At 65.9% G+C, this 57,287-nt stretch carries 49 protein-coding genes (1 of these 49 running past the window's edge); 18 read left to right on the forward strand and 31 right to left on the reverse strand.

Annotated elements, in window-relative coordinates; translation table 11 throughout:
- The 9 genes from RUGAMON1_RS22625 to RUGAMON1_RS22665 form a co-directional block, all read left to right on the forward strand.
- Positions 1-1,068, forward strand: a 1,068-nt coding sequence (locus RUGAMON1_RS22625; protein ID WP_445232662.1) for a flagellar hook-length control protein FliK, incomplete at its 5' end; no start/stop codon positions are given.
- Between the two features lie 204 nt (positions 1,069-1,272).
- Complete coding sequence (gene fliL / locus RUGAMON1_RS22630) at positions 1,273-1,794, forward strand: flagellar basal body-associated protein FliL (RefSeq protein ID WP_445232663.1); 522 nt, start codon at positions 1,273-1,275, stop codon at positions 1,792-1,794.
- A 10-nt stretch (positions 1,795-1,804) separates the two neighbouring features.
- Positions 1,805-2,785, forward strand: a complete 981-nt coding sequence (fliM, locus tag RUGAMON1_RS22635) for a flagellar motor switch protein FliM (protein WP_008451348.1) — start codon at positions 1,805-1,807, stop codon at positions 2,783-2,785.
- Positions 2,786-2,829: 44 nt separating this feature from the next.
- Complete coding sequence (gene fliN, locus RUGAMON1_RS22640; protein ID WP_026334169.1) at positions 2,830-3,255, forward strand: flagellar motor switch protein FliN; 426 nt, start codon at positions 2,830-2,832, stop codon at positions 3,253-3,255.
- Positions 3,252-3,887, forward strand: a complete 636-nt coding sequence (gene fliO / locus RUGAMON1_RS22645) for a flagellar biosynthetic protein FliO (RefSeq protein WP_445232664.1) — start codon at positions 3,252-3,254, stop codon at positions 3,885-3,887. Before fliN ends, fliO begins: the two co-directional genes overlap by 4 nt.
- Positions 3,877-4,653 carry a flagellar type III secretion system pore protein FliP gene (fliP, locus tag RUGAMON1_RS22650; protein WP_445232665.1) on the forward strand — a complete coding sequence of 259 codons (777 nt, stop codon included), beginning with the start codon at positions 3,877-3,879 and terminating at the stop codon, positions 4,651-4,653. The genes fliO and fliP overlap by 11 nt, the downstream gene beginning before the upstream one ends.
- Before the next feature lie 9 nt (positions 4,654-4,662).
- Positions 4,663-4,932, forward strand: coding sequence for a flagellar biosynthesis protein FliQ (fliQ, locus tag RUGAMON1_RS22655; protein ID WP_116990396.1), 270 nt, complete (start codon positions 4,663-4,665; stop codon positions 4,930-4,932).
- Between the two features lie 96 nt (positions 4,933-5,028).
- Positions 5,029-5,871 (forward strand): flagellar biosynthetic protein FliR, encoded by an 843-nt coding sequence (gene fliR / locus RUGAMON1_RS22660; RefSeq protein WP_445232666.1) that lies wholly within the window; start codon positions 5,029-5,031, stop codon positions 5,869-5,871.
- A gap of 85 nt (positions 5,872-5,956) precedes the next feature.
- On the forward strand, positions 5,957-14,758 hold the full coding sequence (locus RUGAMON1_RS22665; RefSeq protein ID WP_445232667.1) for an SPM autocatalytic domain-containing protein: 8,802 nt from the start codon (positions 5,957-5,959) through the stop codon (positions 14,756-14,758).
- Positions 14,759-14,946: 188 nt separating this feature from the next.
- Here the strand turns inward: RUGAMON1_RS22665 and flgL are convergent, their stop codons facing one another.
- The 11 genes from flgL to flgB form a co-directional block, all read right to left on the reverse strand.
- Entirely contained in the window at positions 14,947-16,209 is a 1,263-nt protein-coding gene (flgL, locus tag RUGAMON1_RS22670) for a flagellar hook-associated protein FlgL (protein WP_445232668.1), read from the reverse strand.
- Positions 16,210-16,214: 5 nt separating this feature from the next.
- Positions 16,215-18,173 (reverse strand): flagellar hook-associated protein FlgK, encoded by a 1,959-nt coding sequence (gene flgK / locus RUGAMON1_RS22675; protein WP_445232669.1) that lies wholly within the window; start codon positions 18,171-18,173, stop codon positions 16,215-16,217.
- A 66-nt stretch (positions 18,174-18,239) separates the two neighbouring features.
- A complete protein-coding gene (flgJ, locus tag RUGAMON1_RS22680) occupies positions 18,240-19,250 on the reverse strand; it encodes a flagellar assembly peptidoglycan hydrolase FlgJ (RefSeq protein WP_445232670.1) in 1,011 nt (336 codons plus the stop codon).
- Between the two features lie 11 nt (positions 19,251-19,261).
- Entirely contained in the window at positions 19,262-20,425 is a 1,164-nt protein-coding gene (locus RUGAMON1_RS22685; RefSeq protein WP_445232671.1) for a flagellar basal body P-ring protein FlgI, read from the reverse strand.
- Between the two features lie 8 nt (positions 20,426-20,433).
- Positions 20,434-21,090 carry a flagellar basal body L-ring protein FlgH gene (locus RUGAMON1_RS22690; RefSeq protein WP_445232672.1) on the reverse strand — a complete coding sequence of 219 codons (657 nt, stop codon included), beginning with the start codon at positions 21,088-21,090 and terminating at the stop codon, positions 20,434-20,436.
- A 22-nt stretch (positions 21,091-21,112) separates the two neighbouring features.
- Complete coding sequence (gene flgG, locus RUGAMON1_RS22695; protein WP_020701608.1) at positions 21,113-21,895, reverse strand: flagellar basal-body rod protein FlgG; 783 nt, start codon at positions 21,893-21,895, stop codon at positions 21,113-21,115.
- Between the two features lie 81 nt (positions 21,896-21,976).
- Positions 21,977-22,717, reverse strand: a complete 741-nt coding sequence (gene flgF / locus RUGAMON1_RS22700; protein WP_445232673.1) for a flagellar basal-body rod protein FlgF — start codon at positions 22,715-22,717, stop codon at positions 21,977-21,979.
- Between the two features lie 11 nt (positions 22,718-22,728).
- Positions 22,729-24,288, reverse strand: a complete 1,560-nt coding sequence (locus tag RUGAMON1_RS22705; protein ID WP_445232674.1) for a flagellar hook protein FlgE — start codon at positions 24,286-24,288, stop codon at positions 22,729-22,731.
- Between the two features lie 37 nt (positions 24,289-24,325).
- Positions 24,326-25,033: a flagellar hook assembly protein FlgD gene (locus RUGAMON1_RS22710; RefSeq protein ID WP_445232675.1), complete on the reverse strand. Its 708-nt coding sequence runs from the start codon at positions 25,031-25,033 to the stop codon at positions 24,326-24,328.
- A gap of 16 nt (positions 25,034-25,049) precedes the next feature.
- On the reverse strand, positions 25,050-25,457 hold the full coding sequence (gene flgC / locus RUGAMON1_RS22715; RefSeq protein ID WP_217942032.1) for a flagellar basal body rod protein FlgC: 408 nt from the start codon (positions 25,455-25,457) through the stop codon (positions 25,050-25,052).
- Positions 25,458-25,459: 2 nt separating this feature from the next.
- A complete protein-coding gene (gene flgB, locus RUGAMON1_RS22720) occupies positions 25,460-25,879 on the reverse strand; it encodes a flagellar basal body rod protein FlgB (RefSeq protein WP_445232676.1) in 420 nt (139 codons plus the stop codon).
- A 158-nt stretch (positions 25,880-26,037) separates the two neighbouring features.
- Here flgB and flgA point away from each other — a divergent pair, with 158 nt between their 5' ends.
- The 3 genes from flgA to RUGAMON1_RS22735 all read left to right on the forward strand — a co-directional run bounded on the left by flgA (position 26,038) and on the right by RUGAMON1_RS22735 (position 27,661).
- Entirely contained in the window at positions 26,038-26,754 is a 717-nt protein-coding gene (flgA, locus tag RUGAMON1_RS22725; protein WP_445232677.1) for a flagellar basal body P-ring formation chaperone FlgA, read from the forward strand.
- 108 nt (positions 26,755-26,862) lie between these two features.
- The gene (flgM, locus tag RUGAMON1_RS22730; RefSeq protein WP_332853048.1) at positions 26,863-27,177 is read left to right on the forward strand and encodes a flagellar biosynthesis anti-sigma factor FlgM; all 315 of its coding nucleotides are present in this window, start codon (positions 26,863-26,865) and stop codon (positions 27,175-27,177) included.
- Positions 27,178-27,184: 7 nt separating this feature from the next.
- Positions 27,185-27,661, forward strand: coding sequence for a flagellar protein FlgN (locus RUGAMON1_RS22735; RefSeq protein ID WP_445232678.1), 477 nt, complete (start codon positions 27,185-27,187; stop codon positions 27,659-27,661).
- 77 nt (positions 27,662-27,738) lie between these two features.
- Here RUGAMON1_RS22735 and motD read toward each other — a convergent pair whose 3' ends face one another.
- From motD to RUGAMON1_RS22785, 10 genes are all read right to left on the reverse strand, one after another.
- Positions 27,739-28,512, reverse strand: coding sequence for a flagellar motor protein MotD (gene motD / locus RUGAMON1_RS22740; protein ID WP_445232679.1), 774 nt, complete (start codon positions 28,510-28,512; stop codon positions 27,739-27,741).
- A gap of 1 nt (position 28,513) precedes the next feature.
- Positions 28,514-29,260 carry a flagellar motor protein gene (locus RUGAMON1_RS22745; RefSeq protein WP_445232680.1) on the reverse strand — a complete coding sequence of 249 codons (747 nt, stop codon included), beginning with the start codon at positions 29,258-29,260 and terminating at the stop codon, positions 28,514-28,516.
- Complete coding sequence (locus RUGAMON1_RS22750) at positions 29,242-29,973, reverse strand: RNA polymerase sigma factor FliA (protein WP_116990414.1); 732 nt, start codon at positions 29,971-29,973, stop codon at positions 29,242-29,244. The genes RUGAMON1_RS22745 and RUGAMON1_RS22750 overlap by 19 nt, the downstream gene beginning before the upstream one ends.
- 42 nt (positions 29,974-30,015) lie before the next feature.
- Entirely contained in the window at positions 30,016-30,813 is a 798-nt protein-coding gene (locus RUGAMON1_RS22755) for a MinD/ParA family ATP-binding protein (protein WP_445232681.1), read from the reverse strand.
- Positions 30,806-32,272, reverse strand: coding sequence for a flagellar biosynthesis GTPase FlhF (gene flhF, locus RUGAMON1_RS22760; RefSeq protein WP_445232682.1), 1,467 nt, complete (start codon positions 32,270-32,272; stop codon positions 30,806-30,808). Before flhF ends, RUGAMON1_RS22755 begins: the two co-directional genes overlap by 8 nt.
- A gap of 150 nt (positions 32,273-32,422) precedes the next feature.
- The gene (locus RUGAMON1_RS22765; RefSeq protein WP_445232683.1) at positions 32,423-33,442 is read right to left on the reverse strand and encodes an RpnC/YadD family protein; all 1,020 of its coding nucleotides are present in this window, start codon (positions 33,440-33,442) and stop codon (positions 32,423-32,425) included.
- 49 nt (positions 33,443-33,491) lie between these two features.
- Complete coding sequence (flhA, locus tag RUGAMON1_RS22770) at positions 33,492-35,612, reverse strand: flagellar biosynthesis protein FlhA (protein ID WP_445232684.1); 2,121 nt, start codon at positions 35,610-35,612, stop codon at positions 33,492-33,494.
- Positions 35,609-36,790 carry a flagellar biosynthesis protein FlhB gene (gene flhB, locus RUGAMON1_RS22775; protein WP_445232685.1) on the reverse strand — a complete coding sequence of 394 codons (1,182 nt, stop codon included), beginning with the start codon at positions 36,788-36,790 and terminating at the stop codon, positions 35,609-35,611. Before flhB ends, flhA begins: the two co-directional genes overlap by 4 nt.
- A gap of 107 nt (positions 36,791-36,897) precedes the next feature.
- Positions 36,898-37,908, reverse strand: coding sequence for a fumarylacetoacetate hydrolase family protein (locus RUGAMON1_RS22780; RefSeq protein WP_445232686.1), 1,011 nt, complete (start codon positions 37,906-37,908; stop codon positions 36,898-36,900).
- A complete protein-coding gene (locus RUGAMON1_RS22785) occupies positions 37,905-38,636 on the reverse strand; it encodes a pseudouridine synthase (RefSeq protein ID WP_445232687.1) in 732 nt (243 codons plus the stop codon). The genes RUGAMON1_RS22780 and RUGAMON1_RS22785 overlap by 4 nt, the downstream gene beginning before the upstream one ends.
- Before the next feature lie 177 nt (positions 38,637-38,813).
- Here RUGAMON1_RS22785 and RUGAMON1_RS22790 point away from each other — a divergent pair, with 177 nt between their 5' ends.
- A complete protein-coding gene (locus RUGAMON1_RS22790; RefSeq protein WP_445232688.1) occupies positions 38,814-39,104 on the forward strand; it encodes a hypothetical protein in 291 nt (96 codons plus the stop codon).
- A gap of 208 nt (positions 39,105-39,312) precedes the next feature.
- On the opposite strand, the gene RUGAMON1_RS22795 is transcribed toward RUGAMON1_RS22790, so the two are convergent.
- From RUGAMON1_RS22795 to RUGAMON1_RS22810, 4 genes are read right to left on the reverse strand one after another with little or no spacing between them, the layout of a single operon-like run.
- Positions 39,313-40,338 carry a S49 family peptidase gene (locus RUGAMON1_RS22795; protein WP_445232689.1) on the reverse strand — a complete coding sequence of 342 codons (1,026 nt, stop codon included), beginning with the start codon at positions 40,336-40,338 and terminating at the stop codon, positions 39,313-39,315.
- Positions 40,339-40,357: 19 nt separating this feature from the next.
- Positions 40,358-40,729 carry a Rieske (2Fe-2S) protein gene (locus tag RUGAMON1_RS22800; RefSeq protein WP_445232690.1) on the reverse strand — a complete coding sequence of 124 codons (372 nt, stop codon included), beginning with the start codon at positions 40,727-40,729 and terminating at the stop codon, positions 40,358-40,360.
- On the reverse strand, positions 40,729-41,388 hold the full coding sequence (locus tag RUGAMON1_RS22805; protein ID WP_445232691.1) for an HAD-IIIA family hydrolase: 660 nt from the start codon (positions 41,386-41,388) through the stop codon (positions 40,729-40,731). Before RUGAMON1_RS22805 ends, RUGAMON1_RS22800 begins: the two co-directional genes overlap by 1 nt.
- 48 nt (positions 41,389-41,436) lie before the next feature.
- A complete protein-coding gene (locus RUGAMON1_RS22810) occupies positions 41,437-42,426 on the reverse strand; it encodes an RluA family pseudouridine synthase (RefSeq protein WP_445232692.1) in 990 nt (329 codons plus the stop codon).
- Positions 42,427-43,123: 697 nt separating this feature from the next.
- Between RUGAMON1_RS22810 and RUGAMON1_RS22815 the strand changes: the two genes are divergently transcribed.
- From RUGAMON1_RS22815 to RUGAMON1_RS22835, 5 genes are all read left to right on the forward strand, one after another.
- Complete coding sequence (locus tag RUGAMON1_RS22815; RefSeq protein ID WP_445232693.1) at positions 43,124-46,180, forward strand: Rne/Rng family ribonuclease; 3,057 nt, start codon at positions 43,124-43,126, stop codon at positions 46,178-46,180.
- Positions 46,181-46,362: 182 nt separating this feature from the next.
- Positions 46,363-47,484, forward strand: a complete 1,122-nt coding sequence (moaA, locus tag RUGAMON1_RS22820; RefSeq protein ID WP_445232694.1) for a GTP 3',8-cyclase MoaA — start codon at positions 46,363-46,365, stop codon at positions 47,482-47,484.
- Position 47,485: 1 nt separating this feature from the next.
- Positions 47,486-49,372, forward strand: a complete 1,887-nt coding sequence (moeA, locus tag RUGAMON1_RS22825) for a molybdopterin molybdotransferase MoeA (RefSeq protein ID WP_445232695.1) — start codon at positions 47,486-47,488, stop codon at positions 49,370-49,372.
- Between the two features lie 4 nt (positions 49,373-49,376).
- On the forward strand, positions 49,377-50,015 hold the full coding sequence (locus tag RUGAMON1_RS22830; RefSeq protein ID WP_445232696.1) for an ABC transporter ATP-binding protein: 639 nt from the start codon (positions 49,377-49,379) through the stop codon (positions 50,013-50,015).
- Positions 50,012-50,821 (forward strand): ABC transporter permease, encoded by an 810-nt coding sequence (locus RUGAMON1_RS22835; RefSeq protein WP_445232697.1) that lies wholly within the window; start codon positions 50,012-50,014, stop codon positions 50,819-50,821. The genes RUGAMON1_RS22830 and RUGAMON1_RS22835 overlap by 4 nt, the downstream gene beginning before the upstream one ends.
- A gap of 7 nt (positions 50,822-50,828) precedes the next feature.
- Here RUGAMON1_RS22835 and RUGAMON1_RS22840 read toward each other — a convergent pair whose 3' ends face one another.
- From RUGAMON1_RS22840 to cqsA, 6 genes are all read right to left on the reverse strand, one after another.
- Positions 50,829-51,977: an MFS transporter gene (locus RUGAMON1_RS22840; RefSeq protein ID WP_445232698.1), complete on the reverse strand. Its 1,149-nt coding sequence runs from the start codon at positions 51,975-51,977 to the stop codon at positions 50,829-50,831.
- Positions 51,978-51,991: 14 nt separating this feature from the next.
- Positions 51,992-52,768, reverse strand: a complete 777-nt coding sequence (locus tag RUGAMON1_RS22845; protein ID WP_445232699.1) for a DeoR/GlpR family DNA-binding transcription regulator — start codon at positions 52,766-52,768, stop codon at positions 51,992-51,994.
- Positions 52,769-52,835: 67 nt separating this feature from the next.
- Positions 52,836-54,794 (reverse strand): acyl CoA:acetate/3-ketoacid CoA transferase, encoded by a 1,959-nt coding sequence (locus RUGAMON1_RS22850; RefSeq protein WP_445232700.1) that lies wholly within the window; start codon positions 54,792-54,794, stop codon positions 52,836-52,838.
- A 91-nt stretch (positions 54,795-54,885) separates the two neighbouring features.
- Positions 54,886-56,205 (reverse strand): DNA recombination protein RmuC, encoded by a 1,320-nt coding sequence (locus RUGAMON1_RS22855; RefSeq protein ID WP_445232701.1) that lies wholly within the window; start codon positions 56,203-56,205, stop codon positions 54,886-54,888.
- Between the two features lie 4 nt (positions 56,206-56,209).
- The gene (locus tag RUGAMON1_RS22860) at positions 56,210-56,608 is read right to left on the reverse strand and encodes a group II truncated hemoglobin (RefSeq protein ID WP_445232702.1); all 399 of its coding nucleotides are present in this window, start codon (positions 56,606-56,608) and stop codon (positions 56,210-56,212) included.
- 30 nt (positions 56,609-56,638) lie between these two features.
- Positions 56,639-57,287, reverse strand: partial view of an alpha-hydroxyketone-type quorum-sensing autoinducer synthase gene (gene cqsA, locus RUGAMON1_RS22865; protein ID WP_445232703.1) — the 3' portion only. 611 nt of this gene lie beyond the right edge of the window; only the last 649 of its 1,260 coding nucleotides appear in the window; the start codon falls outside the window, past its right edge; it ends in the stop codon at positions 56,639-56,641.

Genomic DNA, 57,287 nt, shown 5'->3' on the forward strand with positions numbered 1-57,287 from the left:
GTTGGCGCCTTGTCGAGCTCGCAAGTTGCCGGCCTCAGCACCGCCGCCCCGCCTGCCGCCGACGCCCCGGACGCCGCCGCCCTGAAAACCGCCCAGGCCGGCGCCGACGCGGCCGCCGCCGCCGATTTCAAGTCTGCCCTGACCAAGGCCGGCTCGAGCGTTCAAACCGCCGCCGACGCGGCCGCCGCAGCCGCCGCCAGGGCCGCCAGCGCCGCCGGCACCACGGCCGCCGCCACCACCGTTGCCGCCGTGGCCGTGAGCGCCGCCCCGGCCAAGCCCGTCACGGCCGACAGCAAACCCGTGAGCGCCATCCCCGACGGCCCGGTCATCGACACCCTGTCCGACACCACCGACGCCGCGCCGGCCGAAGCGGCCGAACCGGCCGCTCCGATCAAGGTCGGCCCCGGCATGGAACATCCGGACAATGTGGCGCGCGCCACGCCGCGCCAGTCCGATCCGCTGCAAGCCGTCTTCAACGGCAAAACCGCGCAGCCGACCGAAGCGGCGCCGGTGCTGAAGGAAGCCGCCCCGGCCATCACCATCGCGCCGAGCGCGCAGTCGGCGCTGGAAGCGGCCAAGACCGCCGTCGCCGCCGTGCCGACGGACAAGCTCAGCAGCCGTGTCGGCACCCAGGCCTGGGACCAGCAACTGGGGCAGAAGATCATCTTCATGGCCGCCGGCGGCGAGCAAAGCGCCACCATGGAATTGAATCCGCCCGACCTCGGCCCGCTGCAGGTGGTGCTGAGCATCAACAAGGACCAGGCCACCGCCGCCTTCAGCTCGGCCCAGCCGGAAGTACGCCAGGCGCTGGAAGCGGCCATGCCCAAGCTGCGCGAAATGATGAGCGAAGCCGGCATCCAGCTGGGCAACGCCACCGTCTCGGCCGGCATGTCCAACCAGAACAACGGTTTTAACCAGCAGGCCAGCTCGGCGCAGAACGGCGGCCAGGGCGGCGGCAACCGCTCCGGCGCCAGCTTAGTCAGCGACGGCGGCGGCGCCATCGAGGCGGCGCGCAGCGCCCCGCCGGCGCGCCGCGTGCCGGCCGGCGCGGTCGATACCTTCGCCTGATCCCGCAGCGGCCGCGACGACAACCGGGATCGGCCACCCTGCCTCCCGGTTTTGTTGTTTGTTTCACTACGGAAACCTCAAGCAGCACCCGGATCGCCCTTCTTTTCGACGTATGCTATGCCGCAGTCCCAACCGATAATGACATAATGGCGTCATGATCCACTTCCGCACCGTGCAAGGGCAATTTTGAAAGCGAACCCAAAAATGAAAGCCGATCAGAAAGTTGAAGCTGCGCCTGCGGGTGGCGGCAGCAAAAAACTGATCATCATCATCCTGGCCGTGGTCCTGGTATTGGGCGCGGCCGGCGGCGGTGCGGCCTGGTTCTTCTTGCATGGCAAGGCCGACGCCGGCGAGGAAGAAGCGCCGGTCAAGAAGGGCAAGAACGCCAAGAAGGTCAAGGCCGGTCCGCCGGAATACGTGCCGGTCGAGCCGTTCACGGTCAACCTGCAGCCGGGCGACAGCGGCGCCGACCAGTACCTGCAGATCGCCTTCACGCTGGAAGTGGGCGGGCTGGAAGAGAAGGAAAACGTCAAGAACAATATGGCCAAGGTGCGCAGCCGCATGCTGTTGCTGCTGTCGAGCAAGCGCGCCATGGACATCAATACGCCGGAAGGCAAGGTCCAGCTGGCCAAGGAAATCATCACCCAGCTCAAGGAACCCTTCGAAGACCGCGGCGCGCCGCAGGACATCGAAGATGTGCTGTTCACCTCGTTCATCATTCAGTAAGTAGATCGTCATGGCTGATAATTTTCTCTCCCAGGAAGAAGTCGATGCCCTTCTGAAGGGTGTCAACGGCGACCAGGACGACGTCCAGGCGCAGGAAGATGTCGCGGGAGTACGAACGTATAACCTGGCCACCCAGGAACGTATCGTCCGTGGGCGCATGCCGACGCTGGAGATTATCAACGAGCGCTTCGCCCGCCTGTTGCGGGTCGGCCTGTTCAACTTCCTGCGCCGCAGCGCCGAGGTGTCGGTCGGTTCGGTGCGGGTCTCCAAGTATTCCGAGTTCATCCGCAACCTGGTGGTGCCGACCAACCTCAACCTGGTGCACATGAAGCCGCTGCGCGGCACCGCGCTGATGGTGTTCGATCCGGGCCTGGTGTTCCTGCTGGTGGACAATCTCTTCGGCGGCGACGGCCGCTTCCACACCCGCGTCGAGGGCCGCGACTTCACCCAGACCGAGCAGCGCATCATCCTGCGCATCCTCGACATCGTGTTCGAGGCCTACACCAAGTCGTGGGAACCGGTGTATCCGGTCGAGTTCGAATACATCCGCTCGGAAATGAACACCCAGTTCGCCAACATCGCCACCCCGAACGAGGTGGTGGTGGCGTCCACCTTCACCGTGGAGCTGGGCTCGGTCTCCGGCCAGATCCACTTCTGCATGCCGTACTCGATGATCGAGCCGATCCGCGATTCGCTGACCTCCAGCCTGCAGGGCGAGGCACTGGAAGTGGACAAGCGCTGGATCCGCCTGATGACGCAGCAGATCCAGATCGCCGAGGTGGAAATCGTCGCCTCGCTGGGCACGGCCAAGGTCAATTTCGACGAGATCCTCAATATGCGCGTGGGCGACATCATCCCGCTGACCATCCCGGAATTGCTGTCGGCCACGGTCGACGGCGTGCCGGTCATGGATTGCAGCTACGGCGTGATGAACGGACAATACGCGCTCAAGGTGGAGAAATTGCTCGCCAATGCCGATAACATCAAATAACACCGGCGCAACCGCTGCCGGTGACCGTAATACAGGAGAGAAGCATGTCGGATAATCAAGACGATACGATGGACGACGATCCGTGGGGCGCGGCCATTGCCGAGCAAGCCCAGGCGGAAGCGGCCGCGTTGGAAAAACAGCAGTCGCAGGCGGCCAGCGCCGCCGTGTTCACGGATTTTTCCAGCACGCCGAGCAAGACCGAAACCCATAACGATATCGACTTCATCCTCGATATCCCGGTGCAGCTGACGGTCGAACTGGGCCGCACCAAGATCGCCATCAAGAACCTGCTGCAACTGGCGCAGGGCTCGGTGGTCGAGCTGGACGGCCTGGCCGGCGAGCCGATGGACGTGCTGGTCAACGGCTGCCTGATCGCCCAGGGCGAGGTGGTGGTGGTGAACGACAAGTTCGGTATCCGCCTGACCGACATCATCACGCCGTCCGAACGTATCCGAAAACTGAATAAATGACACAGCGACTGACCTCAGCTTTGATCCTCGCGGCGGCCTTGGCCGCCGCGCCTGCAATGGCCCAGCGCAGCGTGTCGGGCACCATCGGCGGCCAGCATGCGGCCAGCGCCACGGCTGCTGCGCCGGCGGCGGCCGAAGCGCCTGCAACCGCCACCACGCCAGCGGCGGCCGCCAGCGTCCCTGCCGAAGCGCCGGTCGCTGCGGCTGCCACGCCCGCCCCGGCAGCCACGGCGGCCCCCGCCGGCCCGCTGGCGATGACCATCCCCACCCCGCAACCGGCGGCCGCCTCGGCCGGCGGCGGCTTGCTGCAAACCACCTTCGCGCTGATCTTCGTGCTGGCCCTGCTGATCGGCGCGGCCTGGTTGCTGAAGCGCTTCGGCCCCAAGAACTTCGGCGGCGGCAACAGCAACGTCAAGCTGGTCGGCGCGCTCAGCGTCGGCGCGCGCGAGCGCATCCTGGTGGTGGAAGTGGGCGAACAATGGATCGTGGTCGGCGCCTCGCCGGGCCGCATGAACGCGCTGGCCACCATGCCGCGCCAGGAAAGCAGCGAGCCGGCCGCCAGCGCCGCGCTGCCGACCGCCAACTTCGCCGTATGGTTCAAACAAACGATCGACAAGCGCAATGGCAAATAAGCAGGCCCGCTTCACCCAGGCTACGGCCGTCAGATCCCTGGTGATGCTGGCCGCGCTGGCGCTGCCGCTCGCGGCCGGCGCCGACTCCAGCATCGGCATCCCGGCCTTCAACGCCGCGCCGGCGCCGGGCGGCGGCACCAGCTACACGCTGCCGATCCAGACCATGCTGCTGATGACGGCGCTGACCTTCATCCCGGCGGCGCTGTTGTTGATGACCAGCTTCACCCGCATCATCATCGTGCTGTCGCTGCTGCGCCAGGCGCTGGGCACGCAGTCGGCGCCGCCCAACCAGGTGATGGTCGGGCTGGCGCTGTTCCTGACCCTGTTCGTCATGGGCCCCACCTTCGACAAGATCTACACCGAAGCCTACCTGCCGCTGCAGGAAAACAAGATCAACATGAGCGCGGCCATGGACAAGGGCGCCGCACCATTAAAAACTTTCATGATGAAGCAAACCCGGCAGGCCGACCTGGCCTTGTTCGTCAAATTGTCGCGCAGCCCTGCGCTGCAAGGGCCGGAAGACGTGCCGCTGCGCATCCTGGTGCCGGCTTTCGTCACCAGCGAGCTGAAAACCGCGTTCCAGATCGGCTTCGCCATCTTTATTCCATTTCTGATTATCGACATGGTGGTCGCCTCTGTACTTATGTCGATGGGAATGATGATGATGTCGCCGGCGGTGATCTCGCTGCCGTTCAAGCTGATGCTGTTCGTGCTGGTGGACGGATGGCAACTGCTGCTCGGTTCGCTGGCCCAGAGTTTTTACTAGGAGCGCGCGATGACACCCGAAAGCGTGATGACGATGGGCCGCCACGCCATGGAAGTGACCTTGATGATCGCCGCCCCCATGCTGCTGGTGGCGCTGATCATCGGCCTGGTGGTCAGCATCTTCCAGGCCGCCACCCAGATCAACGAGGCGACGCTGTCCTTCATCCCCAAGCTGGTCGGCATCTTCGTGGCGCTGGTGGTGGCCGGGCCGTGGATGCTGGCGGTCATGCTCGACTACATGCGCGAAGTGTTCGGCGGCATTCCCGGCCTGGTCGGCTAGACATTTTGCCAAGATGTAACAATTTACGATCCAATAAGAAGTTGGCATAAAATAAGAAAGTTGATGCCCGGTGGAAATAAATAGGGAAAACGCCTCATGATTTCGTTCTCCACTGCCGATATCAATCTGTGGATCGCCGGTTTGCTGTGGCCGTTGACGCGCATCCTGGGCTTGCTGGCGGCGTCTCCGCTGTTCGGCAACTCCAGCGTGCCGGCCACGGTCAAGGTCAGCCTGGGGGTGCTGCTGGCCATGGTGGTGGCGCCGGCCGTGCCGCTGCTGCCCGGGGCGGACCCGATGTCGCTGGCCGGGCTGCTGATCCTGGCGCAGGAAATGCTGATCGGGCTGGCGATGGGCTTCAGTATCCGCATCGTGTTTGCCGCGGTGGAGATGGCGGGAGAAATCTCCAGTTTGACCATGGGCCTGGGGTTCGCGACGTTTTTCGACCCCAACACCCAGGGCCGCTCGTCGGCGATCAGCCAGTTCCTGGCGCTGGTGGCGACCATGACGTTTTTGGCGGTGAACGCCCACCTGGTGCTGCTGTCGGTGCTGGTGGAAAGTTTTTACACGCTGCCGGTGTCGGCCTCGCCGGTCTACGGCGGCGGCTTCAAGCAGCTGGCCGACTGGGGCGGCAAGATTTTCAGCACCGGCGTGCAGCTGTCGCTGCCCATCGTTGCGGCTTTACTGATTACCAACGTTGCGCTGGGCATCCTGACGCGCGCGGCGCCGCAGCTGAATTTGTTTGGCATCGGGTTTCCGATTACTTTAGGTGTAGGTTTATTGGTCATCGCCATGACACTCCCGTACCTGGCGACGCCCGTGCAAAACCTGTTTTTGGAAGGCGTGGAACGCGCGCGGCTGATGCCGCGCACCTGGTCGCAGCGCCCCGACGCGGTCCAGCCGGCAAACTTGCCGGTTCGACCTCCGGGGCCGCGCCCATAGCGAAATTCAATAGCCAACCAGTGTTTTTTGGTTTCCATGAAGCAATTACCGGCGTATCATGGAAGCTCCCCGGGAGAACAATGCAATGACTTCGATCGTTACGAATTTCACAACCGACCAGATCGTCAGCCTCACGGTTGCGCAGATCGGCCTGTTCACGACCGAAGACATGCAGGCGCTCAACTCCGACCAGCTCGGCGTCATGAGCTCGGCCCAGGTGCGCGCCATCACCACCGAGCAACTGAACTACCTGACCACCGACGCCCTGCCCGGCCTGACCACCGACAACGTGCCGCTGCTGACCCAGCTGCAGGTGGCCGCGCTCAACACCGACCTGATCACCGCCCTCAGCACCGACCAGCTGGTCGCCCTGAGCAGCCGCGAAATGCAGGCGCTCACCAGCGGCCAGCTCAACGTGCTGAACTCGGACCAGATCGCCGCGCTGGAGACGGTGGACCTGCGCGCGCTGTCGACCGCCCAGCTGAGCGCGCTGGGCTCCGACCAGGCCGCCAGCCTGACCACCGCCCAGCTCGGCTCGTTGACCAATCTGCAACTGCGCGCCGTCAGCACCAGCGCCGTGCAGGCCATCGCCACCGACCATATCCAGACGCTGGCCACCGCCCAGCTGGCGCAGTTGACCACCAGCCAGCTCAACGCGCTGACCGTGGACCAGCTGGCCGCCGTCACCACCGACCAGGTCGCCGCGCTGAGCTCGCTGCAACTGAGCGCCTTGTCGACCGCCGCGCTGATCAACCTCAGCAGCGACCAGATCGCCGCGCTGGAAACCCGCGACCTGATCTGGCTGACCAGCGCCCAGGTCGGCGCGCTGACCGCGCTGCAGCTGGCCGGCCTGAACACCGACCAGATGCACGCGCTGCGCAGCAATGAAATCGCGGCGCTGACCAGCGACCAGCTGCCGCTGCTGAGCACCGACCAGATCAACGCGTTGAGCTCGCTGGCCGCCTTCGGTTCCGCCCAGATCGGCGCGCTGACCACCGACCAGCTCACTTCGCTGGCCACCCGCACCGTCGCCCTGCTCGACAGCGCGCAGCTGGCGGCGCTGACGCTCGACCAGGTGCAAGCCCTGAACAGCGACCAGATCATCGCGCTGTCGACCGCCCAGGTGGCGGCGCTGACCAGCTACGCGCTCAGCGCGCTGACCACCGGCCAGATGCTGGCGCTCGAGACGCGCGACATCCGCGCCCTGAGCTCGGCCCAGATCCGCGTGCTCAGCAGCGACCAGCTGGTGGCGCTCAACAGCGACCAGATCGGCGCCCTCAGCACCGCCGACGAGGCCGCCCTGCTGCCCGAGCAGCTGGCCGCGCTGACCACCGACCAGATCAACGCGCTGCGCACCATCGCGCCGCTGGGCACGCTGCAAATCCAGGCGCTGACCACCGACCAGGTGGCGGCGCTGCAAAGCCGCGCCATCGTCAGCCTCAGCAGCGTGCAGCTGGCGGCGCTGACGCTCGACCAGGTGCAGGCGCTGACCAGCGACCAGATCATCGAGCTGACGGCGGCCCAGTACAGCGCCATGAGCAGCGATATGCTCAACGAGCTCACCAGCACCCAGATCGGCCAGATCGAAACGCGCGACATCGCCGCGCTGCGCTCGGCGCAGATCGCCCGCCTGTCGACCGACCAGCTGGTGGTGCTCAACAGCGACCAGTTCGCCGCGCTGACCAGCAGCGCCATCGGCGCCCTCAGCACCGACCAGATCAGCGTGCTGACCACCGACCAGCTGAACGCGCTGTCGACGCTGGCGGGCCTGTCGAGCCGCCAGATCAGCTCCTTCACCACCGCGCAGCTGAGCTCCTTGTCCACCCACAACCTGGCGACCTTGGCCACCGGCCAGCTGCGGGTGCTGAACTCGGACCAGATCCAGTCCCTGACCACCGACCAGATCGTCGCGCTGAGCGCCGCCCAGTTCCGCGGCCTGAGCTCGGTGGCCATCGCCGCCCTCAGCACCGACCAGATCGGCGCCATCGAAACCCGCGACATCGCCGGCCTCGACAGCCAGCAAGTCAACAAGCTGGGCACCGCCCAGATCGTCGCGCTCAACACCGACCAGATCGTCGCGCTGAACGCGGCCGACACCGCGGCGCTGACCAGCGACCAGTTGCAGGCCCTGAGCAGCGCCCAGATCGACGCGCTGCGCTTCCTGACGGCGCTGACCACGCGCCAGATCCGCGCGCTGACCACCGCCCAGATCGGCGCCATCACGCTGCCCGACCTGACCAGCCTGACCACCGGCCAGTTCACCGCCTTCACCAGCGACCAGCTGCAGGCGCTGACCACCGACCAGATCATCGCGCTCAACTCGGCCCAGCTGGTGGCGCTGAGCACCGGCGCCATGAGCGCGCTGTCGACCGACGCCATCGCCGCCATCGAAACGCGCGACATCCGCGCGCTGCGCACCGCCCAGATCGCCCAGCTGAGCACCAACCAGGTGGTGGCGCTGACCACCGACCAGCTGGCCGCGTTCACCACCGGCGAAATCCGCGCGCTGACCTCGGACCAGTTGTCGGTGCTGAGCAGCGCGCAGATCGCCGCGCTGTCGACGCTGGGCCCGCTGGTCACCAAGCAGATCGCCGGCCTCACCACCGACCAGATCGCGCAGCTGTCGACCGCCGACTTCGCCAGCCTGCTGACCAACCAGCTGGCCGCCTTCAACAGCGTCCAGGCCGCCGCGATCAGCAGCGACCAGGTGCTGGCGATGTCGACCGCGCAAGTGCGCGCGCTGAGCACGGACGCCATCGCCGCGCTCGGCACGGACCGCATCGCCGCGCTGCGCAACGCCGACCTGGTCTCGATGAGCACGCGCCAGATCGCGGCCCTGAGCACCGACCAGCTGGCGGCGCTGAGCACGCAACAACTGCGGGCGCTGAACACCGGCGAAATCGCCGCCCTGACCCTGGCCCAGATCGCCGGCCTGAGCAGCGGGCAGATCGACGCCCTGGCCACGCTCAGCGCGTTGACCACGCGCCAGCTGGCCGCCTTCAGCACCGACCAGCTGTCGACGCTGAACCTGGCCGACCTGCGCGCGCTCAGTTCCAAACAGATCCATGCGCTCAACACCGACCAGCTGCTGTCGCTCACCAGCGACCAGATCGCCGGCATGCTGCCGGCCCAGCTGCGCGGCATCGCCGCCGCCGACATGGCGGCGCTGTCGACCGCGCAGATCGCCGCGCTCACCAACGCCGAGCTGGCCTCGCTGACCACCGCGCAACTGGTCAACCTGACCACCGACCAGATCATCGCGCTGAGCACGCAGCAGATCACCGGCCTGACCACGCAGGAAATCGCCGCCCTCAGTTCCGACCAGAAAGCCGCGCTCACCAGCGACCAGTTGGGCGCGCTCACATCGCTGGCCAGCTTCTCGACCGCCGCCATCGCCGCCCTCACGACCGCCCAGATCGCCTCGCTGCCGCTGGCCATCCTGGCCGGCCTGAGCACGCGCCAGATCGCCTCGCTGACCACCGACCAGATCATGGCGCTGACCACCGATGAGATCGTCGCGCTGAGCACCGCCCAGTGGCGCGCGTTCAGCAGCGCCCAGCTCGGCGCGCTGAGCACCGACCAGGTGCCGGCCATCGAACTGGTCGACCTGCAGGCGCTGTCGACCCGCCAGGTCACCGCGCTGACCACCGCCCAGCTGAGCGTGCTGACGCCGGGCCAGTTCGGCGCGCTGAGCACGCGCGACATCGCCAGCCTGACCACCCAGCAGATCGCCGCCCTGTCGACCGACCAGGTGGCCAGCTTCGCCACGCTGGCGCCGCTGACGAGCACGCAGATCGCCGCCCTCACCACGCTGCAGATCGCCAGCCTGGCGCTGGCCAAGATCGCCACGCTGAAAACCGGCCAGATCGCCGGCCTGACCAGCCTGCAAGTGGGCGCGCTCACCACCGACGAGATCGTCGCGTTGAGCACGGCCCAGGTGCGCAGCCTGAACGCCGCCACGCTGGCCGCGCTGTCGACCGACCAGATCGCCGCGATCGAGGTGGTCGACGTGGCCGCGCTGGGCACCGGCCAGATCACCGCGCTGTCGAGCAACCAGCTGGCGGCGCTGACGGCCGGCCAGTTCGCCGCGCTCAGCACCCGCACCCTGTCCAGCCTGACCTCGGCCCAGATCGCCAGCCTGCTGCTGGCCCAGATCGACAGCCTGGCCTCGCTGGCGCCGCTGACCACCGGCCAGCTGCAGGCGCTCACCAGCGCCCAGCTGGCCAGCCTGGGCCTGGGCCAGATCACCACGCTGACCACCCGCCAGCTCAACGCGCTGGCCAGCGCCCAGCTGCAGGCGCTCACCACCGACCAGATCGTTGCGCTGGACACCAAGCAAATCCGCGGCCTGGGCTCGGCCAGCCTGAACGCGCTCACCACCGACCAGGTCGTCGCCATCGAGCTGGCCGACATCGCCGCGCTGCGCACCGACCAGGTGGCGGCGCTGGCCACCCGCCAGATCGCCGCGCTGACCTTGGCCCAGCTGGGCGCCTTCACCTCGCAGGAAATCGCCGCGCTGACCACCCGCCAGCTGGGCGTGCTCACCACCGACCAGTTCGCCGCGCTGGGCAGCCTGGCCGGCCTCGGCACGCGCCAGATCAGCGGCCTGTCGAGCGACCAGATCATCGCGCTGACGCCGGGCCAGGTGGCCGCCCTCAAGACGGCCCAGATCGCCGCGTTCAACACCGCCCAGATCCGCTACCTGACCAGCGACCAGATCCCCGCGCTCACCACCGGCCAGGTGCGTTCGCTGTCGAGCGCCGTCATCGCCGCGCTGACCACCGACCAGATCCAGGCGCTGAGCGGCCCCGACCTGGCGGCGCTGAACACGCTGCAGATGACGGCGCTCACCAGCGACCAGCTGGCCGCGCTGACCCTGCCCCAGTACGGCAGCCTGGTCAATGGTGAAATCGCCGCCCTGAGCACCCGCCAGCTGGGCTTCCTGAACAGCGACCAGATCGCCGCGCTCAGCAGCCTGGCCGCGCTGACCACCTTGCAGGTCGGCGCCCTCAACTCCGACCAGATCGGCACGCTGAGCGCGCCGCGCTTCGCCACGCTGAGCACGCGCCAGCTGGCGGCGCTGAGCAGCCGCCAGGCGATCGGCCTGAACAGCGACCAGATCATCGCCCTCTCGACCGGCCAGATCCGCGCGCTCACCACCGGCCTGCTGGCCGCGCTCAACACCGACCAGATCGACGCCATCGAGGCGCTGGACTTCGCCGCCCTGAACACCACCCAGCTGCGCGCGCTGACCACCGACCAGATGCAGGCGCTCACCACCGACCAGCTGCACGCGCTCAGCCAGGCCAGCATCGCCGCCTTCTCGCAGGCCCAGCTGTCGGTGCTGAGCAACGCCCAGGCCGGCGCGCTGGGCAACCTGGCCGACTATTCGACCTTGCAGATCGCCGCCATGTCGACCACCCGCATCGCCAACCTGTCGCTGCTCGACATCGACCTGCTGAGCACGCGCCAGATCGGCGCCCTGTCCTCGCTGCAGGTGTCGGTGCTCAACAGCGACCAGATCATCGAACTGAACGCCGCCCAGGTGGCCGCCATCAGCGTGGCCGCGCTGGCCGGCATGAGCACCGACCAGATCGCCGCGATCGAAGCGGGCGACCTCGGCTTGCTGAAGACGGCCCAGCTGCAGGCGCTCAGCAGCGACCAGCTGCAGGCGCTCACCAGCGACCAGGTCGGCGCGCTGACGACGCGCGAAGTGGCCGCGCTGAAGGCCAGCCAGATCGCGCTGCTGACCACCGGCCAGCTGGTCAGCCTGAACGGCATCGGCGGCATGAGCACGGCGCAGATCCGCGCCTTGACGTCCGACCAGCTGAGCGCCTTGCTGCCGGCCCAGATCGCCGCGCTGCGCACCGGCCAGATCGCCGCCCTGAGCAATACCCAGGTCGTCAACCTGACCACCGACCAGATCGTCGCGCTGACCAGCGCCGACATGCTGGCGCTGGCCACGCGCAGCCTGGCCGCGCTGACCACCGACCAGGTGGCCGCGATCGAGCTGGTCGACCTCGCCGCGCTGCGCTCGGCGCAATTGCTGGCGCTCACCACCGACCAGATCGCCGCCATCACCACCGGCCAGATCGGCTCGCTGGCCAGCGGCGCCATCGCCGCGCTGACGGCCAACCAGGTGCGCGCGCTCACCACCGACCAGATCGTCAACCTGACGGAGGCGCAGTTCCGCGCGCTGTCGACGATGGCCATCGCCGCCCTCAGCACCGACCAGTTCGTCGCGATCGAGCTGGCCGACCTGGCCGTGTTGCGCAGCGGGCAGATCCGCGCGCTGACCTCCAACGAGCTGGTCAGCATGACCACCAGCCAGCTGACCAGCCTGAGCACCGCGCAGGTCGCCGCCCTCAGCACCACCCAGCTCAGCTTCCTGACGCCGGACCAGTTCTTGCTGCTCGGCGGCCTCGGCTCGCTCAACACCACCCAGGTCGCCACCCTGTCCACCGACCGCATCCAGGCGCTCAGCGACGACCAGCTCGGCGCGCTGAGCACCAAGCAGATGGCGGCGCTGAGCAGCGCCCAGGTCGGCGCATTCACCACCCACCAGATCGCGCAGCTGTCGCTGGCCCAGTGGCGCGCGCTGGGCACCTCGGCGCTGCGCGGCCTGTACAGCGACCAGATCGCCGCCATCGAGGCCGATGACCTGTCCGGCCTGAAGACCAGCCAGATCGCCTCGCTGAGCACCTTGCAGATTTCGCAGCTCAGCGTCGGCCAGTTCGGCGTGCTGACCACGGCCGAAGTGGCGGCGCTGACCGCGCCCCAGGCCAAGGCCCTGACCACCGACCAGCTCAACGGCCTGGCCACGCTGGCCGGCCTGAGCACCTTGCAGATCAGCTCGCTGACCACCGACCAGCTGGTCTCGCTCAACGGCGACCACATGCTGACCTTGCGCAGCGCCCAGATCGCCGCGCTGACCAAGAACCAGCTGCAGGCGATCACCACCGACCAGCTGGTCGGCCTGAGCACCGGGCAAGTGCGCGCGCTGAGCCTGACCGCGCTGGCCGGCCTGAGCACCGACCAGATCCAGGCGATCGAAGGGGAAGACATCGCCGCCCTCAGCAGCATGCAACTGAACGCGCTGACCAAGGCCCAGTTCTCATCGCTGACGCCGGCCCAGGTCGCCAGCCTGGCGACGCAGCAGATCGCCTCGCTGAGCGCGGTCGACATCGCGGCGCTGAGCACCCAGCAGCTCAACATGCTCAGCACCCTGGGCGTGCTCAACGCCAGCCAGGTGGCGGCGCTCACGACCGATCAGCTGGGCAGCATCGACGTCGACCACTTCGCCACGCTGCGTTCGGCGCAGATCGCCGCGCTGTCGGCCAAGCAGATGGCGCTGCTGTCGTCCGACCAGCTGGGCGCGCTGAGCACCCAGCAGGCGCGCGGCCTGAACCTGACCAACCTGGGCACCGACCAGATCGCCGCGCTGAACATCGACGCGGTCGCCGCGCTGAGCACGGCGCAGCTGGTCACGCTCAAAACCAACCAGATCGGCGCGCTCACCGGCGCCCAGTTCGCCGCGCTGTCGACCCGCTCGCTGGCCTCGCTGGCGGTGACGCAGATCCGCGGCCTGAGCACCGACCAGCTGGCCGCGCTCGGTTCGCTGAGCCCGTTCACCTCGACCCAGATCGCCGGCTTCACCTCCGACCAGATCGTCGGCCTGTCGATCGACATGGTCAACAGCCTGCGCACCGCCCAGATCGCCGCGTTCGGCGTGACCCAGTCGCTGGGCCTGACCACGGCGCAGATCTCCTCGCTCGATCCGTCGCTGGTGGCGGCGCTGTCGGTGGCCGCGCTGAACGCGCTCAACGCCGACCAGGTCCATTCCTTCGACGGCAACGACATCGTCGCGCTGAAGACCGCGCAGCTGTCCAACCTGTCGGCGACCACCATCGCCAACTTCAGCGCGGTGCAGGTGGCCGCCTTCACCACCGCGCAGATGCGTTCGCTCAAGGCGACCCAGATCAAGGCGCTGACGCTGGAGCAGATCGCCGCCCTGACTGTGGCGGACATCTCGGTGATGGCCGCGACCCAGGTGTGCGCGCTGAGCGCCGACCAGCATGCGGCGCTGACGGCCGACCAGCTGGCGGTGCTGCCGCTGGGCAGTCCGCTGATCCTCGACCTGAACCGCAACGGCATCGGCACGCTGGGCATGGAGGCCGGCGTCAAGTTCGACCTGTACGCCGACGGCGAACGGCTCAACACCGGCTGGGTCGGCCAGGGCGACGGCTTGCTCGCGCTGGACCGCAACCACGACGGCCAGATCAACGACGGCAGCGAGTTGTTCGGCACCGCCACCAACAGCAGCGGCGGCGGCAAGGCCAAGGACGGCTTCGCCGCGCTGGCCGACATGGACAGCAACCACGACGGCGTGGTCGACGCCAGGGACGCCCAGTTCGGCGACTTGCGGGTGTGGGTCGACGCCAACGCGGACGGCGTCAGCCAGGGCGACGAACTGAAGACGCTGGCGACGCTGGGCATCGCCAGCCTGACGGTGGCCGCCACCAAGGTGAGCGAGCTGGACAACAACAACTGGATCGGTCTGCGTTCCAGCTACACCAGCACCGACGGCACGGTCAGCCAGATGGCCGACGTCTGGTTCCTGGCCAGCAGGGCGGCGCAGACCAGCGCGCTGACGCAGGCGATCAACCACTACGGCCAGCAGGCCGGCGCCGCGGACGGCGGCAACAGCGCCGGCGGCCAGCTGACGCCGGCGAGCGCGCCCGGCCTGGCCGGCCAAGTCGCCGCGCTGGCCGAGCAGCTGAAGCACTACGACGCCGCCACCACCGTCCTGAGCGGCAGCGCCACGGCCGGCGAGCAAGACTGGTTCCGCAAGCAAAGCACCGCCACCGGCATGCTGGCGGCAAAATAAGCCCGGTAAGCCCGGGGTCAGATCTGACATTCGGACACGGACTCAACACTAGCAAACGCTACGGTTGAGCTTGTGTCCGAATGTCAGATCTGACCCCGGCCGTAAAAAAGCCCCATCGGCACTGAGCGCGATCTTGAGCGCGTTCAGGCTGATGGGGCTTTTTTTCGTCCGCGCCAGCGGCGCCGGAATCAGGTGATGTAGTTGAACAGCGACAGCCCGGCCAGGCTCTTGAACGATTTCTGCGCCGCGTCCAGCGTGGTCTGCTGCTGGGTGAACAGCGAGATCGCCTTCACCGTGTCGACATCCTGCAAGTTCGACAGCGTGGTCGCGTACTGCAGGTTCAAATCGTCGCCGGAGCTGTCCAGATAGTCCAGCTCCTTCAGCCGCGAACCGACCTCCGCCTGGATCGACAGCAGGTTGTCGGTGGCATTGTCGATATCCACATGGGCCTGGTTGAGCTTGTTGTTCAGGCTGGCCTGCCCCGCCGGGCCGTCGCCCGGCGCGCGCAGTGCGGCGATCAGGTCGGTCACGGTGGTGAAGATCGATTGCTTGGTGCTGGGCTGCACCGTGAAATTATCCAGGTCGGCGGGGTCGCCCTTGACGTCGAACTGCACGCCGTCGAAGGTGATGTTCTGGCCGCTGACATAGGGCTGCGGCACGGCCGGCACCGGCGCCGCCGGCACCGGCTGGTTCAAGGTCAGGTCGGTGACGGTGTAGGTGGTGACCTTGGGCACGCCCGGCGTGCCCGGCACCACCTGGAAATCGACCTGGTATTTGTGGCCGGTCAGCTGGGTCGCATCCTTGATCGAGCCGGCGCTGATGATGCCGGTGCCGCCGCGCGTAAAGTTGGCCGGGTCGGCGCCGGTGACAAAGGTGCCGTTGCCGGTCGCATTGTTCTCAAACACCGACGCGCCGGAATCGCTGATCGGCAGCTTGCGGGTCGAGCCGACCTGCAGTTCGCGCTGGCCCTGGTCGCCCTGGTAGGCGGCGCCGCCGGCGGTCTGGGTGAACGGCAAGGTGGTCGACTTGTAGCCCGAGAACACATAGCCGCCGGCGCCGTCGGCGGTGTTGGCCTGGCCCAGCAGATCGGCCAGCCGGCCTTCCAGCTCGGTCGCCAGCGACTCGCGGTCCTTCTGCGTCATGCTGCCGTCGCCGGCGTTGACCGCCAGCGTCTTGATGTCCTGCAAAATCGAGGTCGAGCTGGCCAGCGCCACCGTCTCCATCGACAGCGTGCCCTTGGCGTTGGAACGGTTGGTGACCAGCTGGGTGTTGATCGATTGCGACTGCGTCACTTCCAGCGCGCGCGCGGTGGCGATCGGATCGTCGGCGGCGGACAGGTTCTTGCGGCCGGTCGAGAGCTGCTGCTGGGTGCGGGCGAGCGCGGTCTGCAGGCTGCTGATCTGCCCTACGCCGACGTCGTAGATCGTCTTGGAACTGATGCGCATGGACATGATCATTACCTAAGGTTGAGCAATACATCAAACAGGGTGCTGGCCACTTGCATGACCTTGCCGCTGGCCTGGTAGGCCTGCTGGTAGCGTAACAGATTTGCCGCCTCCTCATCCAGGTTCACACCGGAGACGCTCTGCTGCTGGGCGGTGGCCTGGGCCACGGCGGCGTCGGCGGCCGAGCCGCTGATCTGCGCCTCGCGCGCCTTGTTGCCGACAAAGTTGACCATCTGCGCGTAGGTGGTCTGGTAGGTGGCGTTGCCGTTGTCCAGGATGTTCTTGGTTTGCAGGCCGGCCAGCAGGGCGCCGTTGCGGCTGTCGCCGACGCCGCTGACATTGGGACCGATGGTGAACGTGTCGAGGTCGGCCGGCGCGCCGCTGATGTTGAAGTTGACGCCGCCGAAGCTGATCGCCGCGCCGTCGGTGTACGGCACCGTCGGCGTGCCGGCCGGATACACGGTGGCCACGCCGTTGACCGTCACCGTCACGTCCTGCGCCGGCGGGAAGCCCGACAGCGAACCGCTGGCCTTGTCGTAGCTCAGCGTGACCGGCGCGGCCAGCGCGTTGCCCGGCGTCAGATAGTTGACGTCGACGGTGCCGGCGCTGATCTTGGCGTTGCCGGCATTGGCGGTCGGCGCCGCGGTGGCGATCGGCGCCGCCAGCGCGATCTTGGTGCGGTCGGTGATGGCCACGCTGAACTGGTCGGCGGCGGTGTAGGTCGGCCGCACCAGGAAGTTATCCTTGGTCACCGGCGCGCCGGTGACGGTGTAGTCGACGCCGTCGATGGTTTGCGGCACCGTCTGCGGGAAGGGATTGATCTGCGTGATCTGGCCGTCGCTCAGGCGGGTGACGTTGAAATTGGTGCCGTCGTAGTCGACGCTGTAGTCGCTGGAGGTCAGCTTGCTGGCGTCGGTGACGACGGCGGTGACGCTGGCAGTGCTGAGCGGCGAGTTGCGGGTGCTGGGGCCGACATAGGCGTTGATCGGATTGAAGAACGCCGTGCCGAGCGCGCCGTTCTGGTCCTGGCCCAGCACGTGCTGGGCGTTGAAGCTGACCGCCAGCCCGGCCGCCACCTGGCCCAGCGAGTTTTGCGCGCGGTCCATGGCGCCGTTGCGGAACGAGACCAGGCCGCCCAGCTGGCCGCCGGTCAGCACGCTCTCCGGCAGGGCGCTGAAGACGCCGCTGTCGCTCTGGTAGCCGACCGTCACGCGGCTGGCGTCGGTCGGCGAGGTGGAGGTCGCCAACTGGAAGGCGGTGCCGCCCACCACCAGCGGCTGGCCGGTGCCGAATTCCACTGTCAGCGTGTTGTTGTCGCCCGGGATGACGGTGGTCTTGATCAGCTTGTTCAGCTCGGTCAGCATCTGGTCGCGGTGGTCCAGCATGTCGTTGGGCGCCTTGCCGTCCGTGGTCAGGCCGGCGATGGTCTTGTTGAGCGCGGCGATCTGGGTGGCGTAGGAATTGATTTCACCGACGTTGGACGTGATCTGGCCGTTGACGCCGGAGGCGATCTCCGACAGGCGCGCGCTCAAGCCCTGGAAGCGCGACGCCAGCGACGAGGCGGTCGACAGCATGGCTTGGCGCGAAGCGGCCGAGGCCGGATTCGAGGTGGCGTCCTGCACGCCGTTGAAGAAATCCTGCAGCGCCGGCGACAGGCCGGCGGTGGGATCGGCCAGCAGGTTGTCGATCTGGCTGATCTGCTTGGTGTAGGCGTCCAGCGAGGCCTGGCTGGACTCGGCGTTGCGCAGCTGCACCGCCAGGAAGTTGTCGTAGTAGCGGCGCACCGTCGTCACCTCGGTGCCGGTGCCGACGAAGCCGAAGCCCTGGTCCAGGGTCGCGGTATCGGACTGGATCGCGGCCTGGCGGCTGTACCCGACCACGCCGGCGTTGGTGATGTTGTTGCCGGTGGTCGACAGACCAACCTGGGCCGCCAACAAACCGCTTTTGCCGATACTGAGAAGACTGGACATGATGTTTTTACTCTACGTGTAAGGTGGTAACGGCAGGCCGTCGCCAAACTTGATTAACTTGCGTTATCAGCCCGCCAGCGAGCGCTTGATGATGCTGGTGAGCTTGTTCGCGTAATTCGGGTCGGTGGCGTAGCCGGCCTTCTGCAAGCCGTGCGCGAAGCTGCTGGCGTCGCCCGCGCTGGCCAGCACTTTTTCGTAGCGCGGATTGCTGGCCAACAGCTTGGCGTAATCCTTGAAGCTGTCGCTGTAGCTGTCGTAGGCGCGGAAGCGCTCGACCCGGGTCTGCGCCTTGCCGTTGACGTATTCGGTAGTGGTGGCCTCGACCACCTTGCCCTTCCAGTCGCCGCCGGCCTTGATGCCGAACAGGTTGTGGCTGTTGCTGCCGTCGCGGCCCTTGATCTCGCGCTTGCCCCAGCCGCTCTCCAGCGCCGCCTGGCCCAGCATGAACTTGGCCGGGATGCCGGTGGCGCGGCTGGCTTCCTCGGCGTCGGCGCCGAGCTTTTGCTGGAAGCTGCGCACGTGCGGCGCCTGGCTGCCCTTGCTGGCGATGGTGGTGGCTGCGCTGGTGGCAGGAACGGCGCTATTGTCGTCGACCGAACCGTTTGCCCCACCAACCGCGCCGGGGCCGCCGGCCGCCGCGATGGCGCGCTGCAATTTGGCGTCCATCAGGCTGGACAGGCCGCCGAAGCTGCCGCCGTTGGCGCCGCTGCTGCTGTCGCCGGCCTCGTTGCCGATCGCCAGCGCCTGCTTGTCGGCGGTCTTGGACAGCTGGCGTATCAGCATGTCCGACAGGCCGATGCCCTTCTTGGCGATATTCTGGCTGGTCTGCTGGTCCAGCATGGTGGTGAACATCTTGGTCTGCTGGCTGTCCATCATGCCGTCCTGCGGCGTCGCCTCGCGCATGCTCTTCATCATCATGTTGACGAACATCGCTTCGAACTGCGTGGCGGCCGTCTTCAGCGCCTCCGGACTGCCGGCCTTGGCCGACTGGCGCAGGCTGCCCATGTCCTTGAGGTCGAGGGCGAACTTGCTGCTGAGGTCGTTGGAGGTGTTGGCGTTAGGAATTGAGCTGGTCATGATGTCCCCGCTTAGATGATTTCCAGCTCGGCGCGCAGCGAACCTGCCGCTTTCATCGCCTGCAAAATGGCCAGCAGATCCTGGGGCGTGGCGCCGATGGCGTTGAGCGCCTTGACCACCTCGGCCAGCGAAGCGCCGCCCTTGACCATCATCACCTTGCCGCTGTCGGCCTTGATGCCGACCTGCTGGTTGGGCGCGACCACGGTGCGCCCGCCCGACAGCGGATTGGGCTGGCTGATCTGCGGATCGGCGGTCACCGAGATCGACAGGTTGCCGTGCGAGATGGCGCAGGTGTCGAGCGTGACGGCGCGGTTCATCACCACCGAGCCGGTGCGGGCGTTCATGATGACCTTGGCCGGCTGCTCGGCCGGGTTGACCTGCATGTCCTGCAGGGTGCCGATGAAGCTGACGCGCTGGTCGCTGCTGCTGGGCGACTGCACGCGGATCACACGGCTGTCGAGCGCGTAGGCGATGCCGGCACCGTATTTGTCGTTGATCGCCTCGACCACGCGGCTGGCGGTGGCGAAGTCGGCGGTGTTCAATTCCAGCTTGATGAAGTTGCCCTCGCCCAGGCTGGAGGCGACCGCGCGCTCGACGGTGGCGCCGGCCGAGATCTTGCCCACGCTGAGGTGGTTGACGGTCAACGAGCTGCCGCCCGCGCCGCCGGCCGCGACGCCGACGCCGCCCACCAGCACATTGCCCTGGGCCATGCCGTAGACCTGGCCGTCGGCGCCCTTGAGCGGCGTCATCAAGAGCGTGCCGCCGCGCAGGCTCTTGGCGTTGCCCATCGACGAGACGGTGATGTCCAGCGTCTGGCCCGGCTGCGCGAACGGCGGCAGCGACGCCGTCACCATCACGGCGGCGACGTTCTTCAATTGCAGCGAGGTGCCTTGCGGCAGGTTCACGCCCAGTTGTTGCAGCATCGAGACCACGCTCTGCACGGTGAACGGGGTCTGCGTGGTCTGGTCGCCGCTGCCGTCGAGGCCGACGACCAGGCCGTAGCCGATCAACTGATTCTGCCGCACGCCGGCGATGCTGACCAGGTCGCGCAGGCGCTCGGCATGGGCCGGCTGCACCAGCAGCGAGGCCGCCGCCAGCAGCAGCGCCATGGCCGCCAGCTTGCACAGGCCGGCAAAGCGGCGCGTGGCTTCGATGATGTGTTGGGAGCTGTCCATGATCGCCATCAGAAAGGTAACAGGCTTTGGAAGAAGCGCGACGCCATCGACGTCATCTCGGCGCGATCGATCTGGCTGTTGGTGCGGTACTCGACCTTGGCGTCGGCCACGGCGGTCGACTGCACGGTGTTGCCGGTGGCGATATTATCGGGGTTGATCATGCCGGAGAAGCGGATGAATTCCACGCCCTTGTTCATCGCCACCTGCTTCTCGCCGGCCACGATCAGGTTGCCGTTGGCCAGCACCTCGACCACCGTCACGCCCATGGTGCCGGTGAAGGTGTTGCTGGCCGACTGGTTGTCGCCGTCGGCGTACTTGCTGGCGTTGTTGGCCGACAGCGTGGCGCCGAAGGTCGACTGCAGCGGATGCGGCACGCTGGCGCTGACGCTGCCGGACTTGTTGCCCGAGCTGGCGCCGGCCTTCACGGCCGAGGTTTTCTCGGTGATGACCAGGGTCAGCACATCGCCCACCTGGCGCGCGCGGCGGTCCTCGAAGATCGGCCGGAAGGCGGCGTTCTGGTAGATCGCGCCATTGGTCGGCGCCGCCTGCAGCTGGGCGCTGGTCAGCGGACGGGCCGACATCGGCATCTGCACGATGGAGGTCGGCGTCGTCATGCAGCCGCTCAGGGCGACTGCGGCAACAACGATGGTGATGGCGTATTTCATGATCTATGTCCTTGCAAAGGCGTTACATCTGCGACAGCTTGGCCAGCATCTGGTCGGAGGTCGTGATGGCCTTCGAGTTGATCTCATAGGCGCGCTGGGTCTGGATCATATTGACCATTTCCTCGACCACGTTGACGTTCGAGGTTTCCACGTAGCCTTGCAGGATGACGCCGGTGCCGTTGGTGCCGGGGGTGTTGGTTTGGGCGTTGCCGGAGGCGCCGGTTTCCACGTACAGGTTCTCGCCCTTCGACTCCAGCCCGGTCGGGTTGATGAAGGTCGACAACTGCACGCTGCCGATCTGCTGCGGCGCCACCTGGCCCGGCAGCGTGACCGAGACGGTGCCGTCGCGGCCCACGGTGATCGATTGCGCGGTGATCGGGATGGTGATGGCCGGCTGCAGCACGAAGCCGCTGGAGGTGACCATCTGGCCGTTGTTGTCGCGCTGGAAGGAGCCGTCGCGGGTGTAGGCGGTGGTGCCGTCCGGCAGCAGCACATTGAAGAAGCCGTTGCCGTTGACCATCAGGTCCTTGTCATTGCCGGTCGACTGCGGATTGCCCTGGGTGTGCACCCGTTCGATCGCCACCGGCCGCACGCCGGTGCCGAGCTGCATGCCCGACGGCAGGTTGGTCTGCTGCGACGACTGGCCGCCCGGCTGGCGGATGTTCTGGTACAGCAGATCCTCGAACACCGCGCGCGATTTCTTGAAGCCGTTGGTGCTGACGTTGGCCAGGTTGTTGGACGTGACATCGAGCGCGGTCTGTTGCGCTTCCATGCCGGTCTTGGCGATCCACAGTGAACGTATCATGATGCTTCTCCCGTTGCTCGGACGGGAGCCGTCAAAAGCGACAGCTACTCATCCCACGCAACCATTATGCGGGAGAGGTCATCAACTCAAAGCGAGGATCTGGGTGGCTTTTGCGGCGTTATTCTCGGCGTTCTTCAGCAAACTCATTTGCATCTCGAACTGCCTTGCCAGACTGATCATGTTGACCATGGAGTCGACCGGATTGACGTTGCTGCCCTCCAGCGCGCCGTCGACCACGCGCACCGCCGGGTCGTTCTCGGCCGGCGTGCCGCTGACCTGCCGGAACAGGCCGTCGTCGCCGCGCACCAGGCCCTTGGGGTCCGGATTGACCAGCTTGATCCGCCCCAGCACATTGGCCGGGCCGGGCTTGAAATCGGTGGAGATGGTGCTGACCGTGCCGTCGCCGGCCACCATCACCGTGGTGTCGGGCGGGATGGCGATCGGGCCGCCGTCGCCCACCAGCGTCTGGCCGCTGGTGGTTTGCAGCAGGCCGTTCTCGCTGACCTTCAGGCTGCCGTTGCGGGTGTAGGCTTCCGAACCGTCGGCCGACTGCACCGCGATCCAGCCCTGGTCGCGCACCGCGATGTCGAGCGCGCGGCCGGTGGTCTGGATCGGGCCGGCGCGCATGTCGGCGCCGACCGTCGAGTTGACCACGAAGGCGCGCGTCTGCAAGCCCTCCGACACCACCGGCACCGCCCGAAACGTATCGAGCTGCGCGCGGAAGCCGGTGGTGGTGGCGTTGGACAGGTTGTTGGCAACGGTGGCTTGCTGATCCATCACGTGCCGCGCACCTGTCATCGCGGTATAAACCAGGCGGTCCATGGCTTACTCTATTAACGAAGGTTGACCAGGGTTTGCAGCACCGAATCCTCGGTCTTGATGGTCTGCGCATTGGCCTGGTAGACGCGCTGCGCGGTGATCATGTTGACCAGTTCGGCCGTCAGGTCGACGTTCGACACCTCGACCGAGCTGGCGCGCAGCGAACCCATGGAGCCGGCGTTCGGCACCCCGACCTGCGGCGTGCCGGAGGCCGAGCTTTCCGCCCAGGCATTGTTGCCCAGCGGGGTCAGGCCGTCGACGCTGGCGAAGTTGGCCATGGCGATCTGGCCCATCGGGCGCGATTTGCCGTTGCTGTACTGACCCAGGATCACGCCGTTGGCGTCGATGGCGTAACGCTGCCACGAGCCGGCCGAGTAACCGTTCTGCACCGAGCCCAGGTCGTTGGTGACGCTGCCGTACTGGGTGGTCTTGTCGAAGGTGGTGGCGACCGTCATCGGCTGCTGGGCGCCGGTATCCGGGAAGATCGGCAGCTGAATATTGAACGGCAGCGTTTGCGGCGTCGGCACCATCAAGGCCATCGCCTCAGGGTCCAGCACGCCGGTCTTGGTGAACAGCAGCGTACCGGCCTTGACGGCGGGCACCGTGATGGCGGCGGCCAGCTTGGCATTGATCTGGTCCGGCGTCATGCCGGTGATGGAGCCGCTGTTGGTCGGATCGAGCGCGGTGTTGGCCGCGGTCAGGGCATCGAGTTGCGCCTGCGAGGCGGACGCCGGCGGCACCACGGCGGCGGCCAGCATCACCTGGTAGGCCACTCCCGCATAGGCGCCCGCAGCCGCGGCGATGGCGGCCGGATCCGGCGGGGTGAAGCGTACGGCGTCGTTGTAGACGGTGCGGGCAGCGGCCACGCCCGCATCGCTGTTGATCGCCGCGGCCACGCCGCCCGAGACGATTTCCTTGTTGTCGGCCGCCGCGTACACGTCCCAGGTGTTGGCGTCGGTCTTGACGTAGTAGGTCGTCATGATGTGCGAGGTGCCCAGGCTGTCGTACACGTTGAGCACGGTCTGCTTGTTGTAGCTGGTCGGATCGCCGGCGTCGAACGGGATCGTGGCCGGCACTTTCTCGGCCGAGCTCAGGTTCAGCTGGAAGTTGGCGGTGGAGGTTTGCACCGGCGTCAGGTCGGACTTGTCCAAGGTCAGCGGCACCGGCGCGCCCAGCTGGATCACGCCGGCCGAGTTCGACAGATAGCCGGTCAGCTGCGCGCCCTGGGCGTTGATCAGCGTATGGGTGTTGTCTTCGTGGAACTGGCCGTTGCGCGAGTACTGCACCGCGCCGTTGACCACTTCGCGGAAGAAGCCGCCGCCGTTGATCGAGATGTCCAGCGGGTTGTTGCTGGTCTCGATATTGCCCTGCGTGAATTGCTGGGCCAACTTGGCCGTCGTCACACCGATGCCGGGATTGTTGCCCGACACGCCGTTCAGCGAGTTGGCGTACAGGTCCGCAAACTGCGCCTGCGAGCCCTTGAAGCCAACCGTGCTGGCGTTGGCGATGTTGTTGCCGATAACGTCCAGCGATTTGGATGCTGCGTTCAGGCCGCTAAGTCCTTGTTGGAACATGGTATTCCCCTATGCTAGGTGTGACGTGTGAACTGCGTTACAAAACTTCTTTGACATCGGACATGGCGAACTGCCCGAGCGAGGTATTCAATTTGACGCCGCCGCTGCCGGTCGACACGCTGGCCACGGCCGCCAGTTGCAGCGCGGTCGAGTCGGTCAGCGTCTTGCCGGCGCTCACCGCCTTGACGGTGAAGGTGTAGGCGCCGGCCGGCGCGGCGGTCTTGCCGTCGGTGGTGCCGTCCCAGGTGATCGGGTAGGTGCCGACGTCGGTGCTCTTCATGCTCATGGTGCGCACCGTGGCGCCGCTCTTGTCCTGGATCGAGATCGTCACGCTCTCGGCGGGCGAGGCCAGGTCGATGCCGAACACGCTGGTGCTGCTGCTCTTGCCGGCGTCGTCGGTGCTGGTCGACAGCTGGATGCCGGCGCCCTTGACCAGCACGCCCTTGCCGATCAGGTTGGTGGCGGTCAGCGATTGCGAGGCGGCCTGGTCGGTGCGCAGCGATTCCAGCGTGGCGTTGACCTTGTTGATGCCGGTCACCGTCGACAGCTGGGCCAGCTGGCTGGTCATGGCCGCGTTGTCCATCGGGTTCAGCGGGTCCTGGTTCTTCAGCTGCGTGACCAGCAGCTTCATGAACTTGTCCTGGTCCGCGCCGATGTCGTTGGACGTGCTGCTGGTGCCGCTGGTGTTGTTGGTGGTGTTGACCGGCGCCGCGACTGGCGTGTCGATCACTGAGCTGATAGTCATGATTGCCTCTTAAAAATTACTGGCCGATGGTCAGGGTTTTGAGCAGCAGCGTCTTGGCCGCGTTCATGGTTTCGACGTTGGTCTGGTAGGAACGCGAGGCCGACAGCATGTTGACCATCTCGTCCACCACGTTCACGTTGGGCATGGTCACATAGCCCTTGTCGTCCGCCATCGGATGCTTGGGGTCGTACATCTGCTTCATCGGCGACTGGTCTTCCACCACCTGCTTGACCCGCACCCCGGTCGAGGCGCCGCCGTCGGCCGGCGTGGTCGCCTCGAACACCACCTGGCGCGCGCGGTAGGCCTCGCCGCTGGCGCTGGTGGCGCTGTCGGCATTGGCCAGGTTGGAGGCCACCACGTTGAGCCGCTGCGCCTGGGCGCTCATGGCCGAACCTGAAACATTGAAAATATTAAACAGCGACATGATCAGTTACCTCCCTGTATCGCCGCCATCATGTTCTTGATCTGGGCGTTGATTGCGGTGATGCCGGCCTCGTAGCGGATGGCGTTGTCGGCGAACTGGTTGCGCTCGACGTCCATGTCGACCGTGTTGCCGTCGACCGCGCCCTGCACCACGCCGCGGTACAGCAGCGGCGTACCGTCCGCCATGGTGGTGCCGTCTGGTTGAGGGTTGGGGAAATGCTTGCTGGCGGTGGTCTTCAGCGTGGCGGTCGGGCTGGCCTTGTCCAGCGCGGCCTGCATGGCGCTGGAGAAATCGATGTCGCGGGCCTTGTAGTTGGGCGTATCGCCGTTGGCGATATTCGAAGCGAGCACGCTCTGCCGCTGAGAGCGCAGTCCCAGCGCGGCTTCGTTAAAGCGCAGATAATCGTCGAGTTTCCCAACCATGGCAGCTCCCAATGGACGTACTTGTTATGACAGGATCGATGATACGGAGTTGCCTGCCGTAACCATCGAGCGATAAGACAGCGCTTTTCGGTCCTATTCAAGGCTTCAAGTCCAGGCCGCCAGACTATGATGGCAATATTGAAGGGGACTCTCACACCATGAAACGACTGCTCATCACCGCCGCCCTGCTGGCCCTGCTGCCGGCGGCCCAGATTCAGGCTCAGACCCAGGCTCAGCAAGCCGCGCCCCTGCGCCAGGACGCGGCCGCGCTCAAGCGCAGCGTCGAACAGTTCCTGCAAGTACAAAGCGGCGGCCTGCCCGGCCAGGTCACGGTCGCGGTCGGCGCCATCGACCCGCGCATGAACCTGGCCGCCTGCGCCGATCCGCAAGCTTTCTTCATGCCCGGCGCGCGCGCCTGGGGCAAGACCACGGTCGGCGTGCGCTGTGCGACACCGGCGGCCTGGACGGTATATATTCAAGCCACGGTCACCGTGGTCGGCGAATACATCGCCAGCGCCGCCCCGCTGGCCCAGGGCCAGGCCATCGAGGCCGGCCAGCTGGTGACCCTGAAGGGCGATCTGACAACATTGCCGGCCGGAATAGCCACCGACATGGGCCAGGTGATCGGCCGCAGCACCAATATCTCGCTGCCGCCGGGCACGCCGCTGCGCCTCGACACGCTGCGCAGCAAGCCGGTGGTGCAGTCCGGCCAGCTGGTGCGGCTGGTTTCCAGCGGCAATGGTTTCAGCGTGTCGGCCGAGGCGCGCGCCATGAGCACGGCGGGCGACGGCCAGGTCGTGCAGGTAAAAACTTCCGGTGGGCAACAAATCACGGGAATCGCCAAGGCAGGCGGGCTGGTGGAGGTGGCGTTTTGATCGAACGCCACGGGTCTTGAGGCACGGCAAAGCTAAAGTTTTGGCTGCAGCCGCCGTTACATACTCAGATCCCGGAGTTTCGTACTCCTACCAGAGAAGGATGATGCTGTGAAAATTAACGATACATTGAAGAGCACGACCGGCTTGCCGTCGTCGACTCCGGCTTCCACCTCGACTGCGCGCGGCGCAGACAAGGCGGCAGCGCCGGCGACGCCCGCAACGTCCGACAACGTGCGCCTGTCGCCGCAAGGCCAGGCATTGGCGGCCAGTGCGGCCGGCGGCGCCAGCGCGGTGTTCGACACCAAAAAAGTCGAGCGCATCAAGCTGGCAATTGCCGACGGCCAGTTCCAGGTCAACTCGGAAAAAGTAGCGGATGGCTTGCTGGATACAGTCAAGGATCTGCTGCACTCTCGCAAACGATAGGTCTACCATGTCAACCGCTACCCCGCTGAACAGCCTGCGCGAAGAAGAACACATCATGACGACCCTGCTGGGCGTCCTGAAGCAGGAGCAGCAACATCTGGTGGCGGCGGAAATCGACGGCCTGACGGCGGTCACCAGCAAGAAATCGGCACTGGTCACGCAGATGACCCTGTTGTCGGCCCAGCGCCACCGCGCCCTGGGCAAGGCCGGCTACCCGGCCGAGGAAGCCGGCATGGATGCCTGGGTTGCCGCCAGCGGCGCCGACGCCGCCGAAGCTTCCGTCCTTTGGCAGGCGCTGCAGCAACATGCGCGCGAAGCCAAGGAACTGAACCGCATCAACGGCATGCTGATCAACAAGCAGATGAACCACACGCAAGGCGCGCTGCAAGCGCTGCGGCCGCAATCGGCGGGCGCAAACAATTTCTACGGCCCTGGCGGCCTGTCCACTTCCCTGCCCCGCAGCCGCGGCTTCCTGGCCGGCTGACTCTTTACCCCGCACGGCCATGCGGGGTCAGACCCCGTCCGGGGTCTGACCCCTAAGCGACGCAGCAAGCATATTGCTTAATTATTCGGGGCAGGCGTCGGCACTTCCGTTACCGTATCCGGGATACCGGACAAGATCGTCACCGCCACGCGGCGATTGCGCGCGCGGCCGATCGGATTGTCGTTCGGCGCCACCGGCACGTTCGAGCTGAAGCCCACCGCCGTCAGGCGCTCCGGCGCCACGCCGGCGTCGATGAACAGCCGCACCACGCTGCTGGCGCGCACCGCCGACAATTCCCAGTTGGACGGGAACAGCGTGTTGCGGATCGGCTGGTTGTCGGTGTGGCCTTCGACCTGCACCTTGTGATCGTCGCTTTTCAGCAGGCCGGCGACGGCGCGCAGCGCTTCGGTCGACTCGTTGGTCAGGCGCGCCTCGCCCGGGTCGAACAGCACCGAGGCATTGATCTCGACGCTGACGCCGCGGCTGTTTTGCGTGACGCGCACCTTGCCCTCCTTGACCAGCGGCGCCAGCGTGGACAACAAGTCCTGCGCCAGCTTGGTCATCTGGGTTTTTTCCTTGCGCAGCAATTCGGCGTGGCGCCGCAGATTGGGATTGGGGATAGGCAGGTTGGGCACTTCGGTGTTGACCGGCTTGGCCGAGCCGGCGCCGCCGAAGGCGTCTCCCAGCGCCACCGACAGCACCTTGTAGCGGCCGATGTTGACCACCGAAATCGCATACATCACCACGAAGAAGGCGAACAGCAGCGTGATGAAGTCGGCGTAGGAGATCAGCCAGCGCTCGTGGTTCTCCGGTTCGTCGTCGAACTTCCTGCGGGCGCGCCGGCTGTGCATGTCAGTGTTCCCGCATCAGCGTGGCGATGCGCTCGTCGATGACGCGCGTGTGGTCGCCGGTGGCGATGTCGTAGAACACGGCGGCGGCGATTTCCTGCTGGTGCACCGCCTGCGTGACGATGGCCTTGAGCTTGTTGGCGATCGGGTAGAAGAACAGGTTGGCCAGGCCGACGCCGTAGATGGTCGAGACGAAGGCCACGGCGATGCCGGAACCGAGCTTGCTGGGATCGGACAGGTTTTCCATCACGTGGATCAGGCCCAGCACCGCGCCCAGGATGCCGATGGTGGGCGAATAGCCGGCCGCCGATTCCCAGATGCGCACCGCCTGGCGTTCTTCGGTTTCGTAGGCGGTGATTTCGGTGTCGAGGATCTGGCGCAGCTTGTCGGGGTTGATGCCGTCGACGATCAGGCGCAGGCCCTTGGTGTTGAACTGGTCCTTGGAGGCGAGCATATAGCGCTCCAGCGACAGCAGGCCGTCGCGGCGCGCCGCCAGGTTCCAGGCGTTGATGTCGCGCGCCAGCACGGCGCGGGTGTCGGCCGGCGGCGCGAACACCAGGCGCAGCATGCGCACGCCGCGCATGAAGGTCTTGAAACGGGTCTGCAGCATCACCGCGCCGAAGGTGCCGATGACGACGATCGCGAACGCGGCCGGCTGCAGCAGCGACGCCAGCTTGCCGCCTTCGAGCGTCTGGCCGACGATGATGCCGGCCAGCGCCAGCAGCACCCCGGCTACGCTGGCCCAGTCCAAGACCGCTCCCGAAGTGAGGCGCGCAGCCGCGCCACGGCCTGCGTATGCAGCTGCGATACGCGCGATTCCGATACGCCCATGACGGCGCCGATTTCTTTCAAGTTGAGCTCCTCTTCGTAGTACAGCCCCATCAGGATTTTTTCGCGCGGCGGCAAGGCGTCGATGGCGTCGATCACGGCCTGGCGGAAGTCGCCGTCCAGCAGCGAGCGCAGCGGGTCGCTCTCCTCGTCCGAGCAGTAACGGTCGAGGAAGCTGTCGTTGCCGTCGTCGTCGTGAAAATCTTCGTAGTACACCAGCTGGTGGCCGCCGCCGTCGGACAGCATTTCCTGATAGTCGGCCAGCGACAGCTTGAGCATCTTGGCCACTTCCGATTCGGTCGGCGGATGGCCGAGGCGCTGCTGCAGCGTGCTCATCGCGGTTTCGATCTTGCGCATGTTCTGACGCATCGAGCGCGGCAGCCAGTCGCTGTTGCGCAGTTCGTCCAGCATGGCGCCGCGGATGCGCAGCACGGCGTAGGTTTCGAACTGGGCGCCATGGGTATCCTCGTAACGGCTGATGGCGTCGAGCAGGCCGATCATCCCGGCTTGCACCAGATCGTCGACTTCGACGCTGGGCGGCAGTTTCGCCTTCATGTGATGGGCCAAGCGCTTGACCAACGGCATATGCTCCGTCAGTAAAGAGTCCTTGTCCACTTTCCCTTTGACCGTGTACATAGCCGTTTATTATTGGTTAAGCGCTAAAATTGTGATGCTCCCTTAACGGAAAGATGGCGAGCCGGCCAGCGCGAAGCGCCCCGCCAGTTGACGAAACGCGACCGAAGCCCCGGCCAACGGAAACGCATCGACCACCGCACGCCCCAAGCGTGCCGCGCGTTGCAGGTATTCATCCGCCGGCACCGATCCCATCGAAACGAGATTGACCGCCAGGTATCGGCTGGCTGCCTGTGCCATATTATCGTATACCACCTTTGCTTCCGATTCGGAAGCCCCGGTGACCAGAATTCCAAACGGCCGCCGACCCAGCTCCTGGTTCAGGCGCTTGATCATACTGTACGCGGCCTTGATCGAGGTAGCGCTATTCGATACCTGCACCACGATTTCCGAGCTGGCCATGACCGGCACCGGGAAGGCCACGCCGTCGAACTCGCCGTCGACGATGACGATGCCGGTCTGCTTGGCCAGCACGTCGAAGGCCTTGGCCAGGCGGCGCGTCTCGTCCGGGCCGCTGCGCGCCACGCCGCGTGTCATCGACGCCACAGCGAAGCCTTGCGGCACCTGGTGGATCACCTGGTTGAGCGCGCATTCCTGGCGCGCCACGTCGAGCAGGCTGGCGCCGCCGTCCACGCCCAGGCGCGAGGCCACGCCATGGGCGCTGGCGCAGGCGTCCACCAGCAGCACGTCGTTGCCGGCGCGCGCCAGCGAGGCGCCCAGGTTGACCAGCATGGCGCCCTTGTCGTCCTGCGGCGTGGCCGACAGGAAGGTGACGATGCGGGGCTGCGGCCCCGCCAGCATGCGGCGCAGTCCCTCCGCCTGGTCGAAATCGAAATTAGCCAAGGTGCACCTCGCGCATTGCTTGCTCGTGCTGGCCGTTGCTCATCAGCAGGGGCAGTTCGGCGTCCAGGTATTGGGTGGCGGCGACATCGCGTTTCAATTTGAAAGCGCGGTCGATCAGGTAGGCCGGATCGGCCAGGTGCAGGTCTTCCGGCACGCGCTGGCCGTTCGACACGTAGAACAGGTTGAGTTTTTGGCGGATCACCACGTCGAGCACGTTGCCGATCGCGGCCGCTTCGTCCAGCTTGGTCATGATGCAGCCGGCCAGGCCGCTGCCCTGATAGGCGCGCACCACTTCGTTCAGGGTTTCCTGGGTGGCCGTGGCGTTCAGGCACAGCAGGCGCTTGACGTCGGAGCCGGCGCCTTGCAGCATCGAGACCTGTTCGGTCACCATCTGGTCGCGCTGGCTGACGCCGACCGTGTCGATCAGCACCGTGTGCTTGTTCTTCAATTCCTTGAGGGCGATGCGCAGGTCGGCTTCGTCCTTGACCGAGTGCACCATCACGCCGAGGATCTTGCCGTAGATGCGCAGCTGCTCGTGGGCGCCGATACGATAGGCGTCGGTGGTGATCAGGGCCAGCTTGTCCGGGCCGTGGCGCATCACGCAGCGCGCGGCCAGCTTGGCGGTGCTGGTGGTCTTGCCGACGCCGGTCGGGCCGACCAGCGCGAACACGCCGCCCTGTTCGATCAGCGCGTCTTCGTTGGCCATGGTTTGCAGGTTGCGGGTCAGGACGTTCTTGATCCAGCGCAGGCTGTCGGCGGCGTCGCGGTTGGCCGGCAGTTTTTCGATCAGGTAGCGCGCCAGGCTGGCCGAGAAACCGGCCGCCAGCATCTCGCGCAGCACGGCGGCTTTCTGCGGCTCGCGCGCCTGGGTGGTGCCCCAGGAGATTTCGGCCAGCTGGGTTTCCATCATGCCGCGCATGGCGCGGATTTCGCCCATCATGTTCTGCATTTCGGCGGCGGCGTTCTGCTTGGCGCTGGCGACGGCGGCGCTGACCATGGCGGCGATCTGGTCGACGTCCAGCGCAGTCTGGGCCTGAACCGGAGCCGGTGCCGGCGCGGCGGCTGCGGCCTTGGTGGCGCTGGCGAACGACGAGGCGGACGCCACCACGCGGCGCACCGGTTGCGCTGGCAGGGCGGCCGGGGCCGGAGTTGGGTAGTTGTTGTCGATGCTGCGCTCGAAGCGCGGTTCCATGCGCTGTTCCTGGCGCGGCTCTTGACGCTGCTCGGCGCGGCCTGACGGCAAGGCGCTGCCCAGGTCGAGCGACGGCGCCGGTTCGGCCATCGGCGAATGCGGCGCCGGCATGGACAGCGAGGCCGCATCGTCGTTGGCCAGGGCCAGGATTTCAACGCCGCCGTCGGCCTGGCGGTTGGACAGGATCACGGCGTCGGGGCCGAGCGATTCGCGGACTTTGCGCAGCGCCTCGCGGGAAGTCGGTGCGGTAAATTTTTTGACGTTCATGGCCGGCTCTCAGGAGTCTAAGTCAAGCAATGCGTCTTCCGGATGAGACGCCTTTACTCTGACAGTGCCATTATTGACGATGCACTCTGGAAACGATCCGACGAACAGGGGGGCAAATGGGCCGCATTTCACCATTGCGGCCGAGGCGGCTTAGTTGTCGCGGAAAACCTCGTCCAGCGTCGCGGCGTTGACGAAGTTGCGGGCCCAGGCGGACAGCTGCGGCACGTCCGCCTCCGCGATGCGCGACAGCACATGCGCATCGAGCGGGCCAAAGCGCTGAATCAGCAGCTCAGCGAGCACCTCGGCCCACCCTTCCTGCCTACCTTCCTGCCTACCTTCCTGCCTACCTTCCCGTCTGCCTTCCTGCCTGCCTTCTTGCAGGCCTTCTTGCCGACCTTCTTTCAAGCCTTCTTTCCGGCCAATTTCCATTCCTATACGTTCAATAGAAGACAAGTAAACCATGGCCTTCCTCCTTTCTATTTGCAACATGCCGGATCGCAAACGCACCTCAAGCCCCTTCGGCAGGCGCATGATCCAGTCGATCACCCGGTACAAGTTGATGATACGCTGCCTGTCCCAATCACGCTGATACAGTAGTTTGGTGAGCTTCCATTTGGCGATGCGGCGCCGATGAGCGTTACCTTTGGTCTGCCGCGCCTGCAAATGCGCCAATGTCACCAACGCAAAGGGATTCTCGTGCTGCTGCAATTCATCAAGGCGGTCAGCAAAGTCCAGCAGTTTAGCGACCGGAAATTCAATCCCCATCCTGCAACCAAGCAGACGATAAGCAAACGACGAAGGCCGCCAACGCTTGCCGCCATCGGTCAGCAACGCCAGGCTGGCGACGGGTCGCTGATAGCGATCATAGACACGATAATTGTAGACAAACATGCGCTCGGCAAAGCGCGCATCACGCCACCCCTGCACCTCCAGATGCACCAGCACCCATTGTTCGCTGCCGTCATGCAAATACACGCTAACCAGCTTGTCGAGCACGCGCTTGCCCAGTTCCGCATCGCGCGCCAGCGCGCCGAACTCCTGATCGAGAAAAGTGTGCGGCCGCGACCAGTCGATCGCCGCATGCGCAAGGGAAAAGTAGAACGCCATGAATTCGGGAAAATGGTGCACGACCACTTCCTTCCACGGCGTATCGAAATCGTCGTCATCCATGCGAGCAGTCTAGGCCGCCCGCATGAAGGCATGCGCGATCCGCTCAAACTTATGCCGGCTGCTGGCCCACCAGCGCCGTCACGCGGATGGTCTTGGTCTCCGGGATCTCGGCATGCGAGAGCACCTTCAGCTGCGGCAAGGCGCGCCGCAGGAAGCGCGACAGCAAGGCCCGCAGCGGGCCCGGCACCAGCAGCACCGGCGTCAGGCCCAGCGCCTCCTGCTGCTGCGCCGCCGCCTGCGCCTGCTGGGCGATGGTGTCGGCCAGCCCCGGCTCGATGCCGGCGCCGTCCGGACCGCTGGCCGCCAGCGCCTGCATCAGCAGGCGTTCCAGGCGATTGTCCAGCGTCATCACCGACAGCTCGCTGGCGCCGGGGAACAGCTGTTGCACGATGGCGCGGCCCAGCGAGATGCGCACCAGCGCGGTCAGGTCGCCCGGATCCTGCGTGTGCACGGCATGCTCGGCCAGCGTCTCGATGATGGAGCGCATGTCGCGGATGTGCACGCCTTCCATCAGCAGGTTCTGCAGCACCTTCTGCAAGGTCGACAGCGACACCATCTTCGGCACCAGGTCTTCCACCAGCTTGGGCGCATCCTTGCCCAGGTGGTCCAGCAGCGACTGCACCTCGGCCCGGCCCAACAGCTCGGAAGCGTGGGTGGTGATCAGGTGGTTCAAGTGGGTCGCCACCACCGTGCCGGCGTCGACCACCGTGTAGCCCATGCCCTGCGCCTGGTCGCGCAGATTGGCGTCGATCCAGGTGGCAGGCAGGCCGAAGGCCGGATCGGTGGTCACCATGCCCGGCAAGGTGCCGCTGGCCATGCCCGGATTGATCGCCAGGAACTGGCCGTTGAAGGCCTCGCCCGTGCCCACTTCCACCCCCTTGAGCGTGATGCGGTAGGCCGATGGCTTCAATTCCAGGTTGTCGCGGATGTGCACCGGCGGCGCCAGGAAGCCCACCTCCTGCGCGAACTTCTTGCGGATGCCCTTGATGCGCTTGAGCAGTTCGCCGCCCTGGGTCTTGTCCACCAGCGGGATCAGGCGATAGCCCACTTCCAGGCCCAGCGTATCGACCGGCATGATGTCCTGCCAGCTGGCCTCTTCCTGCTCCGGCGCGGCGGCCGGCGACGCGGCCGCCTCGGCCGCCGCCACTTCGGCGATCTTGCCCTCTTCGGCCTTGCGCGTCATCATGTAGGCCGAGCCGGCCAGCACGCCGGCCAGCAGCAGGAACACCAGGTTGGGCATGCCCGGAATCAGGCCCATGCCGCCGATGATGGCGGCGGTGATGTACAGCACCTGCGGCTTGGCGAACAACTGCCCCACCACCTGGGTGCCGATGTCCTGCTCGCTGGCCACGCGCGACACCACGATACCGGCCGCGGTCGAGATCACCAGCGACGGGATCTGCGCCACCAGGCCGTCGCCGATGGCCAGCAGCGTGTAGTTCTTCAGCGCGTCGGCAAAGGTCAGGTCGTGTTGCAGCAGGCCGACCAGCAGGCCGCCGACCACGTTGATCACCGTGACCAGGATGCCGGCCACGGCGTCGCCGCGCACGTACTTGCTGGCGCCGTCCATGGCGCCGTAGAATTCCGCCTCCTGCGCCACTTCGCTGCGGCGCTTGCGGGCGTCGGCCTCACCGATCAGGCCGGCGTTGAGGTCGGCGTCGATCGCCATCTGCTTGCCCGGCATCGCATCCAGGGCGAAGCGCGCGCCCACCTCGGCGATACGGCCCGCACCCTTGGTCACCACGGTGAAGTTAATGATCGTCAGAATAATGAACACCACGATGCCGACCGTGTAGTTGCCGCCGATCAGGAAGTGGCCGAAGGCTTCGATCACCTTGCCGGCGGCGTCGGGGCCGTTGTGGCCCTCGGTCAGCACCACCCGGGTCGAGGCCACGTTCAGCGACAGGCGCAGCATGGTCGACACCAGCAGGATGGTCGGGAAGGCCATGAAGTCCAGCGGCTTGACCGTGTACAGGCTGGTCAGCAGCACGATCACCGCCAGCGCGATGTTGAAGCTGAAGAAGATGTCGAGCACGAAGGCCGGCAGCGGCAGCACCATCATCGCCAGCAGCATGATGATCAGGATAGGCGCGGCCAGGCTGCTCTTGTTGCGGCTGTTGGCGATGCCTTGCAGCCATGGCGGCAGTTTCAGGTTGCTCAGGGCGTTCATGCGGGTGCTCCGTTATTCAAGTCGGGTTTCTGCTTTTGCGATGCGGGGTTGAGCGGATCGAGCTCAGGCGGCACATCGAGCGTCTTCGGTATATCCGGGCGGTTGCCGTTGCCCTTGCTGAACAGGCGCAGCTGGAACACATAGGCCAGCACTTCGGCCACGGCCGAGTACAGCGCTTCCGGAATCTCGTCGCCGATCTCGGTGTGCTTGTGCAGCGCCCGCGCCAGCGCCGGCGCTTCCAGCATGATCACCTTGTTCTCCCGTGCGATCTCGCGGATCTTGGCGGCCACTTCGTCGGTGCCCTTGGCCACCACCTTCGGCGCGCCGCGCATGCCGTCGCTGTACTTCAGCGCCACCGCGTAGTGGGTCGGGTTGGTCACCACCACGTCGGCGGTCGGCACGTCGGCCATCATGCGGCGCTTGGCCATCTCGCGTTGCAGCTGGCGGATCTTGGCCTTGATCTGCGGGTTGCCGTCGGATTCCTTGGATTCCTGGATCAGCTCCTGGCGGGTCATCTTCAGCTTGTTCGCGTAGTGCCACATCTGGTAGGGACCGTCGATGGCGGCGATCAGGCCCAGCGCGCCGACGATGAACAGGAAGCTGCTGCCCAGCATATTGAGCGTGTGCGTCATGCCCAGCTTGAGCGGCTCCACCGCCAGGCCGATCACGGCGTCCTTCTGCTTCATCACCACCAGCCAGGCCACCATGCCCACCACCAGCGCCTTGGCCACCGCCTTGAACAGCTCGACCAGCGAGTTGGTCGAGAACATATTGCCGAGGCCGTTGGCGGGATTGAGTTTGTTGAAGTTGGGCGCGATCGCCTTGCCGCTGAACAGCCAGCCGCCCACCAGCAGCGGCGAGGCCAGCGCGACGATCATCACCGCGATGCCCAGCGGCAGGCAGGCGAGCATCACGTGCACCACGTCGATCAGGATGCGGTTGAGCAGAATGTCGGCATCGAAGATTTGTTCCTGGTTCAAGGTCAGGCCGGACACCAGGGCGGCGTTGAGCTGGCGTATCAGCCCCTCGCCGGTCATCCACAGGCCGGCGCCGGCCGCCATCAGCACGGTAAACGTCGCCACTTCCCGCGAACGGGGAACGTCGCCCTCTTCACGCGCCTGCTCGAGGCGCTTCGCTGACGCGGGTTCGGTCTTTTCTGCGTCGCTGTCTTCTGCCATGGAATCTGCCTGCTGCGGGGTTTATCTCGACCGTGCCATTATCGGCCGCGGCAGGACCGGGCCATCGCCGGAATACGGCGGTATTTCCGGCCCTGCTCGTAGATTCCTTACGGCAATTTCCGGCCGGCCGGCTCGGCGACCGCCTGCTTGACGGCCTGCTCGATGGCGCCGAACACCGATTTGCCGTCGCCGCCCAGCATTTCGATGCGGATCGTGTCGCCGAACGCCATGTAGGGCGTCAGCGGCGCGCCGCCGGCGATGGTCTCCAGGCAGCGCTGCTCGGCGATGCAGGAATAGCCGCGCTTGGCGTCCTTGTTGGACACCGTGCCCGAGCCGATGATGCTACCGGCCCGCACATTGCGCGACTTGGCCAGGTGGGCGATCAGTTGCGGGAAGTTGAACACCATGTCGACCCCGGCCTGCGGCTTGCCGACCAGCTTGCCGTTCCAGGTCGACAGCAGCGGCAGGTGGACCTTGCCGCCCTTCCAGGCGTCGCCCAGCTCGTCCGGCGTGACCGCCACCGGCGAGAAGCTGGTGGCCGGCTTGGACTGGACAAAGCCGAAGCCCTTGGCCAGCTCGTCCGGAATCAGGTTGCGCAGCGACACATCGTTGACCAGCATCAGCAGGCGGATGCGCTGGTGCGCCTGGTCCGGCGTCGCGCCCATCGGCACGTCGTCGGTGACGACCGCCACTTCGGCCTCGAAATCGATGCCCCACTCCTCGTGGAACAGTGCGATATCGTCGGTCGGCCCGAGAAAATCGTCGCTGCCGCCCTGGTACATCAGCGGATCTTCCCAGAACGACGGCGGCAGCTCGGCGCCGCGCGCCTTGCGCACCAGCTCGACGTGGTTGACGTAGGCCGAGCCGTCGGCCCACTGGAAGGCGCGCGGCAGCGGCGCCATGCAATTCTTCGGTTCGAACTCGAAGCTGCGGCGGGCGCGGCCCTGGTTCAGTTCCTGGTAGATGGCGTCGAGCTGCGGCGCGATGAAAGTCCAGTCGTCCAGCGCGCGCTGCAAGGTGCGCGCCACGCCGTCAGCCAGCTGCGCGGTCTTGAGGTCGCGCGACACCACCATCAGCTGGCCGTCGCGGGTGCCGTCCTTCAGCGTTGCCAGCTTCATGCGGCGGGAGCCAGGGTGGGAGCCAACAAGGCCAGTTGTTCCGCCGTCAGATAGCACCACTCGCCTTCGGCGATGCCCAGCGACTCCAGCGTCAGCGCGCCGATGGCGGAGCGATGCAAGGCGCTGCAATGGTTGCCGGCGGCCGCCAGCATGCGCTTGACCTGATGGTACTTGCCCTGCTCCAGCACGATTTCGAGCTGGTGCTCGCCGCGCTTGACGCAGGTCTGCGCCGCCAGCGGCGCCGGCTCGTCGTGCAGCTGCACGCCGGACAGCAATTGCGCCACCAGCTCGTCGGTGACGGGCTCCTGGGTGGTGGCCTGGTAAATCTTCGGCACATGGCGCTTGGGCGACGATTGCGCGTGGATGAAGGGGCCGTCGTCCGACATCAGCAGCATGCCGGTGGTGTCGTGGTCGAGGCGGCCGACCGGCTGCACCTCGCGCCAGCTGAACTGCTCGGGCAGCAGGGTCAGCACGCCGGGATGGTGGCTGGGCTTGCGCGAGCATTCGAAATTGGCCGGCTTGTTGAGCGCGATGTACAGGTGCTCGCGGTAGACCCACTCTTCGTCGAAGATGGTCAGCACCAAGCCATCGGTCTCGATGCTGGCTTTGTAGTTGTCGTGCACGACGCCACCGATGCTGACTTCGCCGTCTTCGATGAGGGAGCGGCAATACTTGCGGGTGCCATAACCCTGCGATTGCAGGATGCGGTCTAGGGATAATTTACTCATGGCCGGATTTTACAGGATGCGGATGGCAGCGGGAAGGCGCGAATTATTGCAGCGCAGCATTCATTCTAGATAGTCATCAACCTTGATGCATATCAAGTCCCGCGCCAATTCCATTGATAAACTGAAATTGCAATAGGAATCCGCCTACTGCATTAGGAAAGCTCAGCAGGACTTACCATGTCTACCTTACTCTCCGTTACAACAGCGGCGCAAGAACAGGCCGCCATGCACAGAACCGAACTGCTGTTGGCGCGCTGCAGCAGCTGCACGCCGCCCACCGACACGCCCGGGGGGCCGCTGGAGCGGTGGCATGCCGCCCGCCAAGCTCAGTTCCTGGCCTGGCTGGACGCCGGCGGCTTCGCACAAAACGACGCCGCAATTGAAAACAGCGGCATTGCGCCGCTGTTTTCAGCCCCATTACAGGACTCTTTACGAGGAATCGAAATTCTCTCTACTCCGCATCAATGATGCGGTTGAGTAGTTCCATCAAACTGAACAAGATCGTGCTGACAACAAGATAAACTGTTTATATCGGCCCCCCTTGGAAAGAACTACAACACCACTATAGTCCAACGGGTCGGATATGCAAGCATGAAAAAGGCTGGATTGATAATGTTAATCGCCAGTCCAGTGATGCGATCACTGCGACTAACGGCCAGCCCGCCTCCGCGCCAGCTTAGCGCAGGCTGGGCTTGACGTTATCCATCGCCGATTTGACCGCGCCGGCGCCCATCGCCGCGCCGAATTTCTTCAGCACGCGCTCAGGCAAGCCTTCATGCTGGGTGTAGTCGATGATGTCTTCGGCCTTGACCACGTCGCGCGCCACGCTGTCGACCGTGCCGAAGGCGTCTGCCAGGCCCATGTCGATGGACTTGGCGCCGGTCCAGAACAGGCCGGAGAACATCTCCGGGCTTTCCTTCAGGCGCTTGCCGCGGCCGCTGCGCACCACCTGGATGAACTGCTGGTGGATCTCGTTGAGCATGGTCTGCGCGTATTGCTTGTGCTTTTCGGTCAGCGGGCTGAACGGGTCCATAAAGCCCTTGTTCTCGCCGGCGGTCAGCAGGCGGCGCTCGACGCCGACCTTTTCCATGATGCCGGTGAAGCCGAAGCCGTCCATCAGCACGCCGATCGAGCCGATGATGCTGGCCTTGTTGACGTAGATGCGGTCGGCGCCGGCGGCGATGTAGTAGCAGCCGGAGGCGCAGATTTCATCGACCACCACGTACAGCGGCTTGGCCGGATAGCCCTTGCGCAGGCGCACCATCTCGTCGACGATCATGCCGGCCTGCACCGGGCTGCCGCCGGGACTATTGATATGCATCACCACCGCCACCGAGCCGCTGTCGGAAAACGCCTTGTTCAGCGCAGGAATCACCACCGAGGCGGCGCCGCTGCCTTCGGACTCGATCGCGCCTTCGATCTCGATCAGCGCGGTATGGCGGCCCAGGGTTTCCTCCGAACCGGTCCAGCTGATGTCCAGGTAGGCGCTCAGCCCGACCACGATCACCAGCAAGGTCACGGCCTTGAAGAAGATGCCCCAGCGGCGCGCCGCCTTTTGCTCCTTGAGCGTGGCAAACACCAGCTTTTCCAGCACCTCGCGCTCCCAGTTGGATGCGGCGACGCTCGCCTTGACCGGCGCAGGTGGCGCCGATGCTGGTTTTTCGGCGCTGTTGCCGCCATTTTCGCTAGTGTTATCGCTCATAGTTCTCGTTTAATGTCAGTCAGGCGCGCGCGGGGCGCACGTAGTCATCCGGTTGCCAGAAAATCTGCTGATCGCGCTCTACCACGCTGATCGGGCGCAAACGTCCGCCTTTGCATGGCCCGCCGGCGCAGAAACCGCTTTCCGGCGCATAGATCGCGCCGTGGGTGGAACACATCAGGTACAGCCCGCTGGACTCGAAGAACTCGCCTTCGGCCCAGTCCAGTTCGATCGGCACGTGAGCGCAGCGGTTCAGGTAGCCATACACCTTGCCGCCATAGCGCACCACGAAGCCGGTGCCGTCGTCGCCGCCGGCGGTCACCAGGAAGCGCACGCCCCTGCCGCCTTCCAGCACGGCGTCGGCGGCGCAGATCAGGATATCTTCGTCGGCCATTACGCGTGCTCGCTCAGCCATTGATGCAGCTCGGCCACCGTGGCCGCCGAGTACAGCGGGTTGCAGGCCGCCAGCTGGTCGGCCGGATGGGCGCCGTACTGCACCGCGATGGCGGACGCGCCGGCATTGTTGGCCATCAGCAAATCGTGTGACGTATCGCCGATCATCACGGTACGGCGCATATCCTGGCCCAACTCCCGCGTCAACTCCTGCAGCATGGCGGGATGCGGCTTGGAGAAGGTTTCGTCCGCGCAACGGGTGGCGTCAAACATGGACAACAGTTTGACGTCGTTCATGGCGCGGTTCAGGCCGACCCGGCTCTTGCCGGTGGCCACCGCCAGGAAATAGCCGTTTTGCGACAGCTCCGTCAGCATGTCGTGCACGCCGGGGAACAGCGTCAGCTCGTGGTCGCGCGACAGGAAGTGATAGCGGTAACGTTCCACCATGCGCGGATAGTAGGACGGATCGATCTCCGGCAATACCGCCTGCATGGCTTCATGCAGGCCGAGGCCGATCACATGGGCGGCAACGTCGTCACGGGGGATCGGCAGGGACAAGTCCCGCGCCGCCGCCTGTATGCACTTCACGATGGTTGACGTTGAATCCATCAACGTTCCATCCCAATCGAAGACGATTAAATCAAATTGCTTTCTTGCCATGTGTTCCGGCCTGCTATCGCGGGCCGGCTCCTTCAATAATATTTGCGATTAGTTAAGAGGTTTCCCCAAGCTTACCAAGAATCGCTCACATTCGGCAGCCAATGGCGCGTTCAGCGTCATGATTTTGCCGGAATCTGGATGGGTAAAGGTAATCTGATGGGCGTGCAGGAACATGCGCTTGAGCGCGCCGCGCGTGGCGTCGGCTTTCAGCAAAACACGGTTCAAGGCGAAATCGCCGTACTTGTCGTCACCCAGGATGGCGAAGCCGGAAGATGCCAGGTGGACGCGGATCTGGTGGGTGCGCCCGGTTTTCAGTTCGGCTTCCAGCAGGGCAAAGTCCTTGAATTTCTTCAGCAGCGAAAATACCGTGTGCGAAGGCATGCCCTCGGCCTGCACTGCCACGCGGCGCTCGCCGTCGGCCGTGGTGTATTTGTGCAGCGGCAGCTTGACGTGCTGGCGCGCGTTCTTCCAGTCGCCCGCCACCATCGTCAGGTAACGCTTGTCGGTATGGCCGTCGCGCATTTGCTCGTGCAGGTTGGTCAGCGCCGAACGTTTCTTGGCCAGCAACAGCAAGCCGGAGGTGTCGCGGTCCAGGCGGTGTACCAGCTCGAGGAACTTGGCGTCCGGGCGGGATGCGCGCAGCTGCTCGATGACGCCGAAGGACACGCCAGAACCGCCGTGCACGGCCACGCCGGCCGGCTTGTCGATCACCAGCAGGTGGGCATCCTCGAAAATGACCTTGAATTCAGCCGCCGGCACATGGGTGGTGTCGGCCTTCTCGGCGATGCGGACCGGCGGAATACGGACGATATCACCTTGTACCAGACGGTACAGCTGATCGATGCGCCCTTTGTTAACCCGCACCTCCCCCGAGCGCAGAATCCGGTAGACGTGACTCTTCGGCACGCCCTTGCAAACACGCAATAGGTAGTTGTCGATACGCTGACCGGCTTCTTCTTCAGTAATGGTGACGAACTGCGCTTGGAGCGGAACATCTTGCGGTGTTGAAGGTGGGATAACATCTTTTTGTTGCTTCATTTGCTCTGTCTTCCCAGAAATCTCTCTAAGTCCTTCATTTTGAATATATAATTGTTTCGCTGCGGTTCCATCTGCTGCAAGTGTAAGAATAAAAGCACATTTTACACAGGGGCGTCTCCACTGGCCTCGCCAAATTGCAAATTCAGAGGAAAAAATGTATACGCACCACCCCTGCCGGAATCAAGGTTGCACCGTTGTTGTAATCGGATGTCAGCAGGGATGCTGAATTAATATGGTTGGATTGTAAGGATAAAGTCCGGCCAGCTCGGTCTTAGTGTCGAGCTGGCCGGTTGATGAAGTTGATAACGCTTGCCGTTTTCGCCAAACCCCATGCTTTGCTGCAAGCTCGACGGAAGGCTGAAACAAGCCTGGTTACCGAAGTTGCAATACTTGTAGTATGTAAGCCTGGTCAGGATTTGGCTCTCAACGACGTTGCTCACCGCCTGCATTTCTCTGCCGTCCGTTAGGGGCCGCATGGATGAGTTGCTGGTGATGCGAGCACTCGGCATGTCGATCGACCTCATGCGCCCAGTTGCAGCCGCAACGCGAACGGTTTCGTCCGCGTTACTGCGCCGCACAGAATGGGCATACCCACCGCAATCACATTAATTCTCGCGTATATCCCTGTACCACGCTGCCTCGGTCCTAAGAAACCGAGCGGCACAGAGATGACCTACGGGTCGCGGAGTTAATAAAAATGAAACGCATGTTGTTTAATGCTACGCAGCAAGAAGAACTGCGCGTAGCGATCGTCGACGGTCAGAAACTGATCGATATCGACATCGAAACCGCCGGCCGCGAACAGCGCAAATCCAACATCTACAAAGGCGTGATCACCCGCATCGAGCCGTCGCTGGAAGCTTGCTTCGTCAGCTACGGCGAAGATCGCCACGGTTTCCTGCCATTCAAGGAAGTAGCACGCACTTACTTCCGCGAAGGTGTCGATGTCCGCACCGCCTCCGTCAAGGAAGCGCTGCGCGAAGGCCAGGAAATCATGGTCCAGGTGGAAAAGGAAGAGCGCGGCAACAAGGGCGCCGCCCTGACCTCCTTCGTCTCGCTGGCCGGCCGCTACCTGGTCCTGATGCCGAACAACCCGCGCGGTGGTGGTGTTTCCCGCCGCGTCGAAGGTGAAGAGCGCCAGGAACTGCGCGAAACCATGGACAAGCTGGACTTGCCGCCAGGCATGTCGGTGATTGCCCGCACCGCAGGTATCGGCCGCAACGTCGACGAACTGCAGTGGGACTTGAACTACCTGATGCAACTGTGGCGCGCGATCGAAGGCGCCGGCAAATCGGCATCCGGTGCGTTCCTGATCTACCAGGAATCGTCGCTGGTGATCCGCGCCATCCGCGATTACTTCCAGCCTGACATCGGCGAAATCCTGATCGACACCGACGACATCTACGAACAAGCTCATCAGTTCATGAGCCACGTGATGCCGGACATGGTGCACCGCGTGAAGCGCTACAGCGACGACGTGCCGCTGTTCTCCCGCTTCCAGATCGAGCACCAGATCGAAACCGCCTACAGCCGCACCGTGCCGCTGCCATCGGGCGGCGCCATCGTGATCGACCACACCGAAGCGCTGGTTTCGGTCGACGTCAACTCGGCCCGCGCCACCCGCGGTTCGGACATCGAGACCACCGCCTTCAACACCAACTGCGAAGCCGCCGAAGAAGTGGCCCGCCAGCTGCGCCTGCGCGACCTGGGCGGCCTGATCGTGATCGACTTCATCGACATGGAAGTGGCCAAGAACCAGCGCGAAGTCGAACAGCGCCTGAAAGACGCGCTGCACCACGACCGCGCCCGCGTCCAGATGGGCAAGATTTCCCGCTTCGGCCTGATGGAACTGTCGCGCCAGCGCCTGCGTCCATCGCTGTCCGAAGGTTCGCACGTGACCTGCCCGCGCTGCTCCGGCACCGGCCATATCCGCGACACCGAATCGTCGGCCCTGCAAGTGCTGCGCATCATCCAGGAAGAGGCGATGAAGGAAAACTCGGCCACCATCCACGTGCAGGTTCCCGTGGACGTGGCAGCCTTCCTGCTGAACGAAAAGCGCGGCGAAGTGCTGAAGATCGAGACCCGCCACCGCATCAGCATCATCCTGGTGCCGAACAAGCACCTGGAAACCCCGCACTACAAGCTCGAGCGCATCAAGCACGACGATCCGCGTCTGGAAGAAAGCCAGGCGAGCTACTCGCTGGCCGAGCAAGCCGAAACCGACATGGCCTACAGCAAGCGCCAGAAGGAAGAAGCCAAGCCGCGCCAGGAAGCCATGGTCAAGACCATCACCCCTGACCAGCCGGCACCGCTGGTCGAGCGCAAGCCGACCGAGACCGTCATCAAGCCAGCGCCGGCCCCAGTGCCAGCACCGGCCGAGCAAGGTTTCTTCGCCAAGCTGTTCAGCTTCCTGAGCCCGAAACCGGCGCCGACGGCCCTGCCGCAGCAGCCGACCATCGTGGTCAAGGCGCCGTCCGGCGACCGTGGCGACCGCAACGCGCGTGGCCCACGTGGCCGCAACCGTAACGGCAAGGGCGCAGGCCGTGGCGAGCGCGAAGAGCGCGAACCAGGCGCAGCCCGTCCGGCAGCGGACGAAGCGAAGGCAGTCGACGCCAATGGCCGTCCGGCACGCCCACCGCGTCCACCGCGCGAGCCGCGCGAACCGCGTGAAAACCAGGCAGCAGAAGGCCAGGCGCCACGCGAACGCGCAGAACGTCCGGAACGCGCCGAGCGCACCCCGCGTCCTCCGCGTGAACCACGCGGCGAGAAAGCTCCGGTCGAAGCCAAGGTTGAAGAGTTGGCGCTGAACGTCGGCGTGCCGTCGACCGGCCCGGTGACCGAAGCGGCCACCAGCATCCTGAAAACCGCGCCGAGCACCGGCCCGGAGGGTGATGAAAACGAAGCAGCGGTGGACGGTGAAGAGCCGCGTCGTCGTCGTCGTCGTGGCGGCCGCAACCGCAATCGTCGCGACCGTGACGGCACCGAAGGTGTTGAAGGCGCGGAAGGCCAGGAATCGGCCGCCGGTGAAGCTGCTGAGCAAGGCGAGCAGATCGCCCTGAGCTTCAGCCCACCAGCAGCCGAGGCAGCAGTGGCTCCGGCAGCAGCCGCGGTGGTGGAAGCACCGGCCGTGGAAGCACCAGCCGTGGTTGCGCCAGTCGCCGCCGCGCCAGTGGTTGCCGAAGCACCGGCCGCCGAGCCAGTCGTTGCGGCAGTCGTCACGCCGGAACCGGCGCCAGTCGCAGCGCCAGTCGTTGAAGCGCCAGCCGTCGTAGCTGAAGTTGCCGCACCTGTGGTTGAAGCTGCGCCTGTCGTCGCCGAGCCAGTAGCTGTCGCGGTGGAAGCACCAGCAGCGCCGGTCGTCGCGGAAGCGCCGGCCGTGGTGGTGGAAGTTGCCGCACCAGTCGTGGCGGAAGCCGCGCCGGTCGCAGTTGCTCCTGCGCCTGCTCCAACGCCAGCTCCGGCTCCAGTTGCAGCGCCAGTGGTTGCCGAGCCAGTGGCTCCGGTCGCCGCAGCGCCTGCACCGGTAGCCGCACCAACGCCAGCACCGGCACCGGTCGCACCGTCGGCCCCGATCGACCTGCAAGCAGTGCTCGGCTCCGCCGGCCTGACGCTGGCAGCCACCGATCCAGCCAAGCTGCGCGCCGCGCAGGAAGCAGCCGCCAACGCGGTAGCACCGGCCCGCGTTCCACGCGAACGCAAGCCGCTGCCGCCGCAAAATGACGAGCCGCTGGTCCAGGTGGACACCCGCCGCTAATCGCAACGGGTAGCAAACCAAAAAGCCCCGCCGGCCTGAACGCGCTCAAGAGCGCGCTCGGTGCCGGCGGGGCTTTTTTAATGGAGCCCTGCCCCACCGATTTGGCGGCGGCGTGCTATCGTAGCTTCTTGTAGTTGTCCAACCGTTGTCCCGCATTTCAAAAACAGCAAGATTGTAGAGTCATGGCAGAGAAAATTATCATGATGGCCAACCAGCGCCCCGCGCCGCCGGCCGTCCCCGCTATCCTGGAAGCGCCCACCGGTCTGTTGAGCGATCAGCTGGCCCGTCCGCTGCACGACCTGCGCATCTCCGTCACCGACCGCTGCAATTTCCGCTGCGTCTACTGCATGCCCAAGGCAGTGTTCGACAGCGACTACCAATACCTGCCGCACACCTCGCTGCTGTCGTTCGAAGAGATCACGCGGCTGGCGCAAACGTTCGTCGCCCACGGCGTCGAGAAGATCCGCCTGACCGGCGGCGAGCCGCTGCTGCGCAAGAACATCGAAAAACTGGTCGGCATGCTGGCCGAACTGAAGACCGTCCACGGCAAGCCGCTGGACCTGACGCTGACCACCAACGCCTCGCTGCTGGCCCGCAAGGCGCAGTCGCTCAAGGACGCCGGCCTGCAACGCATCACCGTCTCGCTCGATGCGCTCGACAACGCCACCTTCCAGAAAATGAACGATGTCGATTTCTCGGTCGACGACGTGCTGCACGGCATAGACGTGGCGCACCAGGTGGGCCTCGGCCCGGTCAAGATCAACATGGTGGTCAAGGCCGGCATGAACGATCAGGAAATCCTGCCGATGGCCCGCCACTTCAGGAACACGCCCTACATCCTGCGCTTCATCGAATACATGGACGTCGGCGCCTCCAACGGCTGGAAGATGGACGAAGTGATTCCGTCGGCCGAAGTGGTGCGCCGCATCCACGCCGAGATGCCGTTGGAGCCGCTGTCCGCCAACTACACCGGCGAAACCGCCGCGCGCTGGCGCTATATCGACCACAACGGCGACGGCAGCGGCGAGATCGGCCTGATCTCGAGCGTATCCCATGCCTTCTGCGGCGACTGCACCCGCGCGCGCCTGTCGACCGAGGGCAAGCTGTACACCTGTTTGTTCGCCACCAGCGGCCACGATCTGCGCGCCCTGCTGCGCGACGGCCGCAGCGACGAGGAAATCAGCACCGTGCTGGCGCAGCTGTGGCGCGCGCGCGGCGACCGTTACTCGGAACTGCGCACCAATAACACCGACGGCCTGCAACGCAGCGCCAACAAAGTGGAAATGTCTTACATCGGAGGGTAGTTTGTCTTTGAAGAGCAAGGTCACCGGACTGATACTGGCGGGCGGGCGCGGTACGCGCATGGGCCGCGTCGACAAGGGTTTGCAGCCGTTCCGCGGCGCCACGCTGGTCGAACATGTGATGCGCCGCCTGGCGCCGCAAGCGGCCACCGTCGTCATCAACGCCAACCGCAACCTGCCGCAGTACCAGGCCGTGGCCGGCGAAGCGCCGGTGCTGCCGGACTACCTGGACGGCTTTGAAGGCCCGCTGGCCGGCTTGCAGATCGGCCTCCAGTACTGCCCCACCGAACTGCTGCTGACCGCTCCGTGCGACTCGCCCTTCCTGCCTGAAGACCTGGCCGAACGCCTGTACGCCGCGATGCAGGCGCAGGACGCCGACGTCGCGCTGGCCGTCACCATGGAATCCGACGACGGCGCCGAACCGCACCGCCAGCCGCACCCCGTGTTCGCCCTGCTCAAGGCCAGCCTGCTGCCGCAGCTCGACGCCTACCTGGACACCGGCGCGCGCCGCATGGAAAGCTGGTTCAAATCGCTGCGCGTGGCCGAGGTGATGTTCGACCACGCCGACGCTTTCCGCAACATCAACACGCTGGCCGAGCTGCAGCAGCACGAGCGCGCCCCAGCGCCCACCGCCACCGTCCGCGCAGCCGATCCCGGCGCCCTGCCCGTGGCCGAGGCGCAGCGCATCATCTGCGAACGCGTAACGCCGGTAGCCGCCACCGAACGGCTCGCGCTGCGCGACGCCCTCGATCGCGTGCTGGCCGACGACATCATCTCGCCGATCAACGTGCCGGCCTACGACAACTCGGCGATGGACGGCTACGCGCTGCGCGGCGCCGACCTGCCCCCGGCCGGCGCTCCCGACGCCACGTTCAAAGTGATCGGCATCGCCTACGCCGGCCGCCCGTGCGTGCAGGCGCCGCAAGCCGGCGAGTGCATCCGCATCATGACCGGCGCCGCCATCCCGCCCGGCTGCGACAGCGTGCTGCCGCAGGAACTGGCCGCGCACATCGGCGAAGACACCGTCACCATCCGCCACGGCGCCATCCGCACCGGCGCCAACCGCCGCTTCGCCGGCGAAGATTTGAAGGCCGGCGGCATCGCCCTGGCCCGCGGCAAAATCATGCGCCCCGCCGACCTGGGCCTGGTGGCCTCGCTCGGCATCGGCGAAGTCGCCGTGCGGCGCAAGCTGCGCGTGGCCTTTTTCTCCACCGGCGATGAACTGCGTTCGCTGGGAGAACCCCTCGACGACGGCTGCGTCTACGACAGCAACCGCTACACGCTGTTCGGCATGCTGGCGCGGCTGGGTTGCGACGTCATCGACATGGGCATCGTGCGCGACGATCCGGCCGCGCTGGAAGCGGCGCTGCTGGATGCCTGCGCCAACGCCGACGCCATCATCACCTCCGGCGGCGTCTCCGAGGGCGCGGCCGACTACACGCGCGACATCCTCGGCCGCATCGGCGACGTCGCCTTCTGGAAGCTGGCGATGCGTCCCGGCCGTCCGCTCGCCTTCGGCCAGGTCCGCAGCGAGGCAGACAACGCCTGGCTGTTCGGCCTGCCCGGCAATCCGGTGGCGGTGATGGTGTCGTTCTACATGTTCGCCCGTCCCGCGCTGCTGCGCATGATGGGCACGCAGGCGACGCAACAGGCGATGCAGGCCCGCGCCACGGAAGCCATCCGCAAACGCCCCGGCCGCACCGAATACCAGCGCGGCATCATCAGTTCCGGCACCGACGGCGCGCCGCAAGTGCGCCTCACCGGCGCCCAGGGCTCCGGCATCCTGAGCTCCATGACGGAGGCGAACTGCATCGTCGTGCTGCACGAGGCGCAGGCGGACATCGCCGCCGGCGAGATGGTCGAGGTGCTGCTGTTCGATGGCTTGATCTGAGCAGATGATCCAGCCCGACGGAGCCGCCTCCCCGCGCCTGCGCATCCGCAACCTGCAGTCGCCGCTGGCCGGTCCGTTTTCCTTCGACCTGCAAGCGGGCCAATGCCTGACCATCTCCGGCCCATCTGGCGCGGGTAAAAGCCTGTTGCTGCGCATGCTGTGCGATCTCGATCCCAACACCGGCGAGGCCATGCTGGACGGCCTGCCGCGCTCCGGCATGAGCGCGCCCGAGTGGCGCGCCGGCGTGGTCTACCAACCCGCCGAAGCCGCATGGTGGCTGCCGACCGCAGGCGACCATTTCAAGCCCGCGCAGATGGCGCGGGTGCGCGAGCTGCTGCCGCAGCTGAACCTGTCGCCAGCGCTGCTGGAAGCCGACATCAGCCGCCTGTCCACCGGTGAGCGCCAGCGCATGGCCCTGGTGCGCTCGCTGGCCTGCAAGCCGCAGGTGCTGCTGCTGGACGAACCCACCGCCGCGCTGGACCCGGCCGCAGTCGCCGCCACCGAACAGCTGCTGCAAAAAGAGCTGGATGCGGGATTGGCCATCATCCTGGTCACGCACTCGGAAGCGCAGGCGCAAACGCTGGGCCATCGCAGCATGACGATGTGCGAGCGCCGCCTCACCGAAAACCAGGCCGCGCCATGAGCACTGGCGTGACCCCGATCCAGCCGGGCGCCATCGACCTGGCCATCGCCTCCTCGCTGGTGCTGCTCAATGCCGGCATCTCCGCTTACCTGGGCTTGCGCATGCAGCGCAAGATACTGTGGTCCGCCACCCGCATGGTGGTGCAGCTGCTGCTGGTCGGGCTGGTGCTGCGCTGGGTGTTCGCGCTGGCGTCTCCGGCGGCCACGCTGGCCGTGGCGATGCTGATGATCGTCGCCGCCGCGCGCGAGGTGGCGATGCGGCCCGCGCACGGCCTGCGCGGCTGGCCCGGCGTGTGGCTGGCCACCGCCAGCGTCGGCCTGTCCAGTGTCGCCACCGCGGTGCTGGCGCTGCTGACGGTGCTGCATCCGACGCCTTGGTACGAGCCGCAATACGCGATCCCGCTGATCGGCATCGTGCTGGGCAACGTGCTCAATTCGGCCAGCCTGGGATTGGACACCTTCTACGGCGGCGTGATCAACGCGCGCAACGCCATCGAAGCGCAGCTGGTGCTGGGCGCCACCCGCAACGAAGCGCTGGCGCCGCTGATCCGCGAATCGGTGCGCAAGGGACTGATCCCGCTGATCAACCAGATGTCGGCCGCCGGCATCATCACCCTGCCCGGCATCATGACCGGCCAGATCCTCGCCGGCATGGACCCGATGGACGCGGTGCGCTACCAGATCCTGCTGATGTTCCTGCTGGCCGGCGGCAGCGGACTGTCGGTCACGCTGGCGGTCTACCTGGCGGCGCGCAGCGTCACCGACGAGCGCCACCGCCTGCGGCTCGAACGCCTGGCCAGCCGCTAGCAGGACACTAGCCGGCGCGCCGCAACGAGGCCACGCCCATGCGGGCGCTGGCCGCGACCAGCAACATGCCGCAGGCGAGTCCGGCGAACGCCAGCGGCAATCCGAACGCATGCGCCACAAATCCTATCAGTCCCGGCCCGGCCAAAATACCTGCGTAGCCGATGGTGGTGATGGCGCTGATGGCCAGGCTGGCCGGCATGTCCTGCTGGCTGCCCGCGGCGCTGAACAGCACCGGCACGATGTTCGATGCGCCGGTGCCGATCAAGGCAAAACCGGCCAACGCTATCCATGGCGACGGCGCCAACACCACGCTCAGGAATCCCAATGCCGCGCACAAGCCGCCCAACAGCAGCAGTCGCGCGCCGCCCCAGCGCTGCACCAGCTTGTCGCCATTGAGCCGCCCGACCGTCATCGCAACGGCGAAGGCCGCATAACCAAGTCCGCCCTGCCCGGCCGTGAAGCCGCCGCCGCTGGTCAGGAACACTGCGCTCCAGTCCAGCACCGCGCCTTCGGCCAGGAACACCAGCGAGCATAAGGCGCCGATCCATACCACCGCGCCGCGCGGCATGGCGAACAAGGGCGCGTCGCGTTCCGACGGTGCCGGGTCGCGCAACAGGTGCGGGCCGGCGTACACCAGCACCAGCCCAACGGCGGCAGCCAGCACCAGCGACGACGCGACCAGCTCCAGTCCCGCCCACAGCATCAGCGTCATGCCGCCGGCGCCGACGATGCCGCCCACGCTGAACAGGCCATGAAATCCCGACATCAGCGCGCCGTCGTATTCCTTCTCGACGATCACGGCCTGGATATTCATCGCCACATCCAGCGTGCCTATCGTCGCGCCGAACAGGAACAGCACCAGCGCCAGCGACCACGCCGTCGGCGCCATCGCAAGAAAGGGAAACACCAGGCAGCATCCGAAGCCGGACAGCAGGATGACGCGGCGGCAGCCGAAGCGCGCGGCCAGCACGCCGGTCACCGGCATCGCCAGCAGCGAACCTATGCCCAGGCAAAGCAGCAGCAAGCCAAGCTGGCCCGGCTCGACGCCGGTGCGCGCCTGCGCAAACGGCACCAGCGGCGCCCAGGCCGACATCGCCATGCCGGCGGCCAGGAAGGCCAACCGGGTTGAAACACGTTGTTGCAAGCCGGTGCTCATGGGGGCCGCTTTCATTATTCGGCGCGCAGCAGGCGGGTGCCGGCTGCGGAATAGGCATCCATCAATCGCGCATCGGTATCCTGCTCGACCACCAGATGCGTCAACTGGGCGATCGGCAGCACCAGGAAGGACGCGACCGCGCCCAGTTTCTCGGCGGTGGCGACGACGGCGGTGGCCTTGCTGTGCGCGGCCAGGCGGCGCTTGAATTCGGCCTCTTCGAAATCGACGGCGGTGATGCCGGCATGCAGATCGACGCCGCAGGCGCCGATGAAATACAGGTCCGGCCGCAGCAGCTCCACCTCGCGCAGCGCGGTCGCGCCGACGCTGCCGCCCAGGCCCTGCTTGACGCGGCCGCCGATCATGATCAGTTCTATGTGGGGACTGTCCAGCAGCCGCGCCGCGATCGAAGGCGCATTGGTCAGCACCGTCAGCGGCGATTTCGGCAAAGCCTCGGCGATGGCCAGGTTGCTGGAACCGGCGTCGAGGAAGATCACGCTGCCCGGCGTCACCAGCGTGGCGGCGGCCGCGGCCAGGCGCGATTTGCCGGACTGCTGGCGGCCAAGGCGCTGGCTCAGCGTGCCGCTTTCCGGCGCGGCGGCGATGCGCACGGCGCCGCCATACACTTTCTGGCACAAGCCGGCGGCGGCCAGGTCGCGCAGGTCGCGCCGTATCGTGTCTTCGGTGACGTTCAGGTCCAGCGCCAGCACGGCGGCAATCACGCGGCCGTCGGCCTCCAATTGCTTCAATATCAGGTCATGGCGCTCTTGCAGCAGGAGATTTTCACGTTTCATGCGCAAAAGTGTACACACTCATGCGCAAAATGTAAACAAACACGCATAAACACGTACAACTACGCAATCAAGGTTCCTGCAAACGCAGCAGCGCCTCGGCCGAATTGGCGAACAGCGCCGCGTCCTTTTCGATGCGGCGGAAGGCGCGCCCCAGGCTGGCGCGCATGAAGGTGCTGTGCGCGTAGCGCGTGACCTTGCTGTAGTAGCGCTCCGCCAGCTGGTTCACCGCCGCCACGTATTGGTCCATCAAGTCCGGCGCGATCGAGAAGTTGTCGTAGTTGATCACCGCCGGCACCTTGCGGCCCAGTGGCGCCAGGCGCTCGGCCACCATCGAGCAAATCGTGGCGATGGTCTCGGCGTCGCTGATTTCGAAGCCTTCGAAATTGACGAAGAACAGCTGCTGCTGCGCGTCGTACACCAGCCGCTGATCCAGCGGCAGCGCCAGGAAGTCGGCGCGCCAGCTCATCGCCAGCGGCGCGAAGATGCGCGCGTCCATCACCTTCAGCTGCGCGCTGATCGCCGGCTTGAAATCCATGTGCGCCAGGATGTCGCGCTCGACGTCCACGCCGGGCGCGATCTCGATCAGCTCCAGTCCGGACATGCCGCCGTCCAGCACCAGCCGCATCACGCAGCGCTCGGTGATGAACAAGGCCTCCTGCCCGCGCCGCGCCGCATACTCGCCGCTGTAGGTGCGGTGCTCCACCTCATTGATGAATTTTCGGGTCGCGCCCTTGTCCGCCATGAAGGTGCCGACAAACACCACCTTGCGGGCGTTCTGGCTGATGTTGATGAAGCCACCGGCGCCGGCCAGCTTGCTGCCGAATTTGCTGACGTTCAGATTGCCGTGGCGGTCGGCCTGCGCCAGCCCGAGCACCGCCACATCCAGCCCGCCGCCGTCGTAGAAATCGAACTGGTAGGGCTGGTCGATGACCGCGTCGGCGTTGGTGGCCGCGCCGAAGTTCAAGCCGCCGGCCGGCATGCCGCCGATCACGCCCGGCTCCGCCGTCAGCGTGACCAGGTCGAGCAGCTTCTCTTCCGCCGCCACCGCCGCCACGCCTTCCGGCATGCCGATGCCGAGGTTGACGACGTTGTTCGGCCGCAGCTCCATCAGCGCGCGGCGGGCGATGATCTTGCGCTCCGACATGGCCATCGGCGCCACCGCCGACAAGGGCACGCGCAGCTCGCCCGAGTAGGCCGGGTTGTACGGCTCGGCGAAGGTCTGCATATGGTATTCGGGCTTTTCCGCCACCACCACGCAATCGACCAGGATGCCGGGGATCTTGACCTGGCGCGGATTGAGCGTGCCGCGCTCGGCGATGCGCTCGACCTGCACGATGACGATGCCGCCCGAATTGTGCGCGGCCATCGCGATCGCCAGCGCCTCCAGCGTCAGCGCCTCGCGCTCCATGGTGATGTTGCCCAGCGCGTCCGCCGTGGTGCCGCGGATGATCCCCACGTGCACCGGCTGCGATTTGTAGAACAGGTATTCCTTGCCGCCCAGCGTCAGCAGCTCGACCAGTTCCTCGGTGGTGCGGGCGTTGATCTTGCCGCCGCCGTGGCGCGGGTCGACAAAGGTGCCGAGGCCGACGTGCGTCAGCAATCCGGGCTTGCCGGCCGCGGTGTCGCGGAACAGCTGGCTGATCACGCCCTGCGGCAGGTTGTAGGCTTCGATCTTGCCGGTCATGGCCAGTTGCTGCAGCTTGGGCACCAGGCTCCAGTGGCCGCCGATCACGCGCTTGAGCAAGCCATCGTGGCCGAAGTGATTCAGGCCGCGCTCCTTGCCGTCGCCCTGGCCGGCGGCGTAGAGCAAGGTCAGGTCGCGCGGATGGCCGCCGCTGTCGGCGGCCAGGAAGCGCCGCTCCAGCGCCACCGCGATATTCTCCGCGAAGCCGACGCCGACAAAGCCGCCGGTGGCGATGGTGTCGCCGTCGCGTATCAGGCCGACCGCATCGGCCGCGCTGACGATCTTGTTGCGCTGGACGGCTGGCGTGCCGACCGTGGAAAAATCGAGAGTACGGCTAGGCATGGTTGGCTCCTGTTTTTAACCCGCACTGCGCTCAGCAGGGGTCAGACCCCGTACGGGGTCTGACCCCGACCTGCCGGGGTGGCTATATGACTCACTCTACATCCAGATCATTCTTGTCGATTTCAGGTCCCAGCAGCAGTTGCGCCGCTTCGCTCGGCAGCGCCTCCACCGACTTCAGCTTGCGCGCCATCTGGCGGCTGCGGGTCTCGGCCGATTCGATGTTCTTGGCGGCCCGCTCCAGCGCCAGCTTGGTGGCCGACAGCACGTCGCCGAACTTGCCGAACTCCGTCTTCACCGCGCCCAGCACCTGCCACACCTCCGACGAGCGCTTCTCCAGCGCCAGCGTGCGGAAGCCCATCTGCAAGCTGTTGAGCAGCGCCGACAAGGTCGACGGCCCGGCGATGCTGATGCGGTGCACGCGTTGCAGCTCGTCGGCCAGGCCGGGACGGCGCATCACTTCCGCGTACAGGCCTTCGGTCGGCAGGAACAGGATGGCGAAATCGGTGGTGTGCGGCGGCGACACGTATTTTTCCGAGATGGTCTTGGCCTCGCCGCGCACCGCGCGTTCCAGCTCGCGGCCGGCCAGCGCCACGCCTTCCGCGTCGGCGCGGTCGGCGGCGTCCAGCAAGCGCTCGTACTGCTCCTTCGGGAACTTGGCGTCGATCGGCATCCACACCGGCGCCCCGCCCTCGACCTGGCCCGGCAGCTTGAGCGCGAACTCCACCCGCGCGCCGCTGCCGGCGATGGTCTCGACGTTTTTCGCGTACTGCTCCGGCGTCAGCACCTGCTCCAGCAGCATCTCCAGCTGCACCTCGCCCCAGGTGCCGCGCGTCTTCACATTGGTCAGCACCCGTTTCAGGTCGCCCACGCCCAGCGCCAGCTGCTGCATCTCGCCCAGCCCCTGGTGCACCCGCTCCAGCCGTTCGGACACCTGCTGGAACGAGGCGCTCAGGCGCGCCTCCAGCGTCGCGTGCAGCTTCTCGTCGACGGTCTTGCGCATCTCTTCCAGCCGCGCGCCGTTGTCCGCTTGCAGATCCTTGATCTTGGCTTCCAGCGTGGCGCGCACCTCCTGCATGCGCGCGGCATTCGATTCGGTCAGCCGCGCCAGCGTTTGATTCATGCTGTCGGCGAACTGCTTCAGGCCGCGGCCCTGCTCATCGCGGCCGACCAGTCCTTGCGCCTCCAGCTGGCGGCGCATCGCCTCGAACTGCTGCACGCTGGCCGCGTGCGTGGCCTGCGCCGTGGTCTGCAACTGCATGCGCACTTCGCGCTCGACGCGTTCGATGCGTTCGGCCAGGTCCCCGACATTGCCATTGCCCGCCTGGCCGCGCGCGCGCAGCAGCGACAGCGCCTGCAGCACCAGCACGGCCGCAAGCGCGGCCAGCAGCACATAGAATTCGATCTGGCTCATGGGGTCAATCCGGCTTGTTGCGCATCCAGTCGGCGGTTTGATAGAAGGACTCCATCAACCGCAACCGCAGCGCCTCGGCGATGCCGACATCCTCCATCGCCCACGCCATCGCGCGCAGCCACTGGTCGCGCTCCTGGGTGCCGATGGCGAACGGCATGTGCCGCATGCGCAGGCGCGGATGGCCGTGCGCTTCGATGTACAGGTCCGGCCCGCCCATCCAGCCGCTCAGGAACATGAACAGGCGCTCGCGCGCGTTGTCCAGCGTGGGCGGATGAGCGGCGCGCAGCAGCGCAAACTCCGGCTCCAGTTCCATCAGGTCATAAAAACGGTCGACCATGTCGCGCACGCGCGATTCGCCGCCGATCACTTCATAGAGAGTTTGGGATTCAGTCATAGCCTCCATGATAGCCTACCGGGCGACGAATCGAAGCCGTCACACCAGCGCAAGCCGGCGCATACGCCGGGTCGACGACCAGTTCTCCAGATCGGCCTCGTCGCGGATATCGTCGCAGGCCTGGATGATGCGCGTCAACTGCATCCGGTCCAGGCCCGAGTTCAGCGTCAGCCGCACCAGCGAGCGGTTCTTCGGCGTGGCCGGCGCGCAGAACATGGCGCCGTAGACGCCGTGCCGCTCCAGCAGCTTGCGCAGCGCCAGCGTCTTCGGCTCCGGGCCGGGCTCGAGCGCGATGATCTGCTCGCTGCCGTCGCTGACGTTGTAGCCCAGCGCGCTCAACTCCTCGCGCACTTCGAGCGCGTGCGCGCGCAGCGCGGCGCGGCGGTCGTCGGCGGCGGCGACGAAATCGATGGCGGCGTCGAACCACGCCAGCTCATGGCCCAGCAGGCAGGAACTGAAGATGGCCGGGCGCGACTCCGACAGGAAGTAGCCCTTGAACTTGCTGGAACAGGTGATGAAGCCGGCGCGCCCGGCAAACGCCTTGGCCAGCGAGGCCGTGCGGAAATGCACCCGCTCACTCAAGCCCAGGTCCGCCACCAGCCCGGCGCCGCGCGGGCCGTGCGTGCCCAGCGAATGCGATTCGTCGACGATCAGCAGGCAGCCGCTGTGCTCGGCGATCTCCACCAGC

The organism is Duganella rhizosphaerae, assembly GCF_040364205.1.
GTDB classification, from domain to species: domain Bacteria; phylum Pseudomonadota; class Gammaproteobacteria; order Burkholderiales; family Burkholderiaceae_D; genus Rugamonas; species Rugamonas rhizosphaerae.

What these genes read in the sequence shown, in the direction of transcription:
- fliL (WP_445232663.1), top strand. Translation starts at nt 1,273, where the DNA reads ATGAAAGCCGATCAGAAAGTTGAAGCTGCGCCTGCGGGTGGCGGCAGC.
- fliM (WP_008451348.1), top strand. Translation starts at nt 1,805, where the DNA reads ATGGCTGATAATTTTCTCTCCCAGGAAGAAGTCGATGCCCTTCTGAAG.
- fliN (WP_026334169.1), top strand. Translation starts at nt 2,830, where the DNA reads ATGTCGGATAATCAAGACGATACGATGGACGACGATCCGTGGGGCGCG.
- fliO (WP_445232664.1), top strand. Translation starts at nt 3,252, where the DNA reads ATGACACAGCGACTGACCTCAGCTTTGATCCTCGCGGCGGCCTTGGCC.
- fliP (WP_445232665.1), top strand. Translation starts at nt 3,877, where the DNA reads ATGGCAAATAAGCAGGCCCGCTTCACCCAGGCTACGGCCGTCAGATCC.
- fliQ (WP_116990396.1), top strand. Translation starts at nt 4,663, where the DNA reads ATGACACCCGAAAGCGTGATGACGATGGGCCGCCACGCCATGGAAGTG.
- fliR (WP_445232666.1), top strand. Translation starts at nt 5,029, where the DNA reads ATGATTTCGTTCTCCACTGCCGATATCAATCTGTGGATCGCCGGTTTG.
- RUGAMON1_RS22665 (WP_445232667.1), top strand. Translation starts at nt 5,957, where the DNA reads ATGACTTCGATCGTTACGAATTTCACAACCGACCAGATCGTCAGCCTC.
- flgL (WP_445232668.1), bottom strand. Translation starts at nt 16,209, where the DNA reads ATGTCCATGCGCATCAGTTCCAAGACGATCTACGACGTCGGCGTAGGG.
- flgK (WP_445232669.1), bottom strand. Translation starts at nt 18,173, where the DNA reads ATGTCCAGTCTTCTCAGTATCGGCAAAAGCGGTTTGTTGGCGGCCCAG.
- flgJ (WP_445232670.1), bottom strand. Translation starts at nt 19,250, where the DNA reads ATGACCAGCTCAATTCCTAACGCCAACACCTCCAACGACCTCAGCAGC.
- RUGAMON1_RS22685 (WP_445232671.1), bottom strand. Translation starts at nt 20,425, where the DNA reads ATGGACAGCTCCCAACACATCATCGAAGCCACGCGCCGCTTTGCCGGC.
- RUGAMON1_RS22690 (WP_445232672.1), bottom strand. Translation starts at nt 21,090, where the DNA reads ATGAAATACGCCATCACCATCGTTGTTGCCGCAGTCGCCCTGAGCGGC.
- flgG (WP_020701608.1), bottom strand. Translation starts at nt 21,895, where the DNA reads ATGATACGTTCACTGTGGATCGCCAAGACCGGCATGGAAGCGCAACAG.
- flgF (WP_445232673.1), bottom strand. Translation starts at nt 22,717, where the DNA reads ATGGACCGCCTGGTTTATACCGCGATGACAGGTGCGCGGCACGTGATG.
- RUGAMON1_RS22705 (WP_445232674.1), bottom strand. Translation starts at nt 24,288, where the DNA reads ATGTTCCAACAAGGACTTAGCGGCCTGAACGCAGCATCCAAATCGCTG.
- RUGAMON1_RS22710 (WP_445232675.1), bottom strand. Translation starts at nt 25,033, where the DNA reads ATGACTATCAGCTCAGTGATCGACACGCCAGTCGCGGCGCCGGTCAAC.
- flgC (WP_217942032.1), bottom strand. Translation starts at nt 25,457, where the DNA reads ATGTCGCTGTTTAATATTTTCAATGTTTCAGGTTCGGCCATGAGCGCC.
- flgB (WP_445232676.1), bottom strand. Translation starts at nt 25,879, where the DNA reads ATGGTTGGGAAACTCGACGATTATCTGCGCTTTAACGAAGCCGCGCTG.
- flgA (WP_445232677.1), top strand. Translation starts at nt 26,038, where the DNA reads ATGAAACGACTGCTCATCACCGCCGCCCTGCTGGCCCTGCTGCCGGCG.
- RUGAMON1_RS22735 (WP_445232678.1), top strand. Translation starts at nt 27,185, where the DNA reads ATGTCAACCGCTACCCCGCTGAACAGCCTGCGCGAAGAAGAACACATC.
- motD (WP_445232679.1), bottom strand. Translation starts at nt 28,512, where the DNA reads ATGCACAGCCGGCGCGCCCGCAGGAAGTTCGACGACGAACCGGAGAAC.
- RUGAMON1_RS22750 (WP_116990414.1), bottom strand. Translation starts at nt 29,973, where the DNA reads ATGTACACGGTCAAAGGGAAAGTGGACAAGGACTCTTTACTGACGGAG.
- flhF (WP_445232682.1), bottom strand. Translation starts at nt 32,272, where the DNA reads ATGAACGTCAAAAAATTTACCGCACCGACTTCCCGCGAGGCGCTGCGC.
- RUGAMON1_RS22765 (WP_445232683.1), bottom strand. Translation starts at nt 33,442, where the DNA reads ATGGATGACGACGATTTCGATACGCCGTGGAAGGAAGTGGTCGTGCAC.
- flhA (WP_445232684.1), bottom strand. Translation starts at nt 35,612, where the DNA reads ATGAACGCCCTGAGCAACCTGAAACTGCCGCCATGGCTGCAAGGCATC.
- flhB (WP_445232685.1), bottom strand. Translation starts at nt 36,790, where the DNA reads ATGGCAGAAGACAGCGACGCAGAAAAGACCGAACCCGCGTCAGCGAAG.
- RUGAMON1_RS22780 (WP_445232686.1), bottom strand. Translation starts at nt 37,908, where the DNA reads ATGAAGCTGGCAACGCTGAAGGACGGCACCCGCGACGGCCAGCTGATG.
- RUGAMON1_RS22785 (WP_445232687.1), bottom strand. Translation starts at nt 38,636, where the DNA reads ATGAGTAAATTATCCCTAGACCGCATCCTGCAATCGCAGGGTTATGGC.
- RUGAMON1_RS22790 (WP_445232688.1), top strand. Translation starts at nt 38,814, where the DNA reads ATGTCTACCTTACTCTCCGTTACAACAGCGGCGCAAGAACAGGCCGCC.
- RUGAMON1_RS22795 (WP_445232689.1), bottom strand. Translation starts at nt 40,338, where the DNA reads ATGAGCGATAACACTAGCGAAAATGGCGGCAACAGCGCCGAAAAACCA.
- RUGAMON1_RS22800 (WP_445232690.1), bottom strand. Translation starts at nt 40,729, where the DNA reads ATGGCCGACGAAGATATCCTGATCTGCGCCGCCGACGCCGTGCTGGAA.
- RUGAMON1_RS22805 (WP_445232691.1), bottom strand. Translation starts at nt 41,388, where the DNA reads ATGGCAAGAAAGCAATTTGATTTAATCGTCTTCGATTGGGATGGAACG.
- RUGAMON1_RS22810 (WP_445232692.1), bottom strand. Translation starts at nt 42,426, where the DNA reads ATGAAGCAACAAAAAGATGTTATCCCACCTTCAACACCGCAAGATGTT.
- RUGAMON1_RS22815 (WP_445232693.1), top strand. Translation starts at nt 43,124, where the DNA reads ATGAAACGCATGTTGTTTAATGCTACGCAGCAAGAAGAACTGCGCGTA.
- moaA (WP_445232694.1), top strand. Translation starts at nt 46,363, where the DNA reads ATGGCAGAGAAAATTATCATGATGGCCAACCAGCGCCCCGCGCCGCCG.
- RUGAMON1_RS22830 (WP_445232696.1), top strand. Translation starts at nt 49,377, where the DNA reads ATGATCCAGCCCGACGGAGCCGCCTCCCCGCGCCTGCGCATCCGCAAC.
- RUGAMON1_RS22835 (WP_445232697.1), top strand. Translation starts at nt 50,012, where the DNA reads ATGAGCACTGGCGTGACCCCGATCCAGCCGGGCGCCATCGACCTGGCC.
- RUGAMON1_RS22840 (WP_445232698.1), bottom strand. Translation starts at nt 51,977, where the DNA reads ATGAGCACCGGCTTGCAACAACGTGTTTCAACCCGGTTGGCCTTCCTG.
- RUGAMON1_RS22845 (WP_445232699.1), bottom strand. Translation starts at nt 52,768, where the DNA reads ATGAAACGTGAAAATCTCCTGCTGCAAGAGCGCCATGACCTGATATTG.
- RUGAMON1_RS22850 (WP_445232700.1), bottom strand. Translation starts at nt 54,794, where the DNA reads ATGCCTAGCCGTACTCTCGATTTTTCCACGGTCGGCACGCCAGCCGTC.
- RUGAMON1_RS22855 (WP_445232701.1), bottom strand. Translation starts at nt 56,205, where the DNA reads ATGAGCCAGATCGAATTCTATGTGCTGCTGGCCGCGCTTGCGGCCGTG.
- RUGAMON1_RS22860 (WP_445232702.1), bottom strand. Translation starts at nt 56,608, where the DNA reads ATGGAGGCTATGACTGAATCCCAAACTCTCTATGAAGTGATCGGCGGC.